Source organism: Spirosoma fluviale (genome assembly GCF_900230225.1).
In the GTDB taxonomy this organism is placed as follows: Bacteria; Bacteroidota; Bacteroidia; order Cytophagales; family Spirosomataceae; genus Spirosoma; species Spirosoma fluviale.
Genome location: NZ_OCNH01000007.1, coordinates 346,029 through 401,032 on the forward strand (window position 1 = coordinate 346,029; position 55,004 = coordinate 401,032).

Here is a 55,004-nt window from a genome sequence, read left to right on the forward strand (position 1 = left end):
TCGTCCCCGCCACAACCACCTTCGAATCCATGCTGAGCATGGCAATAATCTTATCGAACTTAACATCCTGCGCACCTACTTTGCTGGCAAGGACATCGAGTACTTCGCCTTCCAAGCGACGAACGTCGGCCTGTTTCTGACTCAGTACAGCCAGAGCAGCCGGCACCGGTGTCTGAGCAAAGTTCAGTTCGGCGAAATCTTTACGCTTTTGATCGGGCGATAGGCTGGCGATGGGATCGTCTTTACCATCCAGCGCCATCGGGCCGTACTTATTGCCCGATAATTTGGATAGTTCCTCAACGTATTTGTTCAGTTGATCTTTCAACTTGAATGCAACCCCATTGCGGTTTGTACCAATCATAAGCTGAGCTACAGATTCCTCTTCGCTCAGGTTTTTGATATTGCCCGATTCGTCCCGACCACCGCTTGTTTCGACAATCTGCTCCTTGAGCTTATCCAGTTCGCCACTTACCTCAGCCGATAGTTTGCGAACTTCATCAGCTTGTTTAACGATGGCTAAATCGGCTGCCCGATTACCGGATTTCTCAACTGTTCCCCGGATATTGTCGAATGTAGATTGGTTTACCTTGCTGACAGCTCCAATGGACTGCTCCAGACTATTGTTAATTAAAACGAATTTTTCCAGAATGGCCGACGTGACTTGCAGAGCCAGTAATGCGGTCAAAACCAGATACATCATCCCGATCATCTTCTGACGGGGTGTCTCTTTTGTGCCTGCCATAAACTATGGTAGTGATAATAAAAGTTGTGGAAAGGCCGCCTTAGCGGTTATGTTATTGAGTGGCGTGTTTACCTGTCAGTTACAAACTAATTAGTTCTATAACTGACAGGTAAACACTATTGGGTTACTTATTTTCCGTTACCCCGCATGGCAGTCAACATACTACCATATACGTTATTCAGGGAAGCCAGATTACCGGTCAGTTTAGCCAGTTCATTTTTAAACTGCTGGGTATCGCGGCTGGCATCGCTCATGTTTTCCATAGCGGCCGTCAGGCTACCATAGAATGCGTTCATGGCTTTCAGATGCTTATTTGTGTCCTGCAATTCCAATTCATACACAGCATTCAGGGCACCCATGTTCTTGGTAACTTTCTGAAACTGGTCACGGTAATCTTTAGCATCGGTTGTTGCATCGGCCATTGAGTTCATGGCGGTGATTGCCGTACCGTAGGATTTATTCATTTCGCTGATCGAGCCTGCGGCCGATTTCACGTTACGAGCATAATCATTGGTCGCTACCGTAGCATCCGTAAGGTCGGTGAGCTTGGAAACCGTATCATTCAGGTTACGGAAACCAGAGCCCAAACGCTCAAAAACATCAGGAGTAACCTTGGCCTGTGCCAGCATTTGATCCAGGTTCCCGGTCAGACCATTAGCCTGTGGGGTTGGTTTGCGGGCTTCTCCTTTATAATCATCTGCCAGTTCAGGATAAACACGTTCCCAGGCGTAACCATCGTCCGTCGTGGTGGGCATGGTGAAACTTTGAACGGCGTATAAAGCAAAAATGACAACTTCTGTTAACAAACCAGCCGTTAATAGCCAGCCAAACTGTTCATTGTGTGTAATCTTAGCCCAGGCTCCGGCGATTACGACGGCGGCTCCGGCACTATAAATGGTTGGTACTAAACGATCCCAAAAGAAACTCGTGGACTTTGCTGCTGCCATGATAAGCTATTGTTGGTTGGAATAGGTAATTAACTGTGTGCGGGTACTATTTTATTGCCTTTGCAGGCATACTTCACCTTAGATTAAACTTTTTTGGCTGATGCCTTTTTGGTGCTTGCGCTCTTACTCTTGCTCTTTCCTCCTCCAACACGACTTGATGCAGTTCGACCTTCCAGATTATCCATTACACAACGGAATCCTATGTACGAACGCTTTTGATCTTCAAATTCGTAATAACGTGTACCTGTTTCGAGGTAATACGCAATATCTTTCCAGGACCCACCCCGAACTACTTTTCGTGGCTCATCGGCGTTCTGGTTGTCCGGGTTCATATCCCATACAATAGCATTTGTATTATCGGCGTAAGCATCCCGGCACCACTCCGCTACGTTACCGGCCATATTGTACAGACCATAATCGTTGGGGTTATAAGCCGTTGCGGGAGCTGTGTATGGGTAGCCATCGGCATCGAAGTTACCACGCTGGGGTTTGAAGTTTGCCAGATAGCAGCCTTTACCGTTTGCTACGTATGGGTTACCCCAGGGGTATTTAGCACCATTTTTACCACCTCGTGCTGCCCATTCCCATTCCGCTTCTGACGGAAGCCGGAAGCCAAACGACCGGTAACCGCCGTCTTTTGTACGGAAATCGTCGAGTGTATTGGTACGCCACTTACAAAAATGTTTAGCAGCTACCCAGCTTACACCAACAACCGGATACGTATCAAAGGCAGGGTGAGCGTAATAGTGCTCCAACATAGGATCACCATTGTGATAAGTAAAGTCGTTTTTCCAGACAGTCGTATCAGGATAATATTTAGACATAATTTCTTCCTCACCCAACGTCGAAACGGAGTCGGCGAGCAGGGCATTTACATACTGCCGATATTCGTGGTTGGAGATTTCGGCATCGTCCATGTAAAATGAACTAATCGTTACCTGCCGGTTCATGTTAATTTGAGTAGCGGCTACATCTTCATCAGCCTGACCCATAATAAACGAACCTGACGGTACCAGTACCATGCCAAAAGGGGTAGGTTGCTTCCAACCTTTGCGTCCGGTTGCGGTAATTTCACCATTTGTAACGCCTACTTCACCACCGTTGCCACCTTTACCGCCAAATTTTGACTTCAGAAATCCGCAACCTTGCAAAAGCAGTACTACTGCTGCGACCGTCACTACCCGGGTTGCGTTGACTGTTAACCAGTTATACTTCATCGTTGTCGAACTTTTACCTTCTTCTTGTGCGAGACCAGACTAAAAACGAAAATCTGTTTGGTTATTGTATGTTAAATTCAGGTTCAGCGTATTTTCTCTACAACCTGCTTGCGAACATACTTCTATTAGTTGTATTGTATTTACTGTTTCTAAACTCCACTTCCTCAAAAATAAGGCCTCCGCTGCAAACAGCCTAACAAGAATATTGCCAAAAAAGCAATTTTGTTCAAATTTTGCTGCCATTTCTGCCTATTACTAAGTCATCAGTACCGGAAACGTGGCGTTCTGATAATTGGCTTTTTGCGAACATCGGGCGCGGGCAACGCATACGACAGCAAAATTTCGTGCGATGTTGGGCTTTTTATCTGCGTTCCCCCGGCTGTTACATCCAGGGCATATCCCAGCCGTAATGCATTATTGCGCATGAGATTTATACCAGCCGTAGCCATAACGGCATCTTTCAGCCGATAGCCAACCCCGGCCCATATACGATTATCGTAGGTAGCAACCAGATTTAGAGTTGCCAACGAGCCCCGGACGCCCTCTGCCGTACTGTATTGCACTAAAACGGATGGTTGTACATCAATGTTATAACCGATACCCAGTCTATAGCCTGCGGTCAGGTAAGCTTTGCTGTTGGCAGGGTCTGTAGAGCGATCAGCAATGTAACTATAGGTGGCCCGGTTCAGGTGCGTCATACTTACCCCCAGCCAGTAATCTGTTGTGTTATAATAAATGCCCGCTCCTAAATCTGGTTTAAACTGATTGATGCGGCCACTATTCAATAGTGGATCACCGGGTTCGACGGGGCGAAATTGGTTGAAGTCGAATCCCCGGTTAAACATACCGGCTTGTACACCTACTGCCAGCGTTCCGTTTTTCAAGGTCAGCCGATAGGCGTAGGATACCTGTACAGACTGGTTTATTGACGGCCCGTATTTATCATTCATGGCATAAATACCAATGCCACTCTTGATTTTGGCCAGTGGCATATTGAATGACAAAACCTGGGTACTTTGAGCAGCACTTTCGTCGCCGGTACCAATTGTCTGATAACCCAGATATTGTGTTCTGTGAGTAATTTGAAAGCGTGATACTCCTTCTGAGCCTGCTGCCGCCGGATTATAATAGAGCGGGTTATACATGTACAGGCTGAGTTGCGGATCCCCCTGAGCAAAGACGTTTTGAGTTGCAATCGTCAGTAGTAAAAAAGCAAAAACGTAGAGTGTGCGAATCATACGACCTACCGGAATTCAGAACAGCTGTTGATAATTGGAGCAACGTTCTCGTGAACAATACCACAGTTTACAAGTAAACGCCCGCAACACCAAATTATTCAAATTATTAAGCCCAAAATAAAAGCAAAATGCCGGAAATGAGATGAAGAGCTCGATTCCGGCATCTAGCCTGTTGGTAACGGCTATCGTTTACAAATTGTTAGCCTTTTTTAGATACAGGTCCAATGCACCCGTCATAGAGGGCGCGTTTGGCAAAGGTGCTTCAATATCAAGGGTCAACCCTGCTTCAACAATCGCTTTGGCCGTTGTAGGACCGAAAGCGGCAAGTCGAGTACCGTTCTGATTGAAGTTGGGGAAGTTGCTCATTAATGAGTTTACACCCGATGGACTGAAGAAAGCAATAATATCATAGCTTTCAATGTCAAGGTCTGACAAATCGGTAGGTACCGTGTCGTACATCACCGCTTCAGTGAAGTGAAGACCACTGGTATCCATAAACTCCGGAATGTCATTCCGGCGAATGTTGGAGCAGGGGAACAGAAACTTCTCGTTCTTGTGCTTCTTGATCAGATCAAAAAGCTCGGTAGCTGTTTTTGTCCCGTTGAAGATTTTACGCTTCCGGATAACAATGTATTTCTGAAGATAATTAGCTGTCTGCTCCGAAATACAGAAGTACTTCATATCAGCTGGCACCTCAATTCGCCCTTCCTGGCAAATCCGAAAAAAATGATCGATGGCATTTCGACTGGTAAAAATAATAGCCGTATGTGCCAGGATATTTATCTTCTGACGCCGAAAATCTTTAAACGATTCTCCCTGTATCTGAATGAACGGGCGAAAATCTATCTGAAGATTATACTTGCTAACTAAATCAAAATAGGGAGATTTTTCGTCGGCGGGTCGGGATTGAGTCACTAACAGCCGGTTTACTTTCGTGAGCCGGTTTTCTGTGGATTGCATGCTTATTTCGTTCATTGAATCTCTACTCGGTTCAACAGCTGATTATCAATTGTAAGTACTCGCCTAAGCACTTGCTATTGAGAATAGGCTAACTTATCACTGCCCGTAACCATCAAAGTGCAAAACGCAACCCAATGATCAGCGGAATCAATTCAACGATGCAAAGGTACGAAAATAAATAAAGATTCTTGATAGGCTCAAGACTCCGTATAGCGAAGTACAACAACAATAATCGGGCAATGTAAAAAGCGATCAATGGCAACAGGAGCATATTAGGCACCCAAGTTGTCACATTTACATTATAGGCAACAACCGTTACAACAAGTGCGCAAGTGGTAAAGAACAGCAGTGACGATTGGAGGACCTTAAAGTAATGAACATAGATGATATCCTGTAATTTGTAAAGCCCCCCAATTACCTCCAGAAGAAAATATTTACTGATTAAACTCACAAACACTAGTCCGCTCACCAAAAAGTACTCGCCAGCCAGCCAGCCAAACTGCTGATTACCAAGTAACAATGCCCGTGAATCGAACACATCCAGGTTACGACTCTGCACAAAGACAATGAGATAAGCAATAATAAAGCTGAGATTGAGCGTAAAAAGCAGATTCGTACCGCTGAGAGGTCTATTTATTAAAAAAGATTCCTCCTGCGCCCGAAGCGATAAAAGATCTCCAAGACTGTAATACCGTTGAAAAGCCCGTTGGTAAAATGCAAAAAGGAAGGCATGGGTCGCCAGTAAAAACACCAGTCCTAAACTCAAAAAGTTATCATAAAGGGTTCGGGGACGAGGTCGAATACTCAGATTATCATCACTTAAAACAACTTGTTTCTGGGTAGCTGACTTTGGATAGCCTATGTACAACTGCTTATCATTCAGGCCAGGAGCACCATAAATGGTAAGAAAAATTTCCGGCTGGCGATAAACCTGAAATAAGCTGTCGATGCTCAGCACCTGCCACTCGTTGGCACGAAGTTTACGTTTAAGTGCCGCATTAACAAAGAGATAGCCATCCCGTCGGGTGGAGATCAGTAAGCTGTAGTGACGGTTGCTTTCGAGATCGATGTAAGCACTCAAGGCTGTCTCATCGGTATGCTGTTCTGTTATGTATGGAATGTAAGCCTTAGCTCCTTCGTCGTACACCAGAAAGTCGTCCCGAAAATCATGGATGGGGTAATAGCGTCCGTTTGGTCCAATTCCGGTAACGCGGGGCTGAGCGGTAACCGATAGAAAGAAAAAGAGCGAAAGAACAAACGACTGAAAGAGTGTTACCGGATGGATAAGTACCCAATTCCGCCTATACTTTTTCACTCGTTCGTTCTTTCGCTCTTTCACTCTTTACTGAGTTTATTTTCCTAAGGCTTTCAACATGGTATCGCCAATGAGCGCGGGAGATTCTACTACGTGAATACCACATTCGCGCATGATTGCCATTTTGGCAGCTGCGGTATCGTCCGCACCACCCACAATAGCCCCTGCGTGGCCCATCCGGCGACCTTTGGGTGCGGTTTGACCGGCAATGAAGCCAACAACCGGCTTGCGATTACCATCGGCCTGAATCCAGCGTGCGGCTTCGGCTTCCATACCTCCGCCAATTTCACCAATCATGACAATCGCTTCGGTATCCGGGTCGTTCATGAGTAGTTCAACGGCCTCTTTGGTCGTCGTGCCAATGATCGGGTCACCTCCAATACCAATAGCGGTCGACTGGCCCAAACCCGCTTTTGTCAGTTGGTCAACGGCTTCGTAAGTTAACGTCCCCGATTTAGAGACAATACCAATGGTTCCCTTGGTGAAGATGAACCCGGGCATGATGCCAACTTTGCATTCATCGGCGGTCATTACGCCGGGGCAGTTGGGACCAATCAGGCGAACATCTTTGCCGGAGAGGTAGTTTTTAACGGCTACCATATCTTCCGTTGGAATGCCTTCAGTAATGCAGATAATGACTTTGATACCGGCTTCGGCGGCTTCCATGATCGCATCGGCGGCAAAAGCGGGCGGCACAAAGATGATGGAGACATTGGCACCGGCCTGGTCAACAGCTTGCTGAACGGTATTAAATACAGGCCGGTCGAGATGGGTTTGACCACCCTTACCAGGCGTTACGCCCCCAACGACGTTGGTGCCATATTCAATCATCTGCTGGGCATGAAAACTGCCTTCCGAGCCGGTAAAGCCCTGGACGATAACTTTGGAGTCTTTGTTGACTAAAACACTCATGACGGTTTGTAAATCGTTGGCGATACGGTTAATTACTTACAGAAATAGGCAACGAAAGCAGCATAGATTCACAAAAATGGTCACCTTCTTTCTTCTTTCGTTGCGTAGGCCTGTATCTTTTAAAAAGTTGGGCAAAAGTAGCCGAAACTTCGTAAATTACGTGATGATTTTTTCGCACATCCTTTCCGGCTCTATTTTAGCCGGGGCGGGCGTCGGGGTGTTCTGGCACTTTTTTGGACGCATTTCCCTCTTCAATCGACTTTTATGGGGGTTCTTTTTGTTGACAACGTCAGTAGCGGCTCTTATCGGGGTAGCCCTTTTTGCCGGTAACGAATCGCTGGAACCGCTACACCGATCTATGATCGTTCTCTCTGATACACTGGGGGTTGTGTGCGTGGTGACGGCGGTTTATGCGCTGCTGAACCAGCGAACGCTCTCTTTGATCTCCTTTGTCACAACGATTCTTTTTGGCCTGTTTCTCTTCATTTCTCTTCTGCTGCCCGATGTGCGCGTCTTTACACCCATCGTGCCCTCAATGGGAATTTTGGCATTAATGCTGCTTGCCGTTTTTTCATTACTCCAGCGCAATAAACGAGGCCTTTGGGTTGTCCTGGCTGCCATGATGATGGGCTTAGCCACAAAAGCCGACTCGTTTAACAGCCTGATTCACCCAACGGATTTCTATCATTACGCTACGACATTATCTCTGTGGTTTTTTGGGAAAGCCTCCGACTGGCGCGTGGGTAGCCGGTAAGTCCGTATTCACTGTTCATCTGCTCGTTCAAAAAATTAGTCATATGGTTAACTAATGCCTTATCAAAGCAGTTACTCATTGACTAAATTTCTCAACACTCAACGAACGTGGATTTACTTGAATTGACGCATGACCCAGCCGAAACGGCCCGGGCCGCCCGACTGATTTATATGAGCGATACAATGCCCGGTATTAAACGCCAGCGCCTTGGGGATGAATTCAGGTACGTCGACCACAAAGGCAATGAATTGGAAGATGCCGACGCACTGACCCGTATCCGTAGCCTCATTCTTCCGCCAGCCTGGGAAAATGTCTGGATAAGCCCCAAAGCAAACGGGCATTTACAGGCTACGGGCATCGATACCAAAAACCGCAAACAATACCGCTATCATCCAAAATGGAACGCTATTCGGAGTCAGACAAAATTTTTTCGGATGGTGGCCTTTGGCGAAGCCCTGCCCCTATTGCGTGAACGGTTGGCAAAAGACCTTAAAACGCGTGAACTGACCCGCGAAAAAGTAATTGCCATTGCGCTGAGCGTTATGGAGCAAACGCTCATTCGGGTAGGTAATGCAGCTTACGAAAAAGAGTACGGTTCTTATGGCTTGACTACTCTGAAGGACCGGCACGTGAAACTGGAAGGCACCGAAGTCCGGTTCAGCTTCAAAGGTAAAAAAGGCATTTACCACGATATAACCCTTCACGACAGCCGACTTTCGCGCCTGGTAAAAGCCTGTCGTGATATTCCTGGTAAGGAGTTGTTCCAATATCTCGACGAAAACGGCGACCGCCACCCCATCGACTCCGGCATGGTAAACGCTTATCTGCACGAAACCATGGGAGACGAGTTTTCGGCAAAAGATTTTCGCACCTGGGCGGGTACGGTGAATGCCCTGCGGCTTCTGGCCGAACTGGAACCTTGCGAAACGGAGAAAGAGCTGAAGAAAAATGTGAACACTGTGCTGGATGAGGTCTCGCACAAGTTAGGAAATACCCGCACCGTTTGCCGAAAGCATTATGTCCATCCGCAGATTCTGGAAGCTTATGAATGCCAGGACCTAAATCCGTACATCAAGCAAAAAACGCGCTTTAAGCAAACCAGCCCGTATGGACTGGATGGGATCGAGAAATTGCTGTTGAAATTTTTGAAGGACGAAATCAAAACCGTGGTGAAAACCCCGGCAGCTAAAAAGCTAGTGGCATAGGCTGTATTAGTTTACAGCTTTTACCCACTTTGTCTGGTTGCAATGGCGGCAGTTTTCCGGACCGGCAGGTGCTGTAAACGACTGAACGTGTCCGCAATTGCAGCAGGCATATTTACCCGACTCCTCAATTTGTTCAGTGCTCTTTTTCAAGTCATTGGGCAAAATGGGCAGTCCGGCTTTGACTTCATCAGGCTTGAATTGGAAAATACTAAGTTGGCCGTTATGCTCCAGAATAGCGACACGCACCTGACCCAGATGTTCAACACCCTCAACGCGAAGGTCAGAAAAAAGCTCTTCAACGCTTAAATCTTCCTGATCGAAGTTCTGGGTAAGTATGCAGCCATCTTCGATAACATACACGGCTTTCCCTTCCAGCACATCACGAACTGTCTTATTTCGGTCACTGATATAAGTAGCGAGTTTGTAGCAACTCATCATAACAATGAACACCACAATGGCCGACGCGATTGGCACATCGTCGTAAAACATAGGGTCGCCTGCTGCGGAGCCTAGGCCAATAACCAGAACCAGTTCGTAAATGGATAGCTGCCGTACTTCCCGCTTGCCCGAAACGGTTAATGCGGTGAGCAGGATGACAAACATGAAGGCGGTCCTAAAGGCTACTTCGCCGAGGTAAGTCCATGGTAGATCATGGATAAACATTCGCCCCCAGTCGAAGGGCTGAACAGGTTCTGACATAATGAGTGGTGGCAAACAGGTACTGACTTTCGATGGCTTATTAACCCGCTTTTGTCAGTAACTGTTTGCCACAGGCTCTACTGCCCTAACTCCTGGGTGATGGTACTGCTCAGACGCAGTAACTCGATCTCGGCCGCTTTCGCATTAAATTCAGCCTCGATCAGGCGGGTTTGGGCGTTGATCGCATTTCGCTGAACATCGCGAAACTCGACGAATGTGGAGTTACCAATCCGGTAGCGGTCGTACGCAATATCGACGTTCTGATTAGCCAGCAGGTTGTTCTGCACTTCAAGGTTCAGCAGGCGAATGCTCGTCTGGTAAATCTGGTAGGTTTGCACCAATGCCAGTTGCAGTTGGAGTCGCTGATTATTTTCCTGGCTTTGTGCGATTAGCGTGTTTACTCGGGCGTTCTGAATCTGCCGTTTCAGGTTGTAGCCGTTGAAAATGGGAATCGTTGCCGTTATGTTGTAGGTCAGTGCGCCGGTACGGCCGGTTGCTACCCCAAAACCGCCCTGGTTATCCTGAAACTGGTAGTTATAGCCCGTCGTGGCCGACACGAGCGGTAATTGCTGGGCATTGGCCAGACGAACGTTTAAATCTGCAATGGTCCGGTTCAGTACGGCAGCCGCCAGAAACGGGTTATTTGTGCTTAGCGATTGTTGCAGTGGCTCCAGCTGAAGCGTTGGCCGGACAATGATCGTATCCCGTACGGCAAACTCGGCCTGCGGGTCGCGGATGAGTTGCGAGTTAAGTAAGGTTTTTGCGTTACGCAGCGCCTGCTCCTGCGAAATAAGCGCGGCACTGTCGGTATTATAGTCGACCTGAGCACTCAGAAAATCAACTTTCGAACGCGTTCCGACTTCGTAGTTGGCGCGGGCCAGTTCGAGCCGTTCGCGCGAAATATCGAGTGCCTGACTAAAGGCAATCAGGCGCTGCAACTGCCGCACAACATCATAATAACTGGTGGCTACACTGGCAACAGTAGCTTCGATGTTAGCCCGTGTGTTGACCGTACCAATTTTTACTAATTGGGACAATTGATTGTATAAAGTTGAGCGGGCATAGCCATTAAAAACCGTGTAATTCAGGTTAACACCTAAATTAGAGGTTCGGTTGAAGATACCGCTGGCTGATTGGGGAGGTCGAATGTTGTCAATAAATGTCTGACGGAAATTCTGTATACCACCGTTTGAGTTACCATTAAACGTAAGTATGGGCAGATAACCGGCATTACCCTTGGTAAAGTTGTTGCGGGCAATATCTTCCTGGGAGCGATTGATTTGAATCTGATAGTTCTTCTCAATAGACTGAGCGATAGCCTGTTGTAATGTCAACACTTCGCCGGGTTGCGGAATCGTAGCTACCGTGAAAGTTCGTTGCTGAGCACGTTGTATGGCATTTGGAGTTTGTTGAGCGAGGGCAGAAAAGGAGATACAGGTAAAAAATATCCAGCTACTGAGCTTCATTGAATTAAGGTTATCTAGGACAATTAAGACAAAATTACGAGAATCTGCGATTAGCTGGTTGGCTTATTAACTTTCTCCTAACTTGCAACTTTCCAAACCGTCCATTATGAACCGACTCGTACTGCTCATTCCCGTACTGCTTACTCTACTTTCCGGCTGCTCGTCCAGGAAAAAAGCCGATCTGCTCGTTACTAATGCCCGCATTTATACCGCCGATTCGAGCTTCTCCGTTGCCGATGCTTTTGTGATTAAAGACGGTAAATTTATTGCTGTTGGTCCCGGTTCTACCCTGAAAAGCGAATACGAAGCCGATAGTACAGCCGACCTCGGTGGACAGCCGGTGTATCCAGGCTTTTATGACCCCCACGCCCACTTCCTGGGGCTGGGCCAGGTACTTAGCCAGGCCGATCTGGTAGGCGCTGAGTCGTATGATGAACTGCTCGAACGCCTGAAAGTCTTTCATAAACAACACCCGGATGCTCTATGGCTTACCGGCCGGGGTTGGGACCAGAATGACTGGCCCGAAAAAGCGTTTCCAACCAAAGAAAAACTGGATGCGGCTTTCCCCGATGTTCCGGTGGCGCTGATGCGGGTAGATGGCCATGCCCTGTTCGTCAACTCAAAGGCGCTCCGACTGGCTCAGGTAACGGCGGGCTCCAAAATGCCAGGGGGCGAAATTATTCTTGCCAACGGGCAACCAACCGGAATTCTGGTCGACAACGCCATGCAACTAATCAAGCGGGTAATTCCCCAGCCCGACCTGTCCGATAAAGCGAAGATGTTGCTGGCAGCCGAAAAGGTTTGTGTGTCGCTCGGCCTTACAACGATTTCCGACGCGGGCATTAGCCCCGATGAAATTAACCTGATCGATAGCCTGCACAAAACGAACAAACTAAAAATTCGGGATTACGCGATGGTGAGCCTTGGTGAGCCAAATCTGAATTACTTTCTGAAACGCGGCCCGTTCCAAACCGACCGACTAACAGTGCGTTCGTTTAAACTGTATGCCGATGGCGCACTGGGTTCACGGGGGGCGTGTCTCCGGAAACCGTACAGCGACCGTCCCGAAACCGGCGGCTTTCTGCTGCTTGGCCCATCTGAACTGGAGCGGGTCAGCAAACTGCTGTACGACTCAAAATTTCAGGCCAACACGCACTGCATCGGCGATTCAGCCAACCACCTCATGCTCGATATTTACGGAAAGCTGCTGAAAGGCAAAAACGACCGGCGCTGGCGCATCGAACACGCTCAGGTGGTATCGGCCGATGATTTCTGGAAGTTTGGGCGGTACTCGATCATTCCATCCGTTCAGCCCACGCACGCTACTTCAGATATGTATTGGGCCACCGAACGACTGGGGCCTATCCGGGTGAAAGGGGCTTACGCGTTCAAAGACTTGATGAAACAGAACAACGTCATTGCATTCGGCAGCGATTTCCCGGTAGAAGCGGTGAACCCCCTGTTCGGCTTTCACTCGGCGGTAGCTCGGCAGGATGCCAAAAACTTCCCGAAGGGTGGTTATCAAATGGAAAACGCCGTTGACCGGAAATCGGCGTTGCTGGCTATGACGCGCTGGGCCGCTTATGCTTGTTTTGAAGACCAGCTGCGCGGCAGCATCGCTCCCGGCAAGCAAGCTGACTTTGTGATCCTCGACCGCGACATCATGACCGCCCCTACTCCTGAGCTACGGGCTACAAAAGTGAAGCAGACCTGGATTGGTGGCGAGAGAGTGTTTTAACTCTTCGACAGGATTAACAGGATTTGGCAACATCAATCCTGTTAATCCTGTCAAAAACTTCTTCAGAAAACCTCCTGTATCTGATACGCCATCTTGTTAAACGTGACGGTATCACCTACCCTATGCCCTGCCAGTAGCGTTCCAATGGGCGATGCCGCCGAGACAGCAAAGTAGTCGACGCCATCAAGTGCCATCTTTCCGGCCCCAATGCTTATAAAAAACAAGCCCCGATTGGTGATGGCTACACTACCGGGCTGCACGATTTCATAGCTTTTTTCGATAACCAGTTGCTTCAGTTCCCGTTCGATCTTTACCGCTTCGGCCAGCAGTTGCGCATGTCGATCCCGTTCGAGCTGGGCCATTGCCCGACCCGTTTCGTACTTATCCCCCGCGCTGCTTTTTGACTCCGAATTAGCCGCTTCCTGAGCCGCTTCCATCGCCTGCCGGGCGGTGTCGATACGCTTTTGAACGTAGCGCTGGCACAGGGCAAAAAGCCCGACTTTGATTTGGTGGTGTGTATCTGTCAAGTTGATGTCAGTTAGTGATCCGCTGCCCTTTCTGGCGGGCAAACTTCCGCGAGAATGACAACTCAGCAAACCCTAAACAGGTTCATAACAGCACCCGTATCGTGCGTACTGACAGCGATTAAAACTCTCCTTCACCGGGCTCTTTCATCTTCTTTTTAGCCTGGTGCAGCCTGTAATTCAACGTTAGATTAAACTGGCGTAAACGCCCCTGCGAGTTGCTTTCTGTGTAGAAGTTGGCTCCTTCCGTGATGGAGCGATACCGACGTGAATTGAACACATCAATGACGTTGAACACCAGCGTTCCATTATTTTTGAGAATGTCCTTGCTGAACGAGAGGTCCAGCGTAGCAATGGCTTTCCGGCTTCCCTGTGGCGTTTTTTGCGGGGCTTCATAGTTTCCCCGCATCTGAATGTCCATATTTTTCAGAACCGTAAAACGGGATGTCAAGCGGGTAAACCAGCTGTACGTATCGCTCTGGTAACTCGCGTCCAGATTACCACCGTTGGTAACAGCCCGGAAGAGATTAACGCTTCCGTCCAGCTTCCACCATTTGTAAAGCGCATAAGACCCCGTAAACTCCGCACCATACGAGTCTTCGGTAGCGAGGTTTTCGGGGCGGGTGTTGGAGTTCCCCTGCTCATCGACCCGCCGAATCCGAATGATTTTTCCCGTTGTGTGCCGGTAATAGATCGACGAACTCATCGACCCTTTTTCGACGTACTTGATGTGCCCAATCTCGAACGCGTTTGTGAACTCGGGATTCAGGTCGGGATTACCGCTGAAGAAGTTACGGTTATCGCTGAAGGTCATGAACGGGCTCAAATCGTTGTACTGGGGCCTGCGCACCCGGCGGCTGTAGCTGATTTGTAAGGCATGCTGACGGGGCAGATCGTAGGTGGCGTGTACACTCGGAAAGAGGTTGGCGTAGCTACGCGGGTTCACGTCGTTAGTTTGTTTGAGGGTGGTCGTTACATCGGTCCACTCGGCCCGGAGGCCCATCTGATAGGAAAACTTCCGCATCTTGTTGCCCACAATTCCGTACAGGGCGTTGATCTTTTCGACATACAGAAAATCATTGGTCAGGCCCGGCAATGGTGTCCAGGAGCCACCCAGACTCTGCTGCGTAACGGTATAATCGTTGGTCATGTCCCGCGAGCTCAGGCGCATCCCGCCTTCCAGCTTACCGTCTTTGGCAAACGGCTGCACATAGTCGACCTGAATAAGTAGTTGTTTCTCGGTTTCGTCATTGATCGACCGCTGGAGAACGTCCGGTACAGCCGAGGGTTTGCCATCCGGCTGAAGCATTTTCTGGGTGAAGAACTGGTCTGATTTTTCCCAGTTGTCGAGGTAGCGAATGTCGGCGGTAAGTTCGTGTCCTTGCCGGGCAAACGTTTTTTTATAACTTACCACATACTCCGAGTTTGGCTCTGTTTCGGTCTCATCCTGCGTCCGGTTCGTAATCGCCTGAACGGTGTGGTTGGAGTTGGGCAGGTAATCGAGGTATTGAATATCCGCAAAGCGCTTGCCCTTGCTGAGCCGCCAGGTATAAGACGCCGTTAGAATGCTCTTCGGACTGAAATAGTAGTCGATACCGGCGCGGGCGTTGTTATTCTGCCCTTTAAGGTTATTAGTTGAATTTTGCCGGTAAACAAAGGTTGTATTAGCATCGTACACTTCTTGATACAGCGAACTCCGGCCGGGTGTATTCCGGAAGGAAGCGGTGTAATTAACGAAGAAATTCAGATTCTTACGTCGGTAATTGACGTTGGCCGCTGCTCCGAAGTTACTCGGATAACCCGTAATGACGTCGAACGAGCCATTAATGCCTTCTTTTCGTTCTTTCTTAAGAACAATATTGATAATACCTCCCATGCCCTCAGCTTCGTAACGCGCCGATGGATTGGTGATCACCTCAACCCGCTCGATGATGCTGCCCTGCAATTGCTGAAGGCCGCTCCCCCCTTTGAAGCTCACCAGCCCGGAGGGTTTTCCGTCAATCAGAATCCGAACGCTGTTACTCCCGCGCAGGCTAACGTTACCCTCCCCATCAACGGCCACAGAAGGTATGTTTTTCAAAATGTCCGAAGCTGTTCCACCCGCGTTTGCCAGGTCTTTGCCAACGTTGAAAATCCGTTTATCGAGGGCTAATTCCATCTGGCTTTTCTCGCCCATCACCACCACCTCGTCGAGTCGCTTTGCCGTTGCCGTCAAGGTTAGGGTACCGAGTTGCTTGTCCTGGTCACCAAGCGCAAAACCCGGAATAATTTTTTCCAGAAAAGACACGGCACTGATTTTTAAAAAGTAGTTTCCCGGCCTGGTTTGCAGTGCAAACACGCCGGATTCATCGGCCACTACCCCCGTAACCAACGTGGAGTCGGCGGTTCGATGCAACGCAACGGTTGTAAAGGGGATAGGCGCTTTCTTTTCGTCGACGAGGGTGCCTCTCACCCAAGCCTGGCGTTGATTACCAGCGGTCTGGGCAACTGACAGGATTGGCAACAAGAAGAGAAAGAGAGCAATAAGGTGTGTAGACGTTCGATCCATAGTTGAGTAGCCAGCGCGTAGAAGTCAGAGAGGAGAGTAAGAAATTCGTTTAAACCGTACTTCTCACATAAAGGCACAGCACCGGTCCATCTACCAATGATCAATTATTGAATCAACCGGTCATCAGTGTAGATAACGACGCGTTTACTCGATATTTTCTTGGATAAGTATAATTTTTCAAACCATTGTACCATCACGAATAGTATTTCTTTCAACTAAAAAACCTAGCCTTAATGCTTTATTATTTACAATAATTTATTACTTAAATACCCTTTCTAATTGCTTTCGGCAACGATTGCATAAAAATAGTGAGCTACATATTTCTTTATTTATCGTTTAATTTTGAAACTTATAGAACGTAGACGTAAATGTATTGGGGGTAGAGAGATACCTTCTCTCAGAAAAATACATAAAACAGTACTAGCATGGTTGATAAAGTTATTACGCAGAACCAGGGACGCCGTCAACCGTACGGAAGCTTTGTCGATGTTTATTGCAACACCTTTTCTCCGGTTTACAAGCTTCAGTTCAACCCAAAAGATAAAACCCCTAAGTACAAGCAGATTGTCCAGTCTGTCATAACGGACATTGAGCGGGGCGTGCTGAAAAACAACGAGCAACTCCCCTCCATCAGTGAGTTAAGCGTTGAATATTACCTGGCGCGCGACACCGTTGAGAAAGCTTACCGCGAACTTCGGGAGCGGGGTTACATTACCTCGGTGCAGGGCAAAGGTTATTATGTGCAGAGCCAGTCGACCACCAAACTCAAAATCCTTCTGGTTTTCAATAAACTTAGCTCGTACAAGAAGATAATCTATTACGCATTCCTGAAAGCGCTTGGCGATAAAGCGACCGTCGATCTTCAGATTCATCACTACAACGCACGTCATTTCCAGGAGATCATCGAGAAGAATCTCGGCAAATACAACTACTACGTTGTTATGCCGCACTTCACGCAGGATCTGGACAAAGCGAACTACCTGAGCGTCCTTGAGTCGATACCGCCCAATGAACTAGTCCTGCTCGACAAAGACGTGTCGGAGTTAGGAAGCTCACCCCTGACTGTTTACCAGAACTTCGACAAAGACATCTGCGAAGCGCTGGAGAACGCGCAGGATTTACTGACGAAATACAGCCGGATGGTGCTCACCCTGCCCAGCGACGGCAATTACCCATCAGAAATAGCGCATGGATTCCGGTCGTTTTGCGTCAATTTCGATAAAGACTTCAGCATCAAGGAAAACGCCATCGACGAGACCATTCAGCCGGGCACCGCCTACGTGGTTGTGGAAGAAACAGACCTGTCGGAGTTGGTGAAGAAGGTCCGCCAGTCCAACTACGAACTCGGCCGCGACATTGGAATTATTTCGTTCAACGAAACGACGCTCAAGGAGTTGCTGAACATCACGGTCATCACCACCGATTTTGAAGCGATGGGCTATACGGCAGCCTCACTTTTGCTGGACAACAAACGGATTAAAGTCAAAAACCCCTTCTACATGATCCGGCGCGGGTCGTTGTAATTTGGTGGAGTGGGTGGAGTGAGTGTAGTGAGTGTACTTGTATCAGACAGCATCCTGCTGTTTGGCCGTCAGGCTAAAAATTGCCGTAATCAGCCAAGTTGAAACGGGGCAAGCAGTCTATTCTTAGGCTAGCGGCCAGACAGCAGGATACTGTCTGATACAAGTACACAATTACCCCACTCCACTAATTTTGAAAAAGGAAGTAATCGTAAATAGTGCGGGTTACCTCGGCGATGGTCCGTTCGCGCACAGCACCCTCTTTTTTAGAGGCTTTGACGAAAACGGAAATTGCGACGTGTCCGGCGTTGTCGGGCAGGGTGATGATTCCCACATCGCTGGCGGTAAGGCCTATAGTACCAGTCTTGTGCAATACTTCGGTATTAGGCGGCAAGGCTCCTTTCAGCCGGGCGAGACCCGTTTCACAACGCTTCATAATGTCCAGCATCAACGCCTGACTGGCAGGTTTAAGAACCGGCTGGGTGTAGAGTTTGGTCAATAAAAGCGTCATGGCCTCCGGCGTGGACGTATCCCGAATGTCGTTCTCAAACGCTACGTAACTCGCCATTCGTTTTTCGGCGGTGCTGAATTTAGCCAGCGAATCATAACGGGCAGGCGACCAGGCCTGATTCATGTCCATCGGAATACCCACGCAGTCGGCAATGAGCCAGGCCGTGGGCCGGTCGACCCGTAAGCCCTCAACACCAATCCGTTTCATACAGGCATTCACCGCAGCAGGGCCACCGGCCAGTCGAAGGCAAATATCCGTCGCGCTGTTGTCGCTAATGAGCAACATCAGTTCGAGCAGACTTCTCACCGACAGCGAGAGATCAGTAGCTGGCGAATTGGGCCAGTTAAACCGCTCCGACAACATCCCACTGCCGGGATGAAAATCCGTTTTGACAATCGGAATAAGCTGGTTGAGGGCGAGGCTGCCGCTGTCGACCCGGCTCAGTAATTGAGTAGCTATGGCCACTTTGTACGAGCTGGCCATTGGAAAGTGATCCTTCCCATTCTGCGTGATGGTCTTTCCACTCTCAATATGAACAGCGCAGATACCAACGGTGCCTTCCGACATATTGGACAGGCGCAGAAGCTCTTTTTCGAGCCTTACCGGTACGGCAAAAGCCGGTACAGGCGCAATTCCCTTATTCGGTTTAGGCTTTTGAGCAACCGCCAGCAACGTACAGCAAATCAGGACAAAGGTCAGGAGTCGAGTCAATGTGTTCATTAATCAAGGGTCTGGAGATGAATCTACTTCTTTTTCTGAGGCATGGCGGCCGTCATGGTCATCTCGACGCTGGACCCGAAGACCAGCTTAGCCGCCCCAATGGTGGCTCGGGCCGGGTACGAACCTTCCTTGAAATACTGCTTGTAAATGGCGTTCATCTTCGGGAAATCGTCCATATTGCTCAGGTAAACCGTCACGTTCACCACATCATCGAGAGAAGCACCGGCATCCTCCAGAATGGTTTTGATATTTTTGATGGTCTGAACGGTTTCCGCTTCGATACCGCCCTCAACCAGTTTACCGGTTTGCGGGTCCGTTCCCACCTGACCCGAAACAAACAGGAACCCGTTACTAATTACTCCCGGACTAAAGGGATAGGGCGTTGCGGGCGCAACCCGCGCTTTTACGATCTGTTTGTGCTGACCGGATACCGAAAGGCTTACACTGACCGACAGGAGGCAAAGGAGAAGATACTTCATAGGAGCAAATGATTAATCAGGTTGTTTTAAAAAGGTAGAAACGCCCTCAATTTCGACAGAAAATCCAGCAAAACGGTGTTATATCCGTCTTTTGAATTCAGGAAGGTCTTTTTGGGAACGGAAAACAGGCAAACGCCCGCAATCAGGAGAATGAAGCGTATGCGCCTATTCGTTTTGTAATGGATCAGGTCACGCCCGCGAAATGGGGGACTTAGCGACATGGTGGCATTGGTGGGTCAGGGCCTAACAGTGAGTTTATATACTGCCGAGTTCCTGTCAGGGAACGTATCCAAAAGCACTTTATAACCGGTTCACCCAACGCCAATGCGTGTTGATGGTGAGCGTAGGAAGTTTTTTCGGAATCGCACGGTTAGTCTGTCAATCTTAACTTCGGAACGAGTGGCCTGTCGCCGGAAGCCCGACTTATGGTTTTTGGGTTAACCCTCGTTGAATTTCAAGAACAAAATCAGTAGAGACTCCATTGTCTTCAGCTATTTCTTCAACTGTAAGTTTGCCTCGATTGAGGGCTTTTTTTACTGCTTCTGTTTTTACTTCCGATTTTGCTTCCTGAATCTTTTTATTCTCATTCTCCACCGCCAACGCATTAGCGGATAAAGTCATCTCGTAAGCCATACGTTTTTCGGGGGTCATGGCCCGCGTGTCCAACTCCTTTATTGCTGCTTCTAACCACTCCTCATTCCAGAACTGGGGAAACTGCTTGGGTTTGGTAGCTTTGTGTATGGTCTTCATCGTATAAATGAGTTTGTCCAAATCAGTCTGGACACTAACTAAACGCTTTTTGAATTTAGCTAATTCTACTGTGATAAACGAAGTCTGATCGTCAATCAGTTCGCCTTTTTCGTTTTTCAAAACGGCAATGTTATGATAATCAGCAACGTCTGGAAAGATATTAACAGCCAAAATGCCAATGCAATAAATTCTAGGTAAGCCTTCAAATCTGTATTTACCTTTCCGAATCAGGGTGTTCAAACGATAGAATGAGTAGAATTTCATACGCTGAATAAAGTCAGGGTACTTGCTCAACTGCATTTCGACAATAAACTGATTGCCGGTTTCATCGACGCAAGCTATATCATAAATCCCGCTTCGACTGTCTTTGGTTAGCCCTGGAATCTCACTCTCTATAAACTCTACTTTGGCAATGGCTACGGTCGATTGGATAAGAGCCTGTAAAGCTCTGCGCAAGAACCGCGTATCGGACTCATTGCCAAAGGTCACTTTAAAGCCGTAGTCGGAGAGAATCGAAATAAACCGCTCATTATCATTGTACAAATTCATGCAGTAAAGTTATCGGAAAGAGTCCAAACCCTTGTTAAAGAGTTTGGACTGTCGTAAGGAGGCTGGACGTTGAAACCCCAAAGTCCTCCCGACTCAGGCGTTTGGCTTGTCAACGGGAGCCGACCAACGAATCAAAGTATGCCAACGCGGAGCGAAGCACTAATACACATAATGGCATATCTTGTTAATTCCTTACAAAATCAGCACTCCAGAACTGATATTTATTCTGGACGCTTGAATATGACCACTTCAGGAAGGTTCTTTCTGTAGGCAGGCATCACTTTCTTTTTACTAACAACGCGAGTTTTGGAAAGGGCGCCAAATACCCAAACTTCTTTCTGTTGATGAACTACTTTGCTATAGGCAGGTATGCCGGTTAAGTAGCTAGCCGATTCCGCTGTAATAGTATCTCCAACCGGAATATTTGCTTTACGTGCTCCATCCGGTGGTTCACTAAGATAGCATTCCAACGATTGTTCAGCTACTAACTGGTATTGATAAACCTGATCTCTTACTTGATGAGCAGGAATCTGACAAGCAAATAAACTTAAGATGCTACCAGTTAAAATCAGTTCATACTTAACGGTTGTTGTGAGCATAAAACTTACTTCTCATCAAGAGCTGACTGATTCGTAATATTTTTCTGATCAGGGCGCTGCCTGTGTCGCCAGAAACCCAGAAATTGAGACTTGAAAGCTGCCTGTCGGGGCATTTATTCTGTCAACAGGCGGCTGATAAAGGAACTTTTGAAATTTCCCAATTGGCGAGCCAACTATCGCTCGAAAGATGACAAATAAGCTTGATTTCCATAACAAGCCCTGCGGCCGGTCGAACGGTACCCGCCCATGCCTGCCATCTTGGCCGGTTCACCCAACACACCAGTGTACGCAACAACACAGAACGACAATCAACCTCATCCGATCCACGACTATACGAACCATCACCCAAAAGAACACCTCCACCCTTACACCACCAACTCAACCCCATCAAAATAACTAAGTATCACGCAAATGAGTCCCCTACCGCGTCAGCCTATAGATAAACAAAGCGGTGCGTTGAATCAGCGAGGGGAATTCTTTGGTGTTGATGGTTTCCTCGATACTGTGTGCCCCTTTGCCCGATGCGCCCAGACCATCCAGGCAGGGCATGTACTGCGCCACAAACGACACGTCGCCAGCCCCGCGTGCGCCGGGGTCAAAAGCGCTAACGGGACCCAGTCCCATATCCCGGCTAAGCTTATCCAGTTGCTTGCGGAGTTCGTCGTTGGCAGCGGTTGGCTCCATAGACGGGATGCCATCGGAGAAGGAAATCGTGGCTTTGGTCTGGGGTAAGCTTTTATCGACAATCTCGCGCATTTTGGCGCGGGCGCTCTCCTTCTGGCTTTCGGTCAGGAAACGCAGGTCGCCTTGTACCAAAGCCGTTTCAGCCACGATATTGGTTTTACCGATGGTTTCGGCTTTGGCGGTCTTATCGTCGTACCGCACTTCAGAACCGCCCACAATCAGGCCGGGGTTGAACGTCAGGTATTGCTCCTGCCCCAGCGTCCGCCGAAACTCGTTCAATATCCGAACGGCTTCATAAATGGCTCCGTAGCCCATTTCGCTGAAAATCCGGGAGGAGTGACCGGTACGCGCTTTCACGTTCAGCGTCCAGCCGCTGGCACCCCGCCGTCCGGTCGTTACGCTGCTTAAACCCTGCGCCGTCTCAAACGCCAGGGCGATATCACACTTCCGCGCCCGTTCAATGAAGTCAGCCCGGCTGGCGGCCCCTCCCCCGCTCTCTTCATCGCCCGTGAAGTAAATGGTGATGGATGTATCATCGAGCAGCTTCTGAGCATGGAGCGCTTTCAGAGCCGCAATCACCAGCACATCGCCCCCTTTCATGTCATTGACACCCTGCCCGGAGGCAGTGGAGTCATTGATTCGGGTGAACGGCTCCATGGGCAGGCTCTTTTCGAAGACGGTATCCAGATGCCCGATCAGGAACAGTTTTTTCCCTTTTTTGCCCTGCCGGGTAGCCACCAGATGCCCGGCCCGGTTGAGTGAGTCAGGCAACGTAACCCATTCTGTTTTAAAGCCGAGCTTATCGAGTTCGTCTGACATCAGCTTGCCAACCGTCCGGACGCCTTCTTTGTTGAGGCTGCCACTGTTGATGTTGACAACCTTTTCAAGAAAGGCTTCCGTTTCCGGCATCTGCTTTTTGACAGTGGCAATAACGCTCGCTTCGGGTTTCGACAGCGACTGGGCCGACACGCCATAACCGGCGAGTAACAAAAGGGCAAAAAGCTGTTTCATGGACAGTTTGGTTAGGTACCCGGCTAAAATACGGAATACAATTCTGTTATTCTCACTATCTTCGGTCGAAAAATACGCGCCTGGATGACATTCTCTTCCGGCTACACTCATCCCTATATCCATGAAACAGATTTCCCTCTTGCTGCTTATCTGCTGCCAAACCCTGATCAGCACCTACGCACAGAAACCCACCACCGACAAAGCACAGCCTAAAGAAGAAAAACCTTCTTCGCTCAGCCGAAGCCTGAACATCGACTCGCAGGTAGTAACCAACGGTCAGGTAACGATCAAAGGCCAGCGCGTTCCTTACAAAGCCACCGTAGGTACCATTCCCGTTTGGGATGAAGAAGGCAAACCCGTTGCCGGGGTCTTCTTTACCTATTTTGAACGCTCCGATGTGGCCGATCGGGCGGCTCGTCCGCTGGTGATTTCCTTTAACGGTGGCCCCGGTACGGCATCCGTCTGGATGATGATTGGCTATACCGGGCCCCGTATCCTGAAAATTGACGACGAAGGCTACCCCATTCAGCCCTACGGCATCAAAGACAACCCGAACTCGATTCTGGACGTTGCCGACATCGTTTACGTAGACCCGGTCAACACCGGCTTCTCGCGTCCGGTCAACAAAGACGTTCCCGCAGCGAAGTTGTTTTTCGGCGTCAATGCCGATATCAAGTACTTGGCCGATTGGATCAACACCTTCGTGAGTCGCTACAACCGCTGGGCATCGCCCAAGTACCTGATTGGTGAAAGCTACGGCACCACCCGCGTGTCGGGTCTGGCGCTGGAATTGCAGAATGCCCACTGGATGTACCTCAATGGTGTGATTCTGGTATCGCCAACCGATCTGGGTATCGAGCGGGATGGCCCGGCGAAAGGCGTGTTGAAACTGCCTTATTTTGCGGCAACGGCCTGGTACCACAAAGCCCTCCCCGCCGATTTGCAGAAGAAAGACCTGACCGAGATTTTACCCGAAGTCGAGAAATTCACCATTCAGGAATACCTGCCCGCCCTGGCGCTGGGTGGCTCTATCAGCGATCAGAAACGAAAAGAAATAGCGGCCAAAGTAGCCCGATATTCGGGTATTTCAGAAACGGCGGTCATGCAGCAGAATCTGGACGTGCCGACTAATTTCTTCTGGAAAGAACTCCTGCGCGACAAGAGCCAGACGGTAGGTCGGCTGGACTCCCGGTATCTGGGTATGGACAGCAAAGACGCCGGTATTGCTCCCGATTATAACTCTGAGCTAACCTCCTGGCTGCATTCGTTTACGCCCGCCATCAACATGTTCATGCGCGACGAACTGAACTATAAAACCGACCTCAAATACTACATGTTTGGCCCTACGTTTCCCTGGGACAACAGCAACAATAAAACCGGCGAAAACCTGCGGCAGGCCATGGCGCAGAACCCTTACCTGCATCTGCTGGTACAGTCGGGTTATTACGATGGTGCCTGCGATTATTTCAATGCCAAATACAACATGTGGCAAATGGACGCTAGCGGCAAGCTGAAAGAGCGGATGGATTGGGAAGGTTACCGGAGCGGTCACATGATGTACCTCCGCAAAGAAGACCTTGCCACCAGCAACGAGCACCTCCGCAAGTTTATCCAGAAAAGCACGCCAAAAAACAGCGAACCCGCCAAATATTCGGGAAGCCGCTAGCGGTATGGGTGGTTGTAGCTGGCGCGAGTATTTGCCCGTGCCTGTTATTTTGCAAGCCGGTCCAGCGTCCCGGTTCGCTTGCGTCAGTGAATACTGACTTAATAACAGGCACGGGCAAATGCCCGCGCCAGCCACCAACCCACACGCGCCAGCCAACGCTACGATATAAGTTACCCTAATGACTTCAGATAAAACCGACATTTTCACCCAATTCCGGCACGAGCTTCATCAGTTCCCCGAAGTGTCGTGTCAGGAAATAGAGACCCGGAAACGGATAAAGAACTTCGTCAGCCAGTTCAATCCAACGCGTATTACCGAGGTAGCGCAAACGGGATTGCTACTTCAATACGGCGAAGATGATCATGGGCCGGTTACGCTGATTCGGGCCGATATTGATGCCTTGCCCATTCAGGAGGTCAACACATTTGGCCATAGATCGTCCATAAACGGTGTTTCGCACAAATGCGGGCACGATGGCCATGCCGCTATTTTGGCCAGACTGGCGTCTCTGCTGGCCGAAAAGCCCGTTACACGTGGTCGGGTATACCTGATCTTTCAGCCCGCCGAAGAAAATGGCAAAGGGGCCGAGGCCGTCCTGAACGACCCGGCCTTTGCCAGTATTCGACCCGACCGGGCTTTCGCACTGCATAATTTACCCGGCTACAAACAGGGTGTTGTGGTCTGTAGGCCGGGGTCATTTACCTCGTCGGTACTCAGCCTGATTGTAAAGTTTACGGGCAAGGTTTCGCATTCCGCCGAACCCGAAAAAGGGCTGAATCCGGCCTATGTAATGGCCGATTTTGTTTTACAGACGAAGAAAATCCAGCACCCGGAGCCGCAGTCAGAAGACTTTGCCCTGATCACGCCGGTGTATACCACTATGGGCGAGACATCCTACGGTATATCGGCTGGCTACGGGGAGGTTCACCTGACGCTCAGAACCCGGAATGCGAAACGAATGGAAGCCCTGACGAACCAGTTGCTGGCACTTCTCGCAGACTTATCAGCCGAAACTGGTATCCAGATAGAAACTGCCTATACTGAAGCGTTTTTTGCCAATGAGAATGATCCGGAAACCGTTGAGCAAATCAGGCAAAGTGCGCTGAAACTGGGTTATCCATACATCGAGAAGCAGGAACCATTCAAATGGGGCGAAGATTTCGGGCTCTTTACCCAGAAGTACAAAGGAGCCATGTTTGGCATCGGCAATGGCGAAGACTCCCCCGCCCTGCATAACGACGACTACGATTTCAACGATACCCTCATCGAACCGGCCGCCCGCTTATTTCTGGAATTGATTGAGAGAGAGCACAGTTAGTCAACAAATATGCCGTTAGTTTCTAAACACATAGTCAGTTAATAACTCAAGGGTGTTTTTTTTAAGAAAGCCCCCTGTTAGCCGTAATTACCTGGCCTCCATGAACACAAAAACCGGTTATCCGGACAGTCATTCGTTGACTGTCTGGATAACCGGTTTTGAGCTAAAACACAAGCCTAGCGGAACCGCTGAATACTGAAGTCCCGCGCCGTACCGTTTTCACCGATGCGGGCGTTGAGCGTATATATCTGATTATTGACGGCTACACTGGTTGTTGCTCCCGTATACCCAGCCGCGTCGTATTTTATAATAGCAGCGGTTTGCCAATTGTCCAGGCTACGCACCTGAGCCACCCGACTGCCACCCGTCACCACATATAAGTCGTCATTCAGAAAAGTCAGTCCATCGCCGGGTAGTGCTCCGGTCCCTCCTACTTCAGAAATAGCGTTTCCGTTCTGCAAATCCACTTTATACAACTTTCCTTGTCCTGTGTTAGCCACAATAAGGTAGCCGTTAGGATGGTAAGCGATTCCATTCAGGCCAAAAGTCGGGCTGGCAAATCGCACATCATCTCTTACCAGCACGCTGGCGGCTCCTCCTGCGGTGACTTTGTAAATCACGGGAGAAAAAGAATCCGTCACATAGGCTGTTCCATCTGGGGCAATCGTTACATCATTGGCAAAATTGGGTTGGGCTTCCGGAATCAGCGCATCCAGATCGGTACGACGCTCAAGTTGACGGGTAGTTAAATTAAAAACCAGCAGTTCAGCGGTTTGGCGGGTGGTTGCCGGGGTGCTCCTAGTAGATCGCCCCTGATCGCTGTTACAGACAAACACGCGATCGCCGACTACTTTCATGCCAATACCGGCAATAAATCCGGGGTCTGTCAGCAAATCTTCGTAGTTACCCCTGGTATCGACTGTACCAATTTTACCCTGCGGAATCGATGTAATCAGGAATTTATCCAACTGCGCTGAATAGGCAATGCCTTCCGGATATTGACGTTCAGCCACAAAATCAATGCGCTCCGGGAAAGATGCATTTGGGCTATCGCGGTGATCTTCACAACTGGTTAGACAGACAGCGGGAAGGACAAAAACCAGACAAAACATAAAGGATTTTTTCATAGCGAATAGATTGAGTGAACGTTCAGAAAATGATCTAAAAACAAACTGGTTTCGATGTAACTATACTAATCACAGTTTATCAAAATTGTTTAACTGTCGAATATGATCAGGTTTTTAACGTACTTCTTGCGTCGTCAACCTTATCCTGTATCATAGCGTTCAGCTCAATCTGGCTTCTCTACGCTGGACACGAATACCCCCTTTTTACTGCAAAACCGTCGATTTTTACCGCTTTTCCCGCCCTACCTATCTCTAGATTTGTCCCGGCAATTGTCTGGAAACTATGCGATCAACTGTCCTCATAACCCTGCTCATCGGCTTGCTGATGGCATCCTGCCAGTCGCATAAATCCGGTCTGACCAGCCTGAGCCACCAAAAAAAATACTGTCAGCCAACGATCAGGCTGGATTATGATTCGAGCTACCTGCCCATTCCGAATATCCAGTCCATTTTACAGACAGACACCAGTCTGACTAATCACTTTTCGACCCATGATCTGCTCGTAGCCAATGCTGCGGGGATTTTGCTTTTGCTCCAGGACTTCATCAGGCTGAAAAATACCAGTCTGGCAGGCAATGTTCAGGAACGTTTCGCCAAACGGCAGCAAATCAATGACCGACTTTGGCTGGCTTCCATGCAGGTGTCGGGTATTGCAGGCGAACTCGATTGTGAGGCCGAACGGGCGAATAGACTGGCCTCCTCCCTGCAACAACTGGATAGCAAACGCATCCAGCAGTTAACCATTTTTTCGGTAGTGGTTGGTGCCCTGACGACAGTGGCAACCGCGTTTATTCAGGCAAATACGCCCAACAAAACCGTGAGCATTGGTGGCGGTGTAGCGAGTGCTTTACTGGCCGGTAAAGCTGCGGTTTCGTCAAAACGGACTATTCATCTGGTGGATGAACGCAATTTATTGACCGCAATCTGGAACCAGCCTCAACGATCAACGTTTTACCCGCCTTTTGTCTGGCAAATGCTGACCGAGAAGGCATTAAGCTATGGCGGTCAGCATTCGATCAGTTATAATACACGACAGCGCTGGGTAGACTATAATTTAGCGGGTGCCTCCGCGTCGGAAGAACAGCTTTATTTTAAACCCGAAGGCGATTACGGAGCCGATAACTTATTGACGCGTGCCGAAATGCTGAACCAGCTTCAGGCTGAAATCCGCCTTTTTTACGTGGACCTGCAAAGTCTGCACCTTAGTTTATCAAACCAACGCTAAGAAAAACACTCAAATCCATTAAGTATCAACCTGACTTACAAGCGCTTACAACTCAAAGGATGTCAGATCGCAATCCAGTTCATTTCGATTCCAGTGAGCGGTCGACACGGCGGCATCGTAGGTCGTTTGCAGGAAAGCCAGCAGGGTCTGCTCCGGGTCAGCTGATTGGCGAACCACTTCGTAGGGCAACAAAAATTCGCCCATATCGGGACTAAAAAACGCGTCGGCGGGTTCGACCGGCTGCTCGCTAAAGCCCGACGGCGTAGGATAACAGTAGGAATAAAAGACTGCCTGCGGAAACTGCTCGCTGCCGGGCCAGAACCCCGCCGAGCTTACTTCGTGAGAGTATGCTTCCTGCATTACCCGCGTCGACATGTTGGGAGCGCCCCCCGAGTGCAGCGGTGCCCGACGCCCCGAAAAACGCGTGACGGCCAGATCAAAACTGCCCCAGAAAAAATGAACGGGGCTGCATTTGCCCGTAAAGCCCGCCCGAAACCGGGTAAACACGGTATGAATGCTAATCAGCGCTTGCCAGAACCGCCCTACGCTGTCGGGATCATAGACGCAGTGAATTTCGTCTTCATCAAATGGAATGGCCACCTCCACCTCGTTCGGGATACCATGAATGGTTACGTCGATGCCGAGTCGGTCCAGTTGCTCCATCAGTTCCTGGTAAAAGCTGGCGACCGAACGGGCGTACAGCTTCATGGCTGCCTGTTCACCCGTACTGGTACTGATACGCAGGTGGTGAGTCACAAAATCGAAATCCAGTTGAAAAATACCCTGTTTATAAGGCACGCTTCCGGTTGTAAGTCCCGACGAAGACACGTACAAAGAGACATGCCAGGAGTGGTTGATCCAGGGCATTTGCCGAAGCCGGACTTTCCCCACAATCTGCGTCCAAAGGTGGAGCGTTATCAGGGTTGGGCTCCAGGCGGCAAAATCCAATGGTGGCCAGCGGTCAATCAGAGTTTCGTTTGTTTTCATGAGCTGTTGCGTTAACTGTGTTCCGTTTACCTCTCCCCGGGTCTGAGTGGGTTGATAGTTGTGACCAGCCGATCGAATCTTGAAGGGGATGCCAATGACCCCTTACAGCATTTCAGTCATCCACTTTCTGCTGTTGTATTTCTTCCCGATCCAGCTCATTTTCCAGCTCATGAAACAGGTCGACATCAATCTGCTGGGTATCTCGCAAACTCAGCAATGCAGTTCGTTGCGCCTGAATGCCCGATAGCAGTAACTTCTGGCGGAGTTGATGCTGGGACATAACCGTTACCGGATCACTCTGTTCAAGTTCGTCAACGCGTGCCCGATGCCGATCAATGATTTTCCGGACGGTATCGCCGGTAAGTCCCTCCTTGTCGACCACCGTCTGAATGGCACTTAATGCCTGCTTCGATAACCGTTGCCGCACTTCTTTTCGGGAAAGATAGTCGGTGGATTGTTGCCCAAAACGCAGCAGTCGAATGAAGGCAGGTAGAAAAACGCCCTGCCCGACCAGCGTGAACAGAATGACGCAAAAGGTGATAAACACGATCAGATTCCGGTCCGGAAAGGGGCTACCGTTGGAGAGCCGCTCCGGAATCGACAGCGCTGCGGCCAGCGACACGATTCCCCGCATACTAATGTAAGCCAGCAGGGTTGTGTGTTTTCGGGACGGAAAAAGCGGGGGACTATGTACCACTTTATGTACCTGATTGGACATCCAATTGGCCAGAAAGATGTACACGAAACGAATCGCTACCGCCGTTATACTGATGAGTAGACCCACCTCTATTAATTCGCCCAGCGACTGCCCCTTGATGTCGGCTACGATGTCGGGCAACTGCAATCCGATCAGAATAAAGATCAGGCCATTCAGCAGAACTACCACAAAGTCCCAGACCGCCACCGCCTGCATCCGCGTTGTTGGGCTGTGTACCCTCGACTGCTTGTGACCAACGACCAATCCCGCCGAAACTACGCTCAGTACGCCACTTAACGCCAGATGTTCGGCCGCTAAATAGGCCAGATAGGCCGTTACAAACGTCAATACCGTTTCGAGTGCGGGTTCCAGATGGGCACATTTATGCAACCATGAGGAAAGGTACCCTACGGCCAGTCCAATAATAATCCCGCCCCCGGCCAGCTGTACGAAATCGAGCAACGAGCCCGTCAGGGAGAAACTTCCTGTACTTACCGTAACCAGAGCCAACTGAAAGATCACTAAAGCCGTTGCATCGTTCACCAGACTCTCCCCCTCCAGAATAATGGCGATTTTTCGGGGCACCGCCAGTGTCTTCATCACCGCCGTTGCGGCTACGGCATCGGAAGGCGAAACAACGGCCCCCAGCAACAAACCAGTAGCCAGTGTAAAGCCCGGAATGAGCAGGCTGGCTACGTAGGCTATGCCAAGACTGGTAGCCAGCACCAGGCCCAGAGCAAGCACGATAACAGGTTCCAGATTTCGGCGAAAATCGCTCCAGTTGGTGTACCAGGCCGCACTGTAAAGCAGGGGTGGCAAAAAAACCACCAGCACAACAGACGAATCCAGGTCCACGTTTGGTAAGCCGGGGAAGAAGCTGATAAGAAGCCCTCCAACGGTCAGTAAGATTGGAAAGGCCAGGTTCAGCCGACGGGCGATGACGGCCAGTCCGATGACAAAAATTAACAGCAAAAGAACCGTCTCCAGTTGATGCATTCCGTTTTACGCTATGGATCAGTAAACAAACCTACGGCCTGTAGCACCAGTAAAAACGGTACAAACCGACGATTTTGCGGTAAGAAGTGCGGGCTTTACGGCAACGATCATAACGTAATAATCCCGCAGGACATAACCACTTCCTGGCAAGTAGGCATGCGACCTTATTGATCATTCAGATCAATGCCAGGCTCTTATTTCCCCAAGAGAAGGGGCCTGAAAATATCCGGTCTTGCAGCGTCTTTTGGGATGAACTTTTTCAAGAAATTGACGCATGGCCACAGTAACCAGCGGATTTAGGTCCTATTTTGCAATCCAATGTATCTGACGAGAAAACTACCCCTGATTGGCTGGCTGCTTTTTGCCAGTTTGCGTATATATGGCCAGACGACCACCCCCATTCCGGTAAAGGTTGTTGTCGTGACCATGTTTGAAATTGGCGCCGATACCGGCGACCGGCCCGGCGAGTTTCAATACTGGATTGAGCGGTTGCCGCTATCCCAAACCATCCCTTTTTCGCAGGGCTACCGAAACCTGCGCTACAATCCCGACAAGCAGGTACTGGGCATTTGCACCGGCATGGGAACGGCCCGCTCGGCGGCTTCTATCATGGCGCTGGGCATGGACCCCCGTTTCGACTTATCTCATGCATACTGGCTGGTGGCGGGCATTGCCGGTATCGACCCGCAGGATGGTAGCGCGGGTTCAGCAGTTTGGGCAGAATGGCTGGTCGATGGTGACCTCGCCCACGAAATCGACCCGCGCGAAATGCCCAAAGAGTGGTCGACCGGTTATCTGCCGTTAAGACGGGCCAAGCCTTATGAGCAACCCGTTCAGGACAACGATTTTACGGTAGCCATTCACCTCAATCCGGGTCTGGCCAACTGGGCGTTTGACCTGACGAAAAACATCAAACTGGCCGACTCCGAAACGCTTCAAAAAATGCGCGCTGTTTACCGCGATTTCCCCGAAGCCCGGAAACCACCCCGTGTAATGATGGGCGACCACATTGCCGCCATGACGTTCTGGCACGGTAAATACCTCAACGACTGGGCCAATGACTGGGTAAAATACTGGACGAAAGGGAAAGGAAATTTCGTTACCTCGGCAATGGAAGATACCGGAACCGGGCAATCGTTGCAATGGCTGACCAATGCCGGGAAAGCCGACATCAATCGGTACCTGGTGCTCCGAACGGCCAGCAACTACACCATGCAGCCGTCTGGCGTAACGGCCGCGCAAAACCTGACCAATGGCGGCAAAGAAGTTGGTGAGCGGTATACAGCTTATATTCCGGCTCTCGAAGCTGCGTATCAGGCGGGTAGTGCGGTTGTCAACAAATTAGTTGCCGACTGGTCTGTATATAAAGACAAATTGCCGGGTAATTAACAGGCTATAAAGCCTAAACCTCTCATCAATATTCTCTAATGCGTTACCTGTTTCCATTTTTATCGTTTCTACTGTTCACTACGTCGGCCCAGGCCCAGTCTGCTCAACGACCGGGGCTTTCGGTCACCCCGCTCAACAAGCAGGTGTATGTCCATACAACTTACGGTATGTACGGCGGAACGGCCGTTCCGGCAAACGGGCTGATCATTAGAACGAAGGATGGCATTGTACTGGTCGACACCGGTTGGGATACCGACAACAATACCGACAACACCCGCGAGTTGCTGCAATGGATTAGCCAAAACCTCCACCAGCCCGTTCGGTTATGTATTGTCACGCATGGTCACGAAGACCGGGTGGGCGGTATCAGCGAACTCCGAAAAGCGGGCGTTCGGGTGGTGAGTACGCCCCTCACTGCTCAGAAATCGGTAAAACTCGGATTTGAATCCCCCGAAGGTATTTTGTCGAACGATACCACCTTTTCAATCGGCAACGAACCGATTCGCTGCTACTTTCCGGGGCAGGGCCATACCGCCGATAATATTGTGGTGTGGTTGCCTAACCAGAAGATTTTGTACGGCGGATGTCTGGTAAAAAGTGTAGCCGCCTTCGGGATGGGCAACCTCGCCGACGCTAACCTCAACGAATGGGGAAACTCAATTCAGAACCTGATGACGCAGTTTAAATCAGCCCGGATTGTTGTACCGGGGCATGACGAGTGGACCGATACCCGGTCGCTGGCGCATACGCTGCAATTGCTAAAAAAACACGCTGAGTCCAAAAAGTAAACCCACCTATAACGTTCTCTCATGCCTAAACTGCTTTTAATGGATCACGACGGGGCGATTGACGACCTGCTGTCGCAATTACTGGTTCTGACCATGCCGGATGTCGAACTTATCGGCATCACCGTGACACCCGCCGATTGCTACATCGAGCCCGCCCTCGAATCGGCCTATAAATTACTTCAGTTAATGGGTCAGGAACAGGTGCCACTGGGCCGGGGCGACTACTACGGGATCAATGCGTTCCCGAGCGAATGGCGGGCACGCCCCGAGATCATCAACGCCCTGCCCTTACTCATTAACCTGCCGAAATCGCCCGATCCCTATGGGTATTTGAGCGCCCCGGATTTGATTATTGAGAAGCTAACTGCCGCAACCGAAAAGGTAACCATTCTGATGACCGGCCCCTGTTCCAACCTGGTGATGGCACTGGAAAAAGCGCCGGAGTTGAAAGCCAACATTGCCGAAATTGTGTGGATGGCCGGTGCTTTTCGCGTAACCGGAAACGTTCAGACCTTTCAACACGATGGCACCGCCGAATGGAATGTTTTCTGGGACCCGGTCAGTTCGCAAAAGCTGTTCTCGTACGAATTGCCCCTCACGCTGATTCCGCTCGATGTAACAAACCATGTACCCGTTACGAAGCAGTTTTTATCGACGCTGGCAAGCCAGATCGACCACAAACTATCTAACCTGACGGGTCAGTTCTGGGCGTTGACCCTCGATACCATCCCAAGTTATCACTACACCTATTTCATGTGGGATATTCTGGCCACCAGTTACCTCGCCATGCCGGAGCAGTTCACAATCGAGACTGCCAAAGCCAATGTCAGCACTCGCCCGCCCAACGCCGGTCAAACGTATCTGGACGAAAACGGGTATAGCGTACTCTTCGCGACCGATGTCAATGTCGCGTACTTTTACGAGTACCTGCTGACGCAGTTCAGGCAGTAACTGTAGTACCGACCGTCCCGGTCGGGTGTGAAATTGGTTACTAAGAACTATTCGCCCGACCGGGACGCTCGGTACTACACGTCTACTAATTCTTTGTTGTATTTATTCCGATAATCGACGGGCGATAATCCGGTAATTCGTTTGAAAATTGTCCGAAACGCTTTGGTGTCCGAATAGCCAACGTCATACATAATTTCGTTGACTGTTTTTCGGCTGGTTTCCAGGCTTTTTTTAGCCGCTTCAATTTTCACACGCTGCATGTATTCATTGACCGAATTTGACGTAGCTTTCTTAAATCTTCGCTCCATATTTCGGCGGCCCAGCGCAAATTTCGACGCGAGTTCATCGACAGAAATACGCTCCTGAAAATTCAGTTCGATAAACTCTTGTGCCTTCCTGATCGGCTCGTCTTCGTGTTCCTTTTGCCCCTGAAAAATAGTGAACGACAATTGATTGTCCCGCTGAATTTCTATCGCAAAAACTTTAGCCGAAAGCACCGCAATTTCCCGACCGGCATATTTCTCAATCAGGTGTAAAATCAGGTTCAGGTACGAGAATGCGCCACCACTGGAATAGATACCCTGTTCGTCGGTGATGATCTTCTCCGGCACCAGGTCGACTTCGGGAAACAACTGCCGGAATTGATTGGCTGCCAGCCAGTGCGTAGCGCATTTTCGGCCATTTACCAGGCCCGTCGATGCCAGCAGAAAAGCCCCCAGGCAAAGGCTGGCAATTTCGGCACCACCGCTGCGCTGTTTGAGTATCCAGGGGATAAACTCCCGGTTCTTTTCGATGGCGCTTTCCAGTTCACCATCCAGAGCCGGAATGATAATTAGATCCGTTTTTTTTACATCGTCGATCAGCGAATCAGCATGTACCGTAAATAAGCCTCCGCTCACCGGCGTCTCCCGCGAAAGACCAACAAGTTGAACGGAAAACAGTGGCTTTTCACCCCGCATTTTACAGAACTGATTTACTTCGGTAAAGAGCTGTCGAGTACCTTCCAGACTACCTAAAATAGCGCCTTTCGGTACAAGAATGGATATGTGTTTCATACCTTAAAAATAACAAAAACAGGGGTCGTAATCAACCCTAATTTTGACGTATTTACCACCGAAACAACCGAACACACAGTCTTATCTTTGTGTGTATAAAAATGGCATGAGCTTGTAGTGCCGACCGTCCCGGTCGGGCGATTTCGCCGTTACTTTACACCCGGCCAGTACTGTCGGCATTACGCCTAAACCCTGATAATGAACAGTATGAGAAAAGTAATTTTATTTATGCACGTCTCGCTCGACGGCTTTGTCTGCGGCCCCAACGGAGAGCAGGACTGGATGACGATGGATGATGACGAAGTGGGCCATTATCTGATTCCGGATTTACAGAAAACGGTCGATACCATGCTGGTTGGGCGCGTACTTTACCAGGGTTTCGCCAGCTTCTGGCCGACTGTTACAAATAACCCGGAAACACCCCCCGAACTGGTCGACTTTGCCAACTGGATGAATACGACTCCTAAGGTTGTTTTCTCAAAAACACTGACAACAGTCGACTGGCAGAACGCCCGTCTGGCAAAAGCCGACGTTGCTACGGAAATAGCCACCTTAAAACAGCAACCGGGCGGTGACATGGTGGTGTTTGGCGGTGCGGAATTTGTTTCATCACTTGCCAAACTCGATCTAGTCGATGAGTACCGGATCAAACTCGAACCGATTGTCCTGGGCACCGGAAAAGCACTCTTTAAGGACGTTACCGAGCGCATCAAACTGACGCTCACGAAAGCCAAATCGTTCGATTCCGGCGTAGTTGGGCTTTATTATCAGGTCAGGAGGGAGTAACGAAATAGCCTTTGATTCGTGGTTTTCAGTAGTGTAACATGGTAAATTAAAACACGAGTGTCTGCCGTTCAGTCGCGTAATAACTGAACGGCAGACACTAGTGTAAAACCAAACTACTGCCGTGGCTTCATCAGTTTCCGTCTGAAGTAATCGGCGGTGGCGGCACTCATTTTGATGGCGTTGCTGTGCTTCATCCAGTGGTGCGTATCATCGACAATGACCAGGGTTTCCATCGGAACACCCTGCTTGTCCAGACGCCGAACCAGATCGGTACTCTGGTTGAACCGGACATTACGGTCATCGTCGCCGTGAATGATCAGCACGGGCGATGTCCAGCTGCTCACTGCCGAAACGGGCGATGATTCCCACACCACTTTGGCAGCTTTTTCGGCATCGGGAATTTTCTCGAACCGGTCGGTCTGGCTGATGCCGTTGCGTTGCTGGCTCCAGTCGTGAACCCCGTGAATATCGACGCCAGCCGCAAACAGTTTCGAGTCGCGGGCGAGGGCCAGCGCGGTGAGGTAGCCACCGTAGGAACCGCCGTAAATACCGATTCTGGCAGCGTCGACCTGAGGCTGTTCAGTAAGCCAGACGGCTGCCGCCCGAACGTCCTGGTATTCCGATGCGCCGTTAGCCCCGCCATTGGCTGGTTGGTGGAATTCATAGCCGTAGCCAATGCCCAGCCGGTAATTCACGGACAGCACCACAAATCCCTGACTGGCAAGGTATTGGTTTAACGCGTACGAATTGGCGTAATAATCCGAGTAATTCCAGCCTAGCAACATCTGCCGGGGTGGCCCGCCGTGTACGTAGATCAACGCGGGCTTTTTACCCGCCCCGCCTGTCGGCTCAAACAGTTGACCATGTACCGTCATGCCGTCCGGTGCCTTAAAGACCACCTGTTTAGGCGTTACCAACTGACTTTGCGGAAAGCTGGCGGGAACCAGATTCTGCGCTAGAAGTTTGGGCGTTCCCTTCGAAAAGGCCATAACCGTGGGCAACGGAGGGCGCTGGGCCGTAGCGCTGATCATGGCTATCGTAGCGCCATCGCCCGTAACAACCGGTGTCCATTCCAGACCCGTGCCGGGCGTCAGTACTTCCATAGCGGCTTTGTCGACGGGGACGCGAACGACATGACGACGGTCGATGTCCAGCTTATCGGGACCGGTATTGCCACTGAACAAAAGCCATTTACGGTCGTGGCTCAGCGTGATGTGTTCGGCCATAAAGGGCGCGGGTGTCAGCAGCAACGGCGCTCCTCCCGACGACGGCATGGAATACAGATGGGGCCAGCCATCCTGATACGACAGAAAGACAATGCGGTCACTGGCCGCCCAATGCAGATTAAATCCGCCGTGCGTAGTGGGTTGCGAACCGGCCAGCGTTTTGGGAGCCTGCCAGATTTGCGAGGCCGTTCCAGACGCCACATCGGCAGTCCAGATTGACCAGGGCCGGTGTTTTCGGGTCAGGAGCGAGTCGGGTGCACCACCGGAGCCGGGCGTACGGACGAACACCAACTGCTTGCCATCCGGCGACCAGCGGGGTGACGCATCCTGCGAGAACGACGGAGCAATCCAGGTGATGGGCGTCGTTTCATTGGTAAAGACACCCACAAAGGCATGGTCTTTCCGGTCACAAACAAAGGCCAGTTTCGACCCATCCGGCGACCATTGTAGAGCGCTGTTCGTACCCCGTGCGGTAAACAGCGCTTTTGCCGGAGAAGACCCATCCACGGGCGAGATCCAGACCTGGCCCCCTTTAATAAAGGCAATCCGGGCTGACGTGCCACTGCCCGGCGAGATAACCGGCGCATCGCCTTCCGCAATGGCTTTGGGTTCGCCACCTGCGAAAGGCACCGTCCATATTTGTACTTTGGGGGCGGTGGGTGAAGACATTGTATTTACCGGCAGTTCATCGTCCCAGTTGGAGCCGTGGTCGCCACCGCGCACGTAAACGACCCATTTCCCATCATCCGAAATTGACAGACTGGTTAATTCCTGGCCGTCGTCATCGGTATAATTCGTGAGTTTTCGGGGGGTGAAATCGGGGCCTTCCGCTACATACACATTGCGTTTACCCAGTTCGGCAAAGGCCCACGCAATCCGCGAACCCTGAGCCGCACTGGTCAATTCGGTGGGGAAAGGGTAGCTTTTAATGGATTCGAGGGAGAATGTTTGCGCCTGAGCGAATTGGTAAATTCCCAGCAGCAGGCATAGCCACATAAACTTTTTCATGATAGCGGGGTAAGAGATAAAAGGCTTAGTTAAGGTGCCTACGAAACAAACTCAAATAAGCCTTTTATTTTCTATTTTCCCCACCCGTCAAAATATAATTCTACCATTCAGGTCTATTGTACCAGCGAATCAGCGAAAATAGCTAGTTGTGTTTCCGCAGCCCCAAAGCTGTTCGATAATAACTCCAAACATCCGGGTAAGTAGCGTAGTTGACTACAAAATTCAAGACGTTATGAACTTATACGAAAGCGTATTTACCCACAACCGTCAGTGGGTTTCCGAACAGTTGGAACAGGACGCAAACTACTTCAACCGCATGGCCGACGGCCAGCAACCGGAGTTCCTTTACATTGGGTGTTCAGACAGCCGTGTACAACCCGAAGATTTCATGGGGGTGAAGCCGGGTGAAGTATTCGTCCATCGTAACATTGCCAATCTGGTTCCCAACAACGATACCAATGCGTACTCGGTCGTCCAATATGCGGTTGAACACCTACAGGTACAGCATATCATCGTGTGCGGCCATTATGGCTGTGGTGGCATACGGGCGGCTCTGGACAACAAAGACCTGGGGGCGCTTAACAGTTGGATTCGCAACATCGACGATGTGTATCGCCTTCACCGCCAGGAGCTGGACGCCCTGCCCGATGATACGGCCCGTTTCCGCCGACTGGTAGAGTTAAACGTGCAGGAACAATGCCTGAACATTATGAAGCTGTCGTATGTGCAAAAGGCCAGAGCGAAGGGCGATTATCCACGTATTCACGGCTGGGTGTATGATATCGCGCAGGGAACCGTTGTCGATCTGAAAATCAACATGGCGAACTTTAAAGAAGAGCTGGCCTTGTACCGATTGGATTAACGATCGGGCTCATTACGGATCTACGTGTCGTCAGTCGGGCTCGTCGCTTTTGATTCTGAACACGGCCCCTTCTATGGCTTCGTTTACCCGAATCTGACAGGCCAGCCGACTATCCGAATCGGAATCGGGCAGGGTATCCAGCATATCCAGTTCAGCATCCTGGGCAGCTGGCAAGTCGTTAAAACCGTTGAGCACCTGAACATGGCAGGTCGCGCAGAGGGCCATGCCTCCGCAGGTAGCCAGAATGTTGTATTCTGATGCCTTCAGCACTTCCATCAGGCTTAGGTTGATGCCTTCGGGAATTTCGAGGTCCTGCCGCTCCCCGTTGCGGTCTTCTATGGTGAAATTGATCATGGTTGGCAGGTGGAGAAATAGCTGGCGCGAGTATTTGCCCGCGCCAGCCACTTATTTAAAAAGTAGGAACACCGTTTACGGTGGTGTATTTAAAACTCAGTTTCTGGTTTGGGTGCACATGCCGGAAAGCACTCTGGCACATGAGCGCAGCTTCGTGAAAGCCACACAAAATCAGCTTCAGCTTACCAGGATACGTGTTTATATCGCCGATGGCGTAAATACGGTCTACATTGGTCGAGTAATCGGTGGTATTAACGCTGATGGCGGCTTTGTCGATGGTGAGTCCCCAATCGGCGATGGGGCCGAGTTTAGGCGTCAGGCCGAAGAGCGGAATGAGGTTGTCTGCTTCGATGATTTTCACTGATTTGTCTTTCGCCGTAATGCTCACCTCCTGCAAATGCCCGTTTCCGTTGATACTGGAAATAGTCGATTGCAGCACCAGATTGATCTTGCCCTGACTCGCCAGATGGAACACTTTCTCGGCCGAATCGGGAGCCCCCCGGAAGGTATCGCTGCGGTGAACAAGGGTTACCTCTTTGGCAATATCGGCCAGAAAAACCGTCCAGTCGAGGGCGGAGTCTCCCCCACCGGCCAGCACCACCCGGCGGTCGCGCAGTTGCTCGGGATTCTTGACCATATACGCAACGCCCTTTCCTTCGAACCGTTCGAGGTTCACGATTTCGGGCTTGCGTGGCTCAAAACAGCCCAACCCACCGGCAATCACTACCACCTGGCAATGGACGACCGTGCCATCGCTTGTCGTAACGATGTACGAGTCATCAGGTTGTTTTTCCAGCCCGTCAACGCGCTCACCCAGCGTAAAACCGGGGTTAAACGGGGCTATTTGCTCCATCAGGTTATCGACCAGCGTTTGAGCATTTACAGCCGGATAGCCGGGGATATCATAGATGGGTTTCTGCGGATAGATCTCCGAAAGCTGCCCGCCCACCTGCGGCAGGGCATCGATCAGGTGGCAACGCATTTTTAATAAACCCGCTTCAAAAACGGCGAACAGGCCCACCGGACCCGCGCCAATTATACAAAGATCTGTTGTTATCATGTTGTGTTGTGAATGGGTTGAGTTTACCTTTCCCCATTCATATTTAGTCGTGTGTAGGCGAGTGGCTTTACCGTCATGAAGACCCGTATCCTATAGTTAAAATCGGGTCGCCATGCGTTGCAAAGGTAGAGCCGATGTACCCGTTAGTTACATCATATCTGGTAATGAAGTATTAACAAATGGAATGAGAATGTCACTCTCACTCAACCGTTTGCTGTATATTTACGGCTAGCCTTACCAAACCCCTTACCCCTTATGAAATTCTCTTTACTTCTGGCGGCCTGCCTGTTAACCTGCTCCGCATGGGCTCAAACCGATGTACAAAAGCGGTACCAGACCCGGCTCATCATGGCCGAAGATGGCAGCACGATCGACCTCGACGCCGGTACGTTCACCTTCACCGGCAGCCTGTCGCTGGAAGATAAAAAACGCATTGTGATTCGGGGAAAAGGAATCGACAAAACGATACTCAGCTTCAAAGGGCAGACGGACGGAGCCGAAGGTCTGCGCGTGTCCAATGCCGAGAATATCGTGATCGAAAACCTGACCATTCAGGACTCGAAAGGCGATGGCATCAAGACCATGAACGTGAAGGGCATCACGTTCCGAAACGTAAAAGTGGAATGGACTGGTCCGCCCAAAGCCGAAAATGGCGGCTACGGCCTCTACCCGGTGCAGTGTGACAATGTGCTGATCGACGGTTGCACCGCCATTGGCGCTTCGGACGCGGGTATTTACGTTGGGCAGTCGCGCGGTATCGTCGTCAAAAACAGCAAAGCTTACCATAACGTAGCGGGTATCGAGATCGAAAACTCGCGCAATGCCGACGTTTTCGATAACGAAACCTACGAAAATACCGGCGGCATTCTGGTATTCGACCTGCCCGATCTGGTCCAGAAACAGGGTGGCAACGTCCGGGTGTTCAACAACCACATCCACGATAATAACTTCCCGAATTTTGCGCCGGAAGGCAATATCGTCGCCAGCGTATCGGACGGTACGGGCCTGCTGATTCTGGCCGCTAATAACGTTGAGGTGTTCAACAACCGCTTCCTCCGGAATCAAACCATCGGCACCGGCGTCATCAGCTACCTGATTACCGAACGGCCCATCACCGACAAAGGCTACTACCCGTTTTCGACGGCCATTTCCATCCATGATAACGTGTACGAGCGCAATCCCGGCCCGGCCAGTTCGCGGGGGCGCTACGGCAAAATCTTCGACGCGATCCTGAAAGCGGGGCAGCAAGTTCCGCACATTCTGTACGACGGCATTGCCGACCCCGCCACCTTCGATAAAGACGGCAAACCACTGGCCGACAAACGCATCTGCATTCGCAACAACAAAAACCAGAGCCTGGTCAACCTCGACGCCGGACGTGAATTCAAGAATGTTTCGTTTAGCCCGGCACCTTTCGATTGCCAGCTAACCCCCTTGAAGACAACCGCAAGCAAGTAACAGCCGCTAACTGTATGCGAACATACCTGATCTGGTCGCTCCTGCTACTGACCGGCTGGCTCACGCTGGCCAGCTGGCGGGCTGATGCGATCCCCGAAAAACTATCCGACTACGGCTTTTTCACCGGCAATCCGGCGGAACAGAAACCGGCTCCGGGAGTTGTACCCTATGCGCTCAATACGCCCTTGTTTTCGGATTATGCCGAAAAACTGCGTTTCGTTAAACTGCCCGCCGGTCGGTCCGTAGCGTATAACGACTCCAGCGTGCTGAACTTTCCGGAGGGCACCACCCTCATCAAAACATTTTATTACCCCACCGATTTCCGAGATCCGGCCAAAGGGCGACGCCTGATGGAAACGCGGTTGCTGGTTCATCAGGCCAACGGCTGGAAAGCCTTCGAGTACGTCTGGAATGATGAACAAACCGACGCGTTTCTGGAAGTTGCCGGAGATACCAAAACGGTTAGCTACGTCGACGCCAGTGGGCAAACCCGCCAGCACCCCTACATCATTCCCAACCTGAACCAGTGCAAAGGGTGCCACAACCGAAACGAAGTCATGACACCCATCGGCCCGTCTGTCCGGCAGCTCAACGGCGATCTGACTTATGGCGCAGCGGATACCGAAAACCAGCTCACGCACTGGCAAAAGTCGGGGATGCTCACCGGAATGCCGTCGCTGGCCAAGTGCCCCAAAGCCCCCGTGTGGAACGACCCCAAAACGGGCTCCCTCAACGACAGGGCACGAATCTGGCTCGACATTAACTGCGCCCACTGCCACAACCCCAACGGTCCGGCCATGATATCGGGCCTGAACCTGAGCCTTTCCGAAACCGACCCAACCGCCCTGGGCATTTTAAAAACGCCCGTTGCCGCCGGTCGTGGCTCGGGCGGGCATCCGTATGATATCGTTCCCGGTAAACCGGACGAATCCATCCTGATTTACCGGCTCACCTCCACCGACCCTGGGGAAATGATGCCCGAACTCGGGCGAAAAACAGCCCATTCCGAAAGTCTAGCCCTGTTGCGGGACTGGATAAAGACGATGAAGTGAGGGCTTATAGCGGTTATTTAGTAAGTTAGCCGGATTGTATACAGCCATAATTTGTTCTAATGAAATACCTTCTCCCTGCTTTTCTGCTGGCGGTCTCGGCAGCACTGGCCCAGCAAGTGCCCCAGGCCCGTACGGTGCCCCATGTATCCACCTATCAACCCCCCGTCTTTACGGATCCCGACCGACTTAAAAAGCTGGAACCGGCCTTCCCCATCGTCGAAAAAATGTTCCGCGAGATTGCCGAAAAGCGGCATATTCCGGGCATGGCTTTCGGCATTGTGGTCGATGGCAAACTGGTTTATTCGGGCGGACTTGGTTATACCAATGTCGACAAAAAGATAGCGGCAACGCCTAAATCCCTGTTCCGGATTGCGTCGATGACCAAAAGCCTGACATCGATGGCGGTCCTGAAACTCCGCGACGAAGGCAAACTTCGGCTCGACGACCCCGCCGAGAACTACATTCCCGAACTGAAGTCGCACAAGTACCTCACCGCCGACGCGCCCAAAATTCTGGTTCGCAACCTGCTCAGTCACTCGGCTGGTTTCCCGGAAGACAACCCCTGGGGCGACCGCCAGCTAGCCGACTCAGAAGATGACCTGACGAAGCTCATCAAAGGCGGTATCTCGAACGCCAACGTGCCGAGTTTCGCCTACGAATACAGCAACCTCGCCTTTGCCATGCTGGGCCGGATTATTTCTACGGTATCGGGCAAACCGTATCAGCAATACATTACCGAAACCATTCTGAAACCGCTGGGCATGAACGACACCCAGTGGGAATACACCAAGGTTCCGGCCGACAAACTCGCACTTGGCTACCGCTGGCAGGAAGATGGCTCGGGAACGGGCAAATGGCTCGAAGAAGCCCTGCTGCACGACGGTTCGCACGGGGCCATGGGCGGTCTGATTACGTCTATCGAGGATTTCAGCAAGTATGTTGCCGTGCATCAGGCCGCCTGGCCACCCCGAAATGACGTTGATAATGCGCCAATAAAACGAAGCTCAATTCGGGAAATGCAGCAGCCCTGGACGTTTGCGGGCCTTTCCGCACAGGCCCGAAATTCGGTGGGACAACTCTGCCCTACAACGGGTGGCTACGGCTACGGGCTGCGCTGGACCAAAAACTGTCTGGGTCAGGTCGACGTGGGCCACAGTGGCGGCTTACCCGGCTTTGGGAGTCAGTGGCGCATTCTGCCCGACTATGGCATTGGGGTTATCGCGTACGGTAACGTTACCTATGCCAGTCTGGGCGGGGTGAACAGTGCCGTTCTGGACACGCTGCTGGCCATTGGCAAGCTCCAGCCCCGCCAGCTACCCGTTTCTCTCATTCTGGCCCAACGCAAAGCCGAGCTGGTAAAACTCCTGCCCGACTGGACGAATGCGGAACGAAGCGGTATTTTCGCGGAGAACTTCTTCCCGGATAAATCGGTCGCCATTCGCCGGAAAACGCTGCAGGATCTCTACGCCAAAGCGGGTACGATCAAGCGCATTGGCGAGCTAATCCCCGAAAACCAGTTACGCGGTCATTTCGTAATGGAGGGCGAAAAAGCCAACATCGACGTATTCTTCACCCTTACTCCCGAAAACCCCGCCCTGATTCAGCAACTGGATTTCCGGGAAGTGCCCAACTAGTTTTACATGGCAGCTTTCACTATATCAACCACCACGGTGCAGGACATTCCGGCGCTGGACCGTCTCGTCAATAGCGCCTACCGGGGCGACAGCTCGCGCAAAGGGTGGACCACCGAGGCCGATCTGCTCGACGGCATCCGCACCAGCGAAGAATCCTTACAGGCCATTTTCCGCAACCCGAACGCGCAGATTTTAAAATACGAACAGGCCGACCAGTTGCTGGGATGCGTCTATCTAGAACAGAAAGGCGACGACCTGTATCTAGGTATGCTCACTGTTTCGCCCGAAGCCCAGGCTGGCGGCATTGGCAGGCAATTGCTGGCGGCTGCGGAAGACCTAGCCATCGCTAAAAAATGCCGGGCTGTTACCATGACGGTCATTACCCAGCGGCACGAATTGATTGCCTGGTACGAACGGCGTGGCTACCGGTCCACCGGCGAAACCCAGCCCTTTCCCGACGACCCGCGTTTCGGTATTCCCAAACAACCGCTTGCGTTCATCGTTATGGAAAAGGAGTTGTAGCCTGTACGGGAAAAGGGATCTTATTCCGTTTTGAGAGTAAACCCTTTTTGCGTTTGCCGATTTAACTCTATAATTTCACCACAGTAAAACAAAACACGATACCTCAAGCCATATGTCAGCTTCCAAACGCGTCCTGATTGCCGAAGATAGCTCTGTTATCCAAAATCTGGCCCGCAAAATTCTTGAATTTCAGAACTACGATATCACAGCCGTAAAAAACGGTGAGCAAGTGCTGCAAATTCTGGAGAAAGAAGACTTCAGTATCCTCCTCCTGGACATTAACATGCCGCTGATGGATGGTATGGAATGCGTTCGGCGCGTTCGGGCACTTCCCGAAAAAGAAAAAGCCAGTGTGCCTATCGTAGCCATTACCGGCAACGCCAAAAATTACACCGAAGAAGAATTTAAAACCGCCGGTTTCAACGACGTACTGGTGAAACCCCTCAACTTCGACCGCCTGGTGGAAGTGGTTAATCAATTGACGGATAAATAGAAATGGAGGAGTTAGGAGTTAGGAGCGAGAAGTGAGGAGGGCTGGCGCATGTGTTGCTTTCGCGTCAGCACTCCTCACTCCTCGCTCCTAACTCCTAACTCCTGATAACTATGATCATCACCTTGCTCGGTACGGGAACATCGTCGGGGGTGCCGCTTATTGGCTGTACCTGTGAGGTGTGCCGTTCGGTTGACTTTCGGGACAAACGACTCCGTACCTCCGTTCACATTGCCGTGGACGGGCGTAGTTTCGTTATCGACACCGGCCCCGATTTCCGGCAGCAGGTTCTTCGACTCAACCTGCAACAACTCGACGCCGTTCTGTTCACCCACGAACACAAAGACCACACAGCAGGGCTCGACGAAATTCGGGCGTATAACTTTCGGTCGGGAAAAGATATTCCGGTTTATGGCCGTCCAACCGTTCTGGCGCAGTTACAGCGTGAATTTGCGTATGTTTTTGCCGAGAATAAATATCCAGGAACACCCCACGTTCAACTGCATGATCTGACCAACGAACCCGTCGATGTGCTGGGTGTTCGGTTCATTCCCATCGAGGTAATGCACCATAAACTCCCCGTTTATGGCTTCCGCATTGGTGACTTCACCTATCTCACCGATCTGAACTATATCTCCGATCAGGAACTGGAAAAAGTGTACGGCTCTAAAGTGCTGGTGCTCGATGCCCTTCAGTTGAAACCCCACATTTCGCATTTTACGCTCGATGAGGCCGTTGCCCTTGCCAAACGCGTTAATGCCGACCGAACTTACTTCGTTCACATCAGCCATAAACTCGGCTTACACCGCGACGTCGAAAAAGAACTGCCCGCCAACATCCGGCTCGGCTACGATGGCTTGCAGATTACCCTGTAACACCGCTCCTCCGGGTAGGTTGGGATCTAGCGACAACAAGCCTTTCCGGAAGGGGCTGCATTACAAACCAATTTCCTCCACGCATCGTTACGCCAGTAGATTCATACGTACACGATGCCGACCGCGATAAAGCCCTCCCGCCCGTTTTCGAATACCCTCCTGGATAAGTACCGACAGCAGGGCGATACTCCCGCCGATGCAGCCATTGCGGCCGTCGTTGAGGCCAGTGGCCCGATGGGCTTGCGTTCGCTCATGCAGTGGCTTGGCGATACCGGCGATTTCTCGACCGACAATCAGCACCCGGCTATCCAGACCTTCTTTGCCGAATACGGTGCTTTACCCGACTGGGCTGAGCCCGACCGGATGAAACGAGGCATGGCTTTTTTCAAGAAATACGCCCAGCAAATTGGGCTAACGCTTGGCTTTTTCTCCCTCCCCTACTCGTATCTGGGTGCCCACGGAGCGCAGGTCCTCTGGCTTACCGAACGCATAAAAAATGACACCGCCCGCCGATTGCAGGAAACCGGCGAGTGGGTATTTGCCGTCAATAATGCCAAAGAGTGGCCGTTTAACGCACAGGTGACCAACCCAAACGGGGCAACAGCCATTCGCCGGACTCAGAAAATCCGACTCATTCATGCCGGAGCCCGCTGGTTTTCGTTGCACTCCAATCGGTGGAACATGGACTGGGGTTACCCGGTCAATCAGGAGGATATGGCCGGTACGAGTTTGTCATTTTCCTATATCGTGTTGCAGGGATTACGGAAAGCGAAAGTCACTATGACCGAGCAGGAAGAAGAGGATTACCTGCACCATATCAACGTGGTTGGCTACCTCAACGGCGTTGCCGAAGAGCTTATTCCGACCAACATGCGCGAAGCATACAACCTCGGCACCGCCATTGCCCGGCGGCAATTTGCCCCCTCCGAAGCAGGTGTTGGATTAACCCGCTCGCTGTTGAATGCGATAGCTACAGCCGCGTCGTCCAGCCAGTTTACCCCTAATGGCCCGGCCCAATCCGCAACGCCAGCCCGTCAGGGAACAATAGGTCCCGAAACGATTCGGAACCTCGCAGCCGGTGAAATGCGTTTCTTCATGGGCGACGAATACGCCGACTGGCTCGGTATTCCCAACGTGCCCGTTGAGAAACGGCTAGCTGGATTATTGAATCGCCTGCCTATTTTCCAACGTCAGCTATTGAGTTTGTAGTTCGTGCAATTCAGTAAAGATTTCTGACGTTCCTAACACCTACAGACTTGTATCAATTAGAACCCATTGCTGCTCTTGCTACGGCACCCGGCATCGGTGCCATTGCCGTGGTTCGCGTATCGGGCGAAGGCGCGATCGACTTAACAAACCGACTGTTTCGGGGAAAAGACCTGACGCAGCAGCCCAGCCACACCGCTCATTTCGGTACCCTTCGGAACGAAGATGGCGGCATCATCGACGAAGTGCTGGCAACCGTTTTTCGGGCACCGAAATCCTTCACGAAAGAAGATGTTGTCGAAATTTCGTGCCACGGCTCGGAGTTTATCATTCAGCAAATTCTGCGTCGACTCATGCAGGAAGGCGTTCGACTGGCTAAGCCGGGTGAGTTTACGCAACGGGCGTTTCTGAATGGTCAGTTCGATCTGGTACAGGCCGAAGCCGTTGCCGACCTAATTGCCTCCGACTCCGATGCCAGTCATCGGGCAGCCCTCAATCAACTGCGTGGCGGTTTCTCGAAACAACTCAAAGACCTTCGCCAGCAACTCATTGATTTTGTGGCCCTGGTTGAACTGGAGCTGGATTTTGGCGAAGAAGACGTCGAGTTTGCCCACCGCGACCGGCTCCGGCAGTTGATGCTTGATATTCGTCGTGTTCTTCACCCGTTGATCGACTCGTTTTCAACTGGTAACGCCATTAAGAACGGCGTGCCAACCGTTATTGTCGGCAAGCCCAACGCGGGCAAGTCGACGCTCCTCAACGCGCTGCTGAACGAAGAAAAAGCCATCGTTTCGGATATTCCCGGCACCACCCGCGATGTTATTGAAGATGAGCTGTTTATTGATGGTATCCGCTTCCGGCTCATCGATACGGCCGGGTTGCGGCAGGCCACGGATCGCATTGAAGCCATTGGCATTGAGCGCACCCAGCAGAAAATGCGCGATGCCGCCCTGGTCGTTTACCTGTTCGACGCCAAAAACGTGGAGTCCGACGACTTACAAACGGCGGTCGATGAAGTACGGGCATCCGGTAAACCGTATCTGCTCGTGGGCAACAAACTAGACGCCATCACCGACGCCACCCGCGAATCGCTGGAAACGATGCTGGGCGAACCCGTCGTGTGGATTTCGGCGGCAAAACTAACGCATCTGGACGAACTGAAAGCGGCCCTTTCGGCCCGCGTTCGCACCGATGCCGCCGTGCAAACGGGCAGTGCCGTAGTGACCAACGCCCGCCACTACAACCACCTTACGGGCACCGACGATGCCCTCGCCCGCGCCATCCACGGCCTCGACACCGGCGTCACCCCCGATTGGTTAGCCATGGATCTACGCGTCGCCCTGCAACATTTGGGTGAGCTGACGGGTGAGATTACAACAGATGATTTGCTGGAGTCGATCTTTAGTAAATTCTGTATCGGAAAGTAACCGTACTTAATAAGTATTTTCCATTATATTACTAAATCATACTTAAAGCCTTAAAAATGGGCTATTTACGTTCATTTTGCTACTACTTTATTGAGTGATGTAAAACATATATTCAGTCAATATTTGTACCTTTGTTGTACCTCATAGGCGGATTTACATTGAAAATCCGTTTTTTAGGCGAAATCATGCAACATACAGCACCATATAGCAACACACAGCAACCTCAAGCTACTTACTGCAACATATAAACGAAACTAATTGACTGGTATGAGTTCTAACATCCGAGTAAGGCGAATCTGCGAGCAATGCGGGAACGAATTTGAAGCCCGTACAACCGTTACAAAAACGTGTAGTGACTCTTGTGCTAAACGAGCCTACAAAGCCCGCCAACGAGCAGCAAAGGTTACTATAAGCAATGAGCAGACCCGGCGAATAATTGAAAAACCTTTAGATGATATTCGAGCTAAAGAAAATCTGAACATTGCTGATGCTAGTAAACTATTAGGCGTAAGTCGATGGACAATTTGGCGGGCTATTGGTTCAGGTAATTTACACGCCGTGAAGTTAGGTAGACGTACTCTTATTCGTCGTTCGGACGTTGACCGCCTGTTTGAGCCGCCAACATTTACCGAGAAGCCAATGCCCGCCCCGGTTGAATTAGTAGACTGTTATACAATGAAAGAGATTCAGGAAAGATACGGCATTTCTGAAAAAGCTCTTTACACACTCATACAGCGTAATAATATACCCAAACAGTATAAAGGCCCTTACGCCTATGTGCCAAAAGTCAGGATTGATGAATTACTAACAGCCACACGATTATGATAAAAGTCCATCTACGCAAAAAGCCAATTAGTAACGGGCGAACTAGCCTGTATTTAGATTACTACCCGGCTATAACTCATCCTGACACTGGCAAAGACACCCGGCGCGAATTTTTGGGCTTATATCTGTTCAACCGCCCTAAAACACCCGCCGACAAAGAGCAGAACGCTGAAACGATTGCACTAGCTGAAAATTTACGAGCCAAAAGACAAATCGACGTTCAAAACGGTGCTTATGGCTTCTTATCCAAAAAAAGCCTGAGTACTTGTTTTGTGGCATATTGCGAGCAATTGGCAGCATCAAAAACAGGGAGTAACAAAGATGGTTGGGAAAGTGCCTTACATTACCTACGTGACTTTACAGGCGGTAACCTTAAACTCTCCAACCTTACTGCAAAAAAATGCCGGGATTTTCGGGCTTATATGATGGACGCACAAAGCCAGCGCAACGAAGAACCGTTGGCCGTAAACTCTACCGTTAGTTACTTCAACAAATTTAAAGCAGCTCTCAAGCAAGCCTTTAAAGACGGACTTATTAGCATTGATTTAAACACGAAAGTCGAAAGTATCAAACCCGAAGAGACCCGGCGCGAATACCTGACTTTAGCCGAATTACAAGCACTAGTTCAAACAGATTTACCAGCGTACCCTACACTTAAACAAGCGGCTCTATTTTCGGCCCTGACGGGTTTACGGTATTCGGATATTGAAGCCCTGACATGGGAGCAAATACGTCATGATGCCCGAAACGGCTACACGATTAATTTCAGACAGGAAAAGACAGACGGGGTAGAATATATGCCTGTTTCTGAACAAGCTGTTTCATTATTGGGGAAACGCTTAGACGATAGCCAGCCCGTACTACCCGGTTTAACCTATTCGGCACACTGGAACAAAATTTTAAAGCAGTGGGTGAAAGATGCCGGAATAACCAAACCTGTAACATTCCACAGTTTCCGGCATACCTACGCTACCCTGCAATTATCACTTGGAACCGATATTTACACCGTCTCCAAGATGTTAGGCCACCGCGAACTAAAGACTACGCAGATTTATGCAAAAATCGTTGACCAGTCAAAGCGGGATACTGTCGATAAAATCAAATTAACATTATAACAAACAGATGTATGCAAGGGCCATTTTTTGAGTTCAAAGTAGAAAATTTTCATATACAGCCATTTCAACCGTTAGTATTTCGTGACTACAAGCCACAAGAGAATTTTCCGAACTGTTGCCCTAATCATAAAGCAGTGATGGAATGGGCAGCAAAGTTTGTTGAGGAATTTCCGAACTGTTGTGAAGCCCACAAGATATTGGCAAAAAACCCTCTGATTGATTTGACCTATTTTAAGTCTGATGCATTTGCGGTCAGTATTGTAAATCGAGTATCTTACACAGAACATCATATTGAAAAAAGAATAGAACAGGCTAATTGGTACGAAGACATTACCAATTACATAGAATATATCATTAGCAGTTTTGGAACTCCCTCTTTTGGCGATCATGTTTACAGCAAATCCTTAATTAGCTTGATAGAAGCAAGACAGGATGAGATTGGACAGAGTAAAGCACAACGATTAATTGACTATGTAAATGGTCTTTATGAACGACAACCCGACGAACCCGTTGCTGAAGAAATAGACTTGAATGAATTATACCATATCTATCAAAAATGGTTGTTTGTTTTTCCGTTTACTGTTCAGCCTTTCGATAAGCTAAAAGATAGATTTACAAATATTTTTCCTGTGATAGCAGAGGAACCCGTATATAACCCGTACACACAGTTTTCTAAATTTAGAGTAGTAACTAAACGAAAACTCATAGAATGGTTAATTGACAAAACAAAAGAAATACTGAAATCGGTAAACTCAGTAGAGCTTTTACAAAATGGGTTAGTTAAGGATACCAATGCACACCGGGTAGACCTACTTAACGGACAGCACAAAGCCCGGCAAGCCGCTTTAGTTAATGAGTTTTCTAAACAAGAAAATCACTATTTACAAGTGATTACGAAATGGCTTAGTAACGAAGAGAAGTATTATAAAGCGGTCATGCCCTTGCTAGCAGCTAAACGAACCGGTAAGACCTCAACACCACCGGTCACTGATAACCGGGCGAACGTTTTTAACGAGCGTATGCACTTAGATGAGGTTAGAAAATATTTCATACAATTAGCGAAAAATAGCAGTAAAAACGGCAATCCATTTCTGACTATTGAACAGTTTGAACAGTTCATTAACCGGGCATTTGTTGGCGAACCTTTTACTGAAAAACTATCTATGAATGAGAAGACAGGAGATAAGGGTAAAGTAATTGGTCTGTTTTATCTATTCTTTACTCGTTGCACTACACATCAACCTAAAATTGGGAAATTAGACCCAAATGCAACAGTCGAAAAGTATATCAGGTTGCTTACTGACCACTTCGACAACTGGACTTTCGATGAGGTTAAAAATAACTTTAGAAGTGGAGGGAATTGGCAAAAACCTGCCTAATACGGCTGGAACTTACAAATCTTCTTACAAGACTTACAAAAGAATTTACAAGACCTACAACAGAAATTAACACCCCTCACTAAGCCTATACTATTGCAGCAAGTTTAACGAAAACAACTTGTCAGCAGTGGAAAACACTCTTATTACATTCGATCAACTACCCGCCTTCGTAGTTGATTTAGGCCGCAAAGTTGACGACCTAACAGCCCTGTTACGTTCGCAGAGTGAACGCGGCCACTCTATTCCAGACCGCTGGTTCTCTATTGAAGAACTAAGTGAGTATCTACCCGGCCACCCCGCCGTAACGACCTTATACGGCAAAGTACAACGGCGTGAAATTCCATTTTCACGCAAGGGTAAGCGGTTGGCGTTCCGGCAATCAGATATTGATTTGTGGCTACAAAGTGGCCGCGTCAAAACCAGTGCTGAAATAGATGCACAGGCCGAACACTATTTATCTAATCAGCGCAAAGGAGGGCGTAAGGCAAGATGAACGCCCCTATTTTCCTACTTTTTGTGATATGGCTTCTGTTTGCGTTTACTGAAGTTGCTATACACTTTCTCGCTTGTACAAAAGGCGAGGAGCTACCCGCCGACAGCCCCCTAGTTGATGCTGGCAATGAAGCTGACGACCTGCCTTTTGGCCCCGCTCCCTCCGATCAAGACTAACCCAACGTAAAACAAGCCGGGTCAATGTGTGGTGACATTGACCCGGCTAAAAACCCATTTCTTATGGAATTTCAACAGGACAAAGATATATACCGTCCGCCTATTTTTGATATGTCAGATGAAGAGTTGGCCGCAACTGCCAACATCAATTTATCAACCGATGAGGTAAAGCAACCTACTCCAAACGAAGACAAACGCGCCAGCCAGCAAGCGCAACACCTTAACCATTTATTAGAACGGGAAAGACTAGTAAGCGATGCCGCAACCCGTAGTGTAGTGTTTAGTCCTCCACTTATAAGCCGACTAGAAACAGGCATTATAGGACGGGGTACTATCAATATTATTCAAGGGGCATACGGTAGCCACAAATCAAGACTTGCTGAATTATTGGCCGCTCTTATGTTAGCCAATGACCCGAACGACCCGAAATTTATGGGTTTTGACCGGACAGAATTAGAGCGATTTTGTGTATGCTACATTGACACAGAACGCAACCAAAGCGAGGAATTGCCCTTTGCCATTCAAGGCATAAAATTAAAAGCCGGTTACACATTAGCCGATCAACCTGTTGACTTCCGGTTTACGTCAATCAAAGCAATTGAACGCGGCCACCGTTTCGACGCTATAGAAGCCTTTCTAAGCCACGTTAGGGAACAGACAGCCTTGCATCTATTTTGCCTGATTGATGTGGTTACAGACGCGGTAGGAGACTTTAACGACGCTAAAGAGTCCATGCGATTATATGACTTTATCGGCAACCTGTGCGATAAGCATAATGCAACCTTTTTACTGGTTATTCACCAAAACCCAGGAACCGAAAAAGCCAGAGGACATACCGGAACTGAAGCGGCCAATAAAGCCAGTACAGCCTTACAAATTGGTTTTGAAAAGGATGCCAGCGGCAACGATACCGACCTGATACGGTTGCGCTATCTGAAGTTAAGACGCGGCAAAAGACCCGAACCCGTTTATCTACAATACAAAGAGGTCAACGGGTTAGCGTTGGCTGAAGCCGATCAAGTAGCGGCTCACATCAACCACCGCAAACACAAGGCGGATACTGAAGACATTGCCGACCGGCTACTAAGCCTTTTATCTGAAGGGCCTTTACCCAAAAATGAAGTCTGGACAACTTTAGAAACCGAGTTTAAAGCCAAAAACGCAACCATACGCGAACGGCTTAAAACGATTGTTGAGCAACAGCCACCAATGTACGATGAGGAGGGCCGCGCCGTTCGTTTGGCCGATTACAAAGAAGGCCGAAACCAATTTTTCAAACTTATACCAATTGAGTAAAACAATACTGCCAACTGCCAAAGGCCATATAGGGGGTCTGGCAGTTGGCAGTATTAAAAAACCCTGCCAAAATCCGAATAGCACCATTTTTAGCAGTTAGCAGTATGGACAATCTACAACACCGCCCGAACTTACTAGACGTACCAATTAGCTTTTTTGCATACGACAACCAAAGGAGTTGTTTTGCCACCGTACCGGCTCATCAAACGACCTTACGACGAATTATCAGCACTAACTATTACCGGCCTACTATTGACGCCATACGAGCCGAAACGGATAAGGCTGTACAAGATCAACTGAAGAAACAATTGCCCGCTATTACGCCTGTTTCGTGGCTACACCACCGCCGACGAGATACCAGCTTTACCCAAAAAATTCGGCAACAATGGCCGCTATTGATGGGAGACGTTGACCGGAAAGATAACCCCGGCTTAGATATGGCCGAACTGAAAAAACACCTTTCCCGCTTGCCG

General features: G+C 50.0%; 50 protein-coding genes and 1 pseudogene (1 of these 51 only partly in view). 27 read left to right on the top strand and 24 right to left on the bottom strand.

Translation table 11 applies throughout. The features are described from left to right. From porM to sucD, 7 genes are all read right to left on the bottom strand, one after another. Nucleotides 1-742, bottom strand: the start of a protein-coding gene (gene porM, locus CRO74_RS28025) for a type IX secretion system motor protein PorM/GldM (RefSeq protein ID WP_097131037.1). It extends 845 nt beyond the left edge of the window; 742 of the gene's 1,587 nt are visible here — the first part of the coding sequence; the start codon lies at nucleotides 740-742; the stop codon falls past the left edge of the window. Between the two features lie 128 nt (nucleotides 743-870). Next, the gene (porL, locus tag CRO74_RS28030) at nucleotides 871-1,689 is read right to left on the bottom strand and encodes a type IX secretion system motor protein PorL/GldL (protein WP_097131039.1); all 819 of its coding nucleotides are present in this window, start codon (nucleotides 1,687-1,689) and stop codon (nucleotides 871-873) included. Between the two features lie 83 nt (nucleotides 1,690-1,772). Beyond that, a complete protein-coding gene (porK, locus tag CRO74_RS28035) occupies nucleotides 1,773-2,906 on the bottom strand; it encodes a T9SS ring complex lipoprotein PorK/GldK (protein ID WP_097131042.1) in 1,134 nt (377 codons plus the stop codon). A 263-nt stretch (nucleotides 2,907-3,169) separates the two neighbouring features. After that, nucleotides 3,170-4,144 carry a PorP/SprF family type IX secretion system membrane protein gene (locus CRO74_RS28040; protein ID WP_097131044.1) on the bottom strand — a complete coding sequence of 325 codons (975 nt, stop codon included), beginning with the start codon at nucleotides 4,142-4,144 and terminating at the stop codon, nucleotides 3,170-3,172. Between the two features lie 189 nt (nucleotides 4,145-4,333). After that, nucleotides 4,334-5,119, bottom strand: a complete 786-nt coding sequence (locus tag CRO74_RS28045; RefSeq protein WP_097131046.1) for a uroporphyrinogen-III synthase — start codon at nucleotides 5,117-5,119, stop codon at nucleotides 4,334-4,336. Between the two features lie 97 nt (nucleotides 5,120-5,216). Further along, nucleotides 5,217-6,443 carry a DUF4271 domain-containing protein gene (locus tag CRO74_RS28050; protein ID WP_097131048.1) on the bottom strand — a complete coding sequence of 409 codons (1,227 nt, stop codon included), beginning with the start codon at nucleotides 6,441-6,443 and terminating at the stop codon, nucleotides 5,217-5,219. A 12-nt stretch (nucleotides 6,444-6,455) separates the two neighbouring features. Then, complete coding sequence (sucD, locus tag CRO74_RS28055; RefSeq protein WP_097131050.1) at nucleotides 6,456-7,331, bottom strand: succinate--CoA ligase subunit alpha; 876 nt, start codon at nucleotides 7,329-7,331, stop codon at nucleotides 6,456-6,458. A gap of 163 nt (nucleotides 7,332-7,494) precedes the next feature. Between sucD and CRO74_RS28060 the strand changes: the two genes are divergently transcribed. Further along, nucleotides 7,495-8,085, top strand: coding sequence for a DUF6962 family protein (locus CRO74_RS28060; RefSeq protein ID WP_179830326.1), 591 nt, complete (start codon nucleotides 7,495-7,497; stop codon nucleotides 8,083-8,085). Nucleotides 8,086-8,192: 107 nt separating this feature from the next. Then, nucleotides 8,193-9,290, top strand: a complete 1,098-nt coding sequence (locus CRO74_RS28065; protein WP_097131055.1) for a DNA topoisomerase IB — start codon at nucleotides 8,193-8,195, stop codon at nucleotides 9,288-9,290. A 6-nt stretch (nucleotides 9,291-9,296) separates the two neighbouring features. Here the strand turns inward: CRO74_RS28065 and CRO74_RS28070 are convergent, their stop codons facing one another. Both CRO74_RS28070 and CRO74_RS28075 read right to left on the bottom strand, forming a co-directional pair. Continuing rightward, nucleotides 9,297-9,989: a DUF421 domain-containing protein gene (locus CRO74_RS28070; protein ID WP_097131057.1), complete on the bottom strand. Its 693-nt coding sequence runs from the start codon at nucleotides 9,987-9,989 to the stop codon at nucleotides 9,297-9,299. 77 nt (nucleotides 9,990-10,066) lie between these two features. Beyond that, nucleotides 10,067-11,455 carry a TolC family protein gene (locus tag CRO74_RS28075; RefSeq protein WP_097131059.1) on the bottom strand — a complete coding sequence of 463 codons (1,389 nt, stop codon included), beginning with the start codon at nucleotides 11,453-11,455 and terminating at the stop codon, nucleotides 10,067-10,069. A gap of 106 nt (nucleotides 11,456-11,561) precedes the next feature. Here CRO74_RS28075 and CRO74_RS28080 point away from each other — a divergent pair, with 106 nt between their 5' ends. Continuing rightward, a complete protein-coding gene (locus tag CRO74_RS28080) occupies nucleotides 11,562-13,193 on the top strand; it encodes an amidohydrolase (protein ID WP_097131061.1) in 1,632 nt (543 codons plus the stop codon). Nucleotides 13,194-13,255: 62 nt separating this feature from the next. Here CRO74_RS28080 and CRO74_RS28085 read toward each other — a convergent pair whose 3' ends face one another. Together CRO74_RS28085 and CRO74_RS28090 are read right to left on the bottom strand one after the other, a co-directional pair. Further along, nucleotides 13,256-13,720 (bottom strand): 3-oxoacyl-ACP synthase, encoded by a 465-nt coding sequence (locus CRO74_RS28085; protein ID WP_097131063.1) that lies wholly within the window; start codon nucleotides 13,718-13,720, stop codon nucleotides 13,256-13,258. Between the two features lie 118 nt (nucleotides 13,721-13,838). Next, nucleotides 13,839-16,265: a TonB-dependent receptor domain-containing protein gene (locus CRO74_RS28090; protein WP_097131065.1), complete on the bottom strand. Its 2,427-nt coding sequence runs from the start codon at nucleotides 16,263-16,265 to the stop codon at nucleotides 13,839-13,841. A 425-nt stretch (nucleotides 16,266-16,690) separates the two neighbouring features. On the opposite strand from CRO74_RS28090, the gene CRO74_RS28095 reads away from it, so the two are divergent. Beyond that, nucleotides 16,691-17,788: a GntR family transcriptional regulator gene (locus CRO74_RS28095; protein WP_097131067.1), complete on the top strand. Its 1,098-nt coding sequence runs from the start codon at nucleotides 16,691-16,693 to the stop codon at nucleotides 17,786-17,788. A gap of 184 nt (nucleotides 17,789-17,972) precedes the next feature. Here the strand turns inward: CRO74_RS28095 and bla (CRO74_RS28100) are convergent, their stop codons facing one another. From bla (CRO74_RS28100) to CRO74_RS28120, 5 genes are all read right to left on the bottom strand, one after another. After that, entirely contained in the window at nucleotides 17,973-19,016 is a 1,044-nt protein-coding gene (bla, locus tag CRO74_RS28100; RefSeq protein WP_097131069.1) for a class A beta-lactamase, read from the bottom strand. A gap of 23 nt (nucleotides 19,017-19,039) precedes the next feature. Continuing rightward, nucleotides 19,040-19,495: a RidA family protein gene (locus CRO74_RS28105; RefSeq protein ID WP_097131071.1), complete on the bottom strand. Its 456-nt coding sequence runs from the start codon at nucleotides 19,493-19,495 to the stop codon at nucleotides 19,040-19,042. 26 nt (nucleotides 19,496-19,521) lie between these two features. Further along, complete coding sequence (locus CRO74_RS28110; RefSeq protein WP_097131073.1) at nucleotides 19,522-19,716, bottom strand: hypothetical protein; 195 nt, start codon at nucleotides 19,714-19,716, stop codon at nucleotides 19,522-19,524. Between the two features lie 202 nt (nucleotides 19,717-19,918). Then, on the bottom strand, nucleotides 19,919-20,794 hold the full coding sequence (locus CRO74_RS28115; RefSeq protein ID WP_097131075.1) for an Rpn family recombination-promoting nuclease/putative transposase: 876 nt from the start codon (nucleotides 20,792-20,794) through the stop codon (nucleotides 19,919-19,921). Nucleotides 20,795-21,015: 221 nt separating this feature from the next. Next, nucleotides 21,016-21,393: a hypothetical protein gene (locus tag CRO74_RS28120; RefSeq protein WP_097131078.1), complete on the bottom strand. Its 378-nt coding sequence runs from the start codon at nucleotides 21,391-21,393 to the stop codon at nucleotides 21,016-21,018. Between the two features lie 246 nt (nucleotides 21,394-21,639). Between CRO74_RS28120 and CRO74_RS31750 the strand changes: the two genes are divergently transcribed. Continuing rightward, a complete protein-coding gene (locus CRO74_RS31750; RefSeq protein WP_179830327.1) occupies nucleotides 21,640-21,789 on the top strand; it encodes a hypothetical protein in 150 nt (49 codons plus the stop codon). 24 nt (nucleotides 21,790-21,813) lie between these two features. Here the strand turns inward: CRO74_RS31750 and CRO74_RS28125 are convergent, their stop codons facing one another. Continuing rightward, nucleotides 21,814-23,088: a M20/M25/M40 family metallo-hydrolase gene (locus CRO74_RS28125; protein WP_097131080.1), complete on the bottom strand. Its 1,275-nt coding sequence runs from the start codon at nucleotides 23,086-23,088 to the stop codon at nucleotides 21,814-21,816. Nucleotides 23,089-23,209: 121 nt separating this feature from the next. On the opposite strand from CRO74_RS28125, the gene CRO74_RS28130 reads away from it, so the two are divergent. Next, nucleotides 23,210-24,754, top strand: coding sequence for a S10 family peptidase (locus CRO74_RS28130; RefSeq protein WP_097131082.1), 1,545 nt, complete (start codon nucleotides 23,210-23,212; stop codon nucleotides 24,752-24,754). Nucleotides 24,755-24,932: 178 nt separating this feature from the next. Continuing rightward, nucleotides 24,933-26,072, top strand: coding sequence for an amidohydrolase (locus CRO74_RS28135; protein ID WP_097131084.1), 1,140 nt, complete (start codon nucleotides 24,933-24,935; stop codon nucleotides 26,070-26,072). A 176-nt stretch (nucleotides 26,073-26,248) separates the two neighbouring features. On the opposite strand, the gene CRO74_RS28140 is transcribed toward CRO74_RS28135, so the two are convergent. Then, nucleotides 26,249-27,199, bottom strand: a complete 951-nt coding sequence (locus CRO74_RS28140) for an SMP-30/gluconolactonase/LRE family protein (protein WP_097131086.1) — start codon at nucleotides 27,197-27,199, stop codon at nucleotides 26,249-26,251. A 283-nt stretch (nucleotides 27,200-27,482) separates the two neighbouring features. Here CRO74_RS28140 and CRO74_RS28145 point away from each other — a divergent pair, with 283 nt between their 5' ends. Continuing rightward, nucleotides 27,483-28,424 carry a hypothetical protein gene (locus CRO74_RS28145; protein ID WP_097131088.1) on the top strand — a complete coding sequence of 314 codons (942 nt, stop codon included), beginning with the start codon at nucleotides 27,483-27,485 and terminating at the stop codon, nucleotides 28,422-28,424. Nucleotides 28,425-28,469: 45 nt separating this feature from the next. On the opposite strand, the gene CRO74_RS28150 is transcribed toward CRO74_RS28145, so the two are convergent. Beyond that, complete coding sequence (locus tag CRO74_RS28150; RefSeq protein WP_097131090.1) at nucleotides 28,470-29,411, bottom strand: DUF5996 family protein; 942 nt, start codon at nucleotides 29,409-29,411, stop codon at nucleotides 28,470-28,472. Between the two features lie 112 nt (nucleotides 29,412-29,523). Further along, nucleotides 29,524-31,104, bottom strand: a complete 1,581-nt coding sequence (locus CRO74_RS28155) for a Na+/H+ antiporter (protein WP_097131092.1) — start codon at nucleotides 31,102-31,104, stop codon at nucleotides 29,524-29,526. Between the two features lie 318 nt (nucleotides 31,105-31,422). Between CRO74_RS28155 and CRO74_RS28160 the strand changes: the two genes are divergently transcribed. From CRO74_RS28160 to CRO74_RS28170, 3 genes are read left to right on the top strand one after another with little or no spacing between them, the layout of a single operon-like run. Then, on the top strand, nucleotides 31,423-32,493 hold the full coding sequence (locus tag CRO74_RS28160; protein WP_097131094.1) for a purine nucleoside permease: 1,071 nt from the start codon (nucleotides 31,423-31,425) through the stop codon (nucleotides 32,491-32,493). 38 nt (nucleotides 32,494-32,531) lie between these two features. Next, a complete protein-coding gene (gene bla / locus CRO74_RS28165) occupies nucleotides 32,532-33,281 on the top strand; it encodes a subclass B1 metallo-beta-lactamase (RefSeq protein ID WP_097131096.1) in 750 nt (249 codons plus the stop codon). A 21-nt stretch (nucleotides 33,282-33,302) separates the two neighbouring features. Beyond that, nucleotides 33,303-34,232, top strand: a complete 930-nt coding sequence (locus tag CRO74_RS28170) for a nucleoside hydrolase (protein WP_097131098.1) — start codon at nucleotides 33,303-33,305, stop codon at nucleotides 34,230-34,232. Nucleotides 34,233-34,306: 74 nt separating this feature from the next. On the opposite strand, the gene CRO74_RS28175 is transcribed toward CRO74_RS28170, so the two are convergent. After that, nucleotides 34,307-35,287, bottom strand: a complete 981-nt coding sequence (locus CRO74_RS28175; protein WP_097131100.1) for a GlxA family transcriptional regulator — start codon at nucleotides 35,285-35,287, stop codon at nucleotides 34,307-34,309. A gap of 207 nt (nucleotides 35,288-35,494) precedes the next feature. Between CRO74_RS28175 and CRO74_RS28180 the strand changes: the two genes are divergently transcribed. Further along, nucleotides 35,495-36,073 (top strand): dihydrofolate reductase family protein, encoded by a 579-nt coding sequence (locus CRO74_RS28180; RefSeq protein ID WP_097131158.1) that lies wholly within the window; start codon nucleotides 35,495-35,497, stop codon nucleotides 36,071-36,073. A 113-nt stretch (nucleotides 36,074-36,186) separates the two neighbouring features. Here CRO74_RS28180 and CRO74_RS28185 read toward each other — a convergent pair whose 3' ends face one another. Continuing rightward, on the bottom strand, nucleotides 36,187-38,307 hold the full coding sequence (locus tag CRO74_RS28185; protein WP_097131102.1) for a S9 family peptidase: 2,121 nt from the start codon (nucleotides 38,305-38,307) through the stop codon (nucleotides 36,187-36,189). A 232-nt stretch (nucleotides 38,308-38,539) separates the two neighbouring features. On the opposite strand from CRO74_RS28185, the gene CRO74_RS28190 reads away from it, so the two are divergent. Next, complete coding sequence (locus CRO74_RS28190; protein ID WP_097131104.1) at nucleotides 38,540-39,169, top strand: carbonic anhydrase; 630 nt, start codon at nucleotides 38,540-38,542, stop codon at nucleotides 39,167-39,169. A 30-nt stretch (nucleotides 39,170-39,199) separates the two neighbouring features. Here the strand turns inward: CRO74_RS28190 and CRO74_RS28195 are convergent, their stop codons facing one another. Both CRO74_RS28195 and CRO74_RS28200 read right to left on the bottom strand, forming a co-directional pair. Then, entirely contained in the window at nucleotides 39,200-39,523 is a 324-nt protein-coding gene (locus CRO74_RS28195) for a 2Fe-2S iron-sulfur cluster-binding protein (protein ID WP_097131160.1), read from the bottom strand. A 55-nt stretch (nucleotides 39,524-39,578) separates the two neighbouring features. Continuing rightward, complete coding sequence (locus CRO74_RS28200) at nucleotides 39,579-40,583, bottom strand: NAD(P)/FAD-dependent oxidoreductase (RefSeq protein ID WP_097131106.1); 1,005 nt, start codon at nucleotides 40,581-40,583, stop codon at nucleotides 39,579-39,581. A 255-nt stretch (nucleotides 40,584-40,838) separates the two neighbouring features. Between CRO74_RS28200 and CRO74_RS28205 the strand changes: the two genes are divergently transcribed. The 14 genes and pseudogenes from CRO74_RS28205 to CRO74_RS28275 form a co-directional block, all read left to right on the top strand. Then, entirely contained in the window at nucleotides 40,839-42,041 is a 1,203-nt protein-coding gene (locus CRO74_RS28205; protein ID WP_097131108.1) for a parallel beta-helix domain-containing protein, read from the top strand. A gap of 14 nt (nucleotides 42,042-42,055) precedes the next feature. Then, nucleotides 42,056-43,093 (top strand): SO2930 family diheme c-type cytochrome, encoded by a 1,038-nt coding sequence (locus CRO74_RS28210; RefSeq protein ID WP_097131110.1) that lies wholly within the window; start codon nucleotides 42,056-42,058, stop codon nucleotides 43,091-43,093. 59 nt (nucleotides 43,094-43,152) lie between these two features. Continuing rightward, complete coding sequence (locus CRO74_RS28215) at nucleotides 43,153-44,727, top strand: serine hydrolase domain-containing protein (protein WP_097131112.1); 1,575 nt, start codon at nucleotides 43,153-43,155, stop codon at nucleotides 44,725-44,727. Between the two features lie 6 nt (nucleotides 44,728-44,733). Next, a complete protein-coding gene (locus CRO74_RS28220; protein ID WP_097131113.1) occupies nucleotides 44,734-45,249 on the top strand; it encodes a GNAT family N-acetyltransferase in 516 nt (171 codons plus the stop codon). Between the two features lie 112 nt (nucleotides 45,250-45,361). Next, entirely contained in the window at nucleotides 45,362-45,742 is a 381-nt protein-coding gene (locus CRO74_RS28225) for a response regulator (RefSeq protein ID WP_046575488.1), read from the top strand. A gap of 110 nt (nucleotides 45,743-45,852) precedes the next feature. Next, nucleotides 45,853-46,614 carry an MBL fold metallo-hydrolase gene (locus CRO74_RS28230; protein ID WP_097131115.1) on the top strand — a complete coding sequence of 254 codons (762 nt, stop codon included), beginning with the start codon at nucleotides 45,853-45,855 and terminating at the stop codon, nucleotides 46,612-46,614. A 114-nt stretch (nucleotides 46,615-46,728) separates the two neighbouring features. After that, nucleotides 46,729-47,823, top strand: coding sequence for an oxygenase MpaB family protein (locus CRO74_RS28235; RefSeq protein WP_097131117.1), 1,095 nt, complete (start codon nucleotides 46,729-46,731; stop codon nucleotides 47,821-47,823). A gap of 47 nt (nucleotides 47,824-47,870) precedes the next feature. Then, nucleotides 47,871-49,247 (top strand): tRNA uridine-5-carboxymethylaminomethyl(34) synthesis GTPase MnmE, encoded by a 1,377-nt coding sequence (gene mnmE / locus CRO74_RS28240; RefSeq protein ID WP_097131120.1) that lies wholly within the window; start codon nucleotides 47,871-47,873, stop codon nucleotides 49,245-49,247. A 267-nt stretch (nucleotides 49,248-49,514) separates the two neighbouring features. Further along, on the top strand, nucleotides 49,515-50,072 hold the full coding sequence (locus CRO74_RS28245) for a helix-turn-helix domain-containing protein (RefSeq protein WP_097131122.1): 558 nt from the start codon (nucleotides 49,515-49,517) through the stop codon (nucleotides 50,070-50,072). Continuing rightward, the gene (locus CRO74_RS28250; protein ID WP_097131124.1) at nucleotides 50,069-51,187 is read left to right on the top strand and encodes a site-specific integrase; all 1,119 of its coding nucleotides are present in this window, start codon (nucleotides 50,069-50,071) and stop codon (nucleotides 51,185-51,187) included. The genes CRO74_RS28245 and CRO74_RS28250 overlap by 4 nt, the downstream gene beginning before the upstream one ends. A gap of 11 nt (nucleotides 51,188-51,198) precedes the next feature. Next, entirely contained in the window at nucleotides 51,199-52,566 is a 1,368-nt protein-coding gene (locus tag CRO74_RS28255) for a hypothetical protein (RefSeq protein WP_097131126.1), read from the top strand. A 127-nt stretch (nucleotides 52,567-52,693) separates the two neighbouring features. Next, nucleotides 52,694-53,059: a helix-turn-helix domain-containing protein gene (locus tag CRO74_RS28260; protein WP_179830328.1), complete on the top strand. Its 366-nt coding sequence runs from the start codon at nucleotides 52,694-52,696 to the stop codon at nucleotides 53,057-53,059. Between the two features lie 239 nt (nucleotides 53,060-53,298). After that, nucleotides 53,299-54,531 (top strand): P-loop NTPase family protein, encoded by a 1,233-nt coding sequence (locus tag CRO74_RS28270; protein ID WP_097131162.1) that lies wholly within the window; start codon nucleotides 53,299-53,301, stop codon nucleotides 54,529-54,531. 104 nt (nucleotides 54,532-54,635) lie between these two features. Further along, a pseudogene (locus tag CRO74_RS28275) lies at nucleotides 54,636-55,004 on the top strand (hypothetical protein); the annotation flags it as partial.

Excerpts from the sequence above, each read along its gene's own strand:
- CRO74_RS28115 (WP_097131075.1), bottom strand. The coding sequence starts at position 20,794 with ATGAATTTGTACAATGATAATGAGCGGTTTATTTCGATTCTCTCCGAC.
- CRO74_RS28180 (WP_097131158.1), top strand. The coding sequence starts at position 35,495 with ATGAGAAAAGTAATTTTATTTATGCACGTCTCGCTCGACGGCTTTGTC.
- CRO74_RS28075 (WP_097131059.1), bottom strand. The coding sequence starts at position 11,455 with ATGAAGCTCAGTAGCTGGATATTTTTTACCTGTATCTCCTTTTCTGCC.
- porL (WP_097131039.1), bottom strand. The coding sequence starts at position 1,689 with ATGGCAGCAGCAAAGTCCACGAGTTTCTTTTGGGATCGTTTAGTACCA.
- CRO74_RS28160 (WP_097131094.1), top strand. The coding sequence starts at position 31,423 with ATGTATCTGACGAGAAAACTACCCCTGATTGGCTGGCTGCTTTTTGCC.
- CRO74_RS28255 (WP_097131126.1), top strand. The coding sequence starts at position 51,199 with ATGCAAGGGCCATTTTTTGAGTTCAAAGTAGAAAATTTTCATATACAG.
- porK (WP_097131042.1), bottom strand. The coding sequence starts at position 2,906 with ATGAAGTATAACTGGTTAACAGTCAACGCAACCCGGGTAGTGACGGTC.
- CRO74_RS28190 (WP_097131104.1), top strand. The coding sequence starts at position 38,540 with ATGAACTTATACGAAAGCGTATTTACCCACAACCGTCAGTGGGTTTCC.
- CRO74_RS28225 (WP_046575488.1), top strand. The coding sequence starts at position 45,362 with ATGTCAGCTTCCAAACGCGTCCTGATTGCCGAAGATAGCTCTGTTATC.
- CRO74_RS28095 (WP_097131067.1), top strand. The coding sequence starts at position 16,691 with ATGGTTGATAAAGTTATTACGCAGAACCAGGGACGCCGTCAACCGTAC.
- CRO74_RS28175 (WP_097131100.1), bottom strand. The coding sequence starts at position 35,287 with ATGAAACACATATCCATTCTTGTACCGAAAGGCGCTATTTTAGGTAGT.
- CRO74_RS28105 (WP_097131071.1), bottom strand. The coding sequence starts at position 19,495 with ATGAAGTATCTTCTCCTTTGCCTCCTGTCGGTCAGTGTAAGCCTTTCG.
- CRO74_RS28210 (WP_097131110.1), top strand. The coding sequence starts at position 42,056 with ATGCGAACATACCTGATCTGGTCGCTCCTGCTACTGACCGGCTGGCTC.
- CRO74_RS28045 (WP_097131046.1), bottom strand. The coding sequence starts at position 5,119 with ATGAACGAAATAAGCATGCAATCCACAGAAAACCGGCTCACGAAAGTA.
- CRO74_RS28145 (WP_097131088.1), top strand. The coding sequence starts at position 27,483 with ATGCGATCAACTGTCCTCATAACCCTGCTCATCGGCTTGCTGATGGCA.
- CRO74_RS28150 (WP_097131090.1), bottom strand. The coding sequence starts at position 29,411 with ATGAAAACAAACGAAACTCTGATTGACCGCTGGCCACCATTGGATTTT.
- CRO74_RS28220 (WP_097131113.1), top strand. The coding sequence starts at position 44,734 with ATGGCAGCTTTCACTATATCAACCACCACGGTGCAGGACATTCCGGCG.
- CRO74_RS28135 (WP_097131084.1), top strand. The coding sequence starts at position 24,933 with ATGACTTCAGATAAAACCGACATTTTCACCCAATTCCGGCACGAGCTT.
- CRO74_RS28185 (WP_097131102.1), bottom strand. The coding sequence starts at position 38,307 with ATGAAAAAGTTTATGTGGCTATGCCTGCTGCTGGGAATTTACCAATTC.
- CRO74_RS28040 (WP_097131044.1), bottom strand. The coding sequence starts at position 4,144 with ATGATTCGCACACTCTACGTTTTTGCTTTTTTACTACTGACGATTGCA.
- CRO74_RS28130 (WP_097131082.1), top strand. The coding sequence starts at position 23,210 with ATGAAACAGATTTCCCTCTTGCTGCTTATCTGCTGCCAAACCCTGATC.
- CRO74_RS28270 (WP_097131162.1), top strand. The coding sequence starts at position 53,299 with ATGGAATTTCAACAGGACAAAGATATATACCGTCCGCCTATTTTTGAT.
- CRO74_RS28215 (WP_097131112.1), top strand. The coding sequence starts at position 43,153 with ATGAAATACCTTCTCCCTGCTTTTCTGCTGGCGGTCTCGGCAGCACTG.
- CRO74_RS28090 (WP_097131065.1), bottom strand. The coding sequence starts at position 16,265 with ATGGATCGAACGTCTACACACCTTATTGCTCTCTTTCTCTTCTTGTTG.
- CRO74_RS28070 (WP_097131057.1), bottom strand. The coding sequence starts at position 9,989 with ATGTCAGAACCTGTTCAGCCCTTCGACTGGGGGCGAATGTTTATCCAT.
- bla (WP_097131069.1), bottom strand. The coding sequence starts at position 19,016 with ATGAACACATTGACTCGACTCCTGACCTTTGTCCTGATTTGCTGTACG.
- CRO74_RS28250 (WP_097131124.1), top strand. The coding sequence starts at position 50,069 with ATGATAAAAGTCCATCTACGCAAAAAGCCAATTAGTAACGGGCGAACT.
- CRO74_RS28125 (WP_097131080.1), bottom strand. The coding sequence starts at position 23,088 with ATGAAACAGCTTTTTGCCCTTTTGTTACTCGCCGGTTATGGCGTGTCG.
- CRO74_RS28120 (WP_097131078.1), bottom strand. The coding sequence starts at position 21,393 with ATGCTCACAACAACCGTTAAGTATGAACTGATTTTAACTGGTAGCATC.
- sucD (WP_097131050.1), bottom strand. The coding sequence starts at position 7,331 with ATGAGTGTTTTAGTCAACAAAGACTCCAAAGTTATCGTCCAGGGCTTT.
- CRO74_RS28245 (WP_097131122.1), top strand. The coding sequence starts at position 49,515 with ATGAGTTCTAACATCCGAGTAAGGCGAATCTGCGAGCAATGCGGGAAC.
- CRO74_RS28155 (WP_097131092.1), bottom strand. The coding sequence starts at position 31,104 with ATGCATCAACTGGAGACGGTTCTTTTGCTGTTAATTTTTGTCATCGGA.
- CRO74_RS28110 (WP_097131073.1), bottom strand. The coding sequence starts at position 19,716 with ATGTCGCTAAGTCCCCCATTTCGCGGGCGTGACCTGATCCATTACAAA.
- CRO74_RS28230 (WP_097131115.1), top strand. The coding sequence starts at position 45,853 with ATGATCATCACCTTGCTCGGTACGGGAACATCGTCGGGGGTGCCGCTT.
- CRO74_RS31750 (WP_179830327.1), top strand. The coding sequence starts at position 21,640 with ATGCCTGCCATCTTGGCCGGTTCACCCAACACACCAGTGTACGCAACA.
- CRO74_RS28235 (WP_097131117.1), top strand. The coding sequence starts at position 46,729 with ATGCCGACCGCGATAAAGCCCTCCCGCCCGTTTTCGAATACCCTCCTG.
- CRO74_RS28170 (WP_097131098.1), top strand. The coding sequence starts at position 33,303 with ATGCCTAAACTGCTTTTAATGGATCACGACGGGGCGATTGACGACCTG.
- CRO74_RS28140 (WP_097131086.1), bottom strand. The coding sequence starts at position 27,199 with ATGAAAAAATCCTTTATGTTTTGTCTGGTTTTTGTCCTTCCCGCTGTC.
- CRO74_RS28195 (WP_097131160.1), bottom strand. The coding sequence starts at position 39,523 with ATGATCAATTTCACCATAGAAGACCGCAACGGGGAGCGGCAGGACCTC.
- bla (WP_097131096.1), top strand. The coding sequence starts at position 32,532 with ATGCGTTACCTGTTTCCATTTTTATCGTTTCTACTGTTCACTACGTCG.
- CRO74_RS28080 (WP_097131061.1), top strand. The coding sequence starts at position 11,562 with ATGAACCGACTCGTACTGCTCATTCCCGTACTGCTTACTCTACTTTCC.
- CRO74_RS28200 (WP_097131106.1), bottom strand. The coding sequence starts at position 40,583 with ATGATAACAACAGATCTTTGTATAATTGGCGCGGGTCCGGTGGGCCTG.
- CRO74_RS28060 (WP_179830326.1), top strand. The coding sequence starts at position 7,495 with ATGATTTTTTCGCACATCCTTTCCGGCTCTATTTTAGCCGGGGCGGGC.
- CRO74_RS28205 (WP_097131108.1), top strand. The coding sequence starts at position 40,839 with ATGAAATTCTCTTTACTTCTGGCGGCCTGCCTGTTAACCTGCTCCGCA.